Here is a 47,902-nt window from a genome sequence, read left to right on the forward strand (position 1 = left end):
CGTCTTGCCTGCGACCTGCAACGCGGTCTTCTGCGCGAGCAGTTCCTCCTGCCCGACGAGGAACGTGAAGAGCTTGATCTGCTGGCGATCCAGCACGTCATGCACGTCTCGCAGCCACTCGTAGACAGTATTAAAAGTGTCTCCGTTGCGCCAATAATTCTGTCAACTCGCGTTCGTGTAATGCAGCGGCGCAAAAAACTCCAGCAGATTCAGTCTGTTACCAGAACCGAAATAAAAGTGTCTCCAACTGCTTTTGAGATGCCGGCGCCCCCCCGCCCCAGTCCGACCTCGCCCGCGACGCGCTCAAGGATCCGTACACCTTCGATTTTCTTGGCCTGACCGAAAACGCTCAGGAGCGGGACATCGAGAACGCGCTAACGCGGCACATCACGCGCTTCCTGCTCGAGCTTGGTGCCGGCTTCGCGTTTGTCGCAAGACAATACAGGCTCGACGTGGCAGGGGATGAGTTTTTCATTGACCTGCTGTTTTACCATCTGAAGCTGCGGTGTTACGTCGTGGTCGAGCTTAAGGCGACGCCGTTCAAGCCTGAATATGCCGGCCAGCTCAACTTCTATCTGTCAGCCGTCGACGCGCAGGTGAAAGCACCGCACGACCAGCCCACAATAGGGTTGCTGCTCTGCAAGGAAAACAATCGCCTGGTCGCCGAGTATGCGCTGCGCGGCATCGCCAATCCGATGGGCGTGGCCGAATACCAGCTGCTGCGCGACATCCCAGCTCCTCTTATGCCCGACCTGCCATCGATTGAACAGATCGAGGCGGAACTGGGACCGAATGAAGGACCCGAACCAACAGAGCACCAATAAAATGGACTATCGAGTTGCCTACGAGCACAGCCTGGCTGCCGCGCCGGACGATTTCATCGTGCATGTGCCTTCAGGTAGTCAGCGATGTGCCAGCCACGGTGCCCCGGGCATTGTTGCCCGAGTTCGTCACGAACCTGATCCTTGAGCGGTCCCCGGCAATTGGTCGCATTCGCAACCTGAGGATACTTTCTTAGACCCATTGGGCCATGCCGCTGCATGGCACTTATTGGTATGCGCATTCCTCTGGGCGTTTCCTTCTATCCGTCGGAGGCTGCCTCTGGGCAATCGTTTAACGATCGGAGAATCACATGCAAGTCAGGCGCTCATTCTGCGCATAGCCTCGCCAGGAATCATGGCTGACGCTGAAGAACGGGGCGCGCCAGAAAAATTCGGAACGACGCCGCGGGAGCAGAAAGAAAGTCGCGGGTTCAGCTGCACCTGCTAATGGAGCAGCTCGGGTTGGCATCGCAGTTACAACCCCAAGGTTTTTAACGCTCCCTCAGGCGCTAAGCGCCTGATTGAACGGTTGCGCGTCAGCTCGCCGACCAACTGTGGACTCCGTTCGACGCTCGAGCGACGCCTTGCGCTTTTCTTCAGCGTTCTCGATGAAGTCGGACAGTTCGCGCTCCATCGCTGAATCTTTGGCGCCCGGCTTCCACGTCGCGGCTCCGTGCCGCCGACGCGTGGTCCGAGCAAGTGCTAACGCTGCCATAGCAGCCTTTGCACATTCGTATTCAACCTGGCCACAAAGGTCGATCGGCTCACCGAATTCGCGGAATGCTTCCACATACTCCCGAGCGGCGTACACCGTTGCCGGGTACTCGCGCAGCTCGGAGATAACTTTGCGGCTCAGGACGTGCCACTGAAACTTGTCCGGATAGGCAAAGACGGGGATGGACACGCCCTTGCTGGCTTCGCGGCTCGTCGGGCCGACCGGCTCCGATGCCGCCCAGGCGGCCTTATGCATCATTGTCCGACAGGTTCGAGCGTAGCTTTCCAGCGATAACGCAAGCTCCAATGCAGTGTCGCGTCGCTGACGCTTGCGCTCCCTGGCATCCCTTGCTGAGATCCACGCGAGCGTTATGACAGAGCCGACTGCCCCTGACGCCAGCGCCAAAATCATCGGAGTGTTCCCGCCAAGTCGCTGGAGATATTCAAACCATTCCTGCCGCATACGATGCGCCTCGGAGAAAGAGGTGGACAGAGTATAAGCAATCGTTTGCGGAGTATTCAGAGCAAAAAATGCGGTGTGTGTTTTCGCCACAAACGCTTCGATGGGACGGTGCGCATCTTGACAGACGGCGCCGAACCAGGTCACTCGTCGGCCCAGCACCAGGAGAGGAGATTCAAAAGATTCAGGCCGGTTCGCTTCTTACGCGGACGGGCAGCGACGTTGGTCCGAACGGAGGCAATGTGTCCGCGTGCTGCCGCTCCTGGCAAGCACCGTTCGATCGCTAGACGATCGGCAAGGTTCGGCCCTGAAGAGACGCCCACCTCTCGGCCATGAATGACCGCTGACACGAAGAAACCGGCGCGGGCTAATCACCAAGTGTTGCCTCGATGGGCGCTTTCGTCCGTATCATGCAAAATAGTCGCATCTAAAATGCGGGGGATGGCCCGTGGGCGTCAACTTCGACCTGAGCGATTTGCAGGCGTTTCGAGCCGTCGTGGAGTTGGGTAGCTTCCGCAAAGCAGCGGAGGCGGTCAATATTTCGCAGCCAGCGCTGAGCCGGCGCATCGAGAAGCTCGAAGCGGCGCTCGGCGTGCGGCTCTTCGAGCGGACCACCCGCAGCGTGACGCTCACCACCATAGGTCGCGTGTTCGCCCCAAGTGCGGAACAACTTCTCGACGATCTCGATGTCGCGTTGCTCGGCATCCGCGACGTCTCCAGCAGCCGCCTCGGTCATGTGACCATCGCATGTGTGCCGTCGGTCGCCTACTATTTCCTGCCGAGCGTCGTGGCCGCCTATCACAGCCGCTACCCGCGGATCCGGGTCAAGCTGCTGGACTCGAGCGCCAACGAAGTGCTCGGGTCGGTCATCAGCGGTGAAGCCGATTTCGGCGTCAGCTTCATGGGCAGTCAGGAAACCGAAGTCGAGTTCAAGGTCCTGCTGCAGGAACGGTTCGTCGCCGCGTGCCGCCGCGATCATCCCCTTGCTCGGAAAAAGCAGGTGACCTGGAGCGAGCTTTATGAACACGAATACGTTTCCGTCGACAAGACTTCCGGCAACCGCCTGCTGCTCGATCAGGCGTTGACCAACGTGGCGCCGGCTGCGCCGAGCGTCTGCGAGACTCGCCATGTCACGACCATGCTCGGCCTGATCGAAGCGGGACTCGGTGTGGCAGCGGTGCCTTCAATGGCAATGCCCATGCGCGACCATCCGATTTTGACCAGCGTGCCGCTCGTCGATCCGGTCGTGACGAGGCGAGTCGGTATTGTCAGACGCCGGGGACGCCCCCTCGCGCCGGCCGCGCAGCAGTTCTATCAGACGATTCTCGACACGAAGCGCAGCGGCATGGCCGGCGCGGCGAAGAAGACCTCGAAATGACACCGCCAAGGCCATTCCGGCTGCTTTACGTCCAGGTACTGCTTGGAATGGGGATCGGCATGACCGTGGGCCACTTCTGGCCACAGATCGGTGCATCGCTCAAACCGCTCAGCGATGCGTTCGTCGCGCTGGTACGCATGATGATCGCGCCAATCGTCTTCTGCACGATCGTCACCGGCATCACGTCGCTTGCGAGCGGCTCGAAGATCGGCCGGACCATCCTGAAGGCGCTCGTGTTGTTCTACTTTCTCACCATCGTTGCACTCGTCCTGGGGCTCGCGACCGCGTTCGCGCTGCATCCGGGCGCGGGACTGCATATCGACGCGCATCATCTGGACACGGCTATCCTGGCGCAGTATTCGACGCGCACGCAGTCGCACGGGCTCGTCGAGTTCGCACTGCATCTGATTCCGGAGACGCTCGTCGGCGCCTTCGAGAAAGGCGAGGTGCTGCCGGTCCTGCTGCTTGCCCTTCTGTTCGGCTTCGCAATGAACGCCAGCGGAAGCGCCGGACGGCGAGTGCAGGAATTCATCGATAGCTTTGCACACGTGCTGTTCCGCATCCTCGCGCTGATCATGCGGCTTGCCCCCGTCGGGGCATTCGGCGCGATGGCGTTCACGGTGGGCCGTTTCGGCATCCGTTCGATTGGCTCGCTCGGCATGCTGATGGTGTCGTTCTATGCGGCGTGCCTGCTGTTCGTCGTCTGCGTGCTCGGTCCGCTCGCACGCCTGCATCGCTTCTCCCTCTGGCGTTTACTGCGCTACATTTGCGAGGAACTCGTCATCGTGCTCGCGACGTCGTCGACCGAACCGGTGCTGCCGCGCCTCATCATCAAGCTCGAAGCGCTTGGCTGCGACAAGGGCATCGTGGGTCTCGTGCTGCCCGCCGGCTATTCCTTCAACCTCGACGGCACGGCGATCTACCTGACGCTCGCCTCGATGTTCATCGCGCAAGCGTGCGATGTACATCTCTCGGGCGGCCAGATCGCGACGATGCTCGTGGTCATGCTGGTCACGTCCAAGGGCGCGGCGGGCGTGTCGGGCAGCGGACTGGTTGCGCTCGTCGCGACGCTCGCCGTCATTCCGGATCTGCCGGTTGCAGGCGTCGCGCTACTGGTCGGCATCGATCGCTTCATGTCCGAGGCGCGTGCCCTGACGAGCGTGATCAGCAACTCCTGCGCGGTGATCTTCGTATCGATGTGGGAGCGCGCCTGCGACCGGGCGCGTCTGAGAGAAGCATTGAGCCTGGCGCATGAGCCCGAAGAAGCTTTCGATCAGCCCGCCGACCTGCCGGGCTGAATCGATTCCGTCGTCTCAGTGCGTGGCGACGGAATCGAGCCCGGTCGATGTCACCTCCGGCTGCACGGCGGGCGACGCGAGATAGTCGAGGAGCGCTTTCGCCTCCTTCGGATGCTGCGCGCCAACCGGGATGCCGGCCGCAAAGCGCGTGACGGACTGCATCGACTCCGGAATCTTGCCGACGTACGCCGCGCCTTTCACCGGCAGCAACTCGCTCACCTGCTGAAATCCCACTTCGTAGTCGCCGGTTGCAACCACCGATGCCACCGGGATCTTCGGGATCATCTTCGCCTTGGTCTTCACCTGTTCCTCGATGCCGAGCCGCTTGAACAACTCGCGCTCGATATAGACACCGCTCGCGCTATCCGAGTAAGCGATCGACCGGGCATGCAGCAAGGTTTCCTTGAGCGCCGCCTCAGACCCAATGTCGGGCTTCGGCGCGCCATCGCGCACCACCATGCCGATACGCGAATCCGCGAGCTCGACGCGCGAATTGGGGATCACCTTGCCCTGCTTGATGAGGTCGTCGAGTGCATAGCCGACCATGATCACCACATCGGCAGGCTCGCCGCGCTGAAGCCGGTTCGGAATGGCCTCCGGCGACTTGCCCATCGACGGTCCGAGCGCGGTATCGAGCGTGTTGCCCGTGGACGCCGCGAACTTCGGGCCGAGCAGCTTGTAGGCGGCGGTGAAGCCGCCGGAGCTCATCACGTGCAGATCGGCGGCCTGCACATTCGCCGCAGCGGCGGCGCTGCCGAGGAGCGCCGCGGTGCAGAGTTTCAGAAGGATGGATTTCATGGTTGAAAGGACGTCAGGCTGAAGTTCGAGGAGCGAAGCGATGCTTCAGGAAGCCGCATGCAGCGGAACGCGACGGCGCTGATACAGTGCGAGTGTGGCACCGAGCCCGCACACCGCGGCGAAGCTCATCCAGTAGCCCGGCGCGGCTTTATCGCCCGTCATGTGAATGAGCGCGGTCGAGATAACGGGTGTGAAACCGCCAAAGACCGCCGTCGCGAGGCTGTAGGCCAGCGAGAATCCAGCGACACGCACTTCGACGGGCATCACTTCGGTGAGTGCGACGACCATCGCGCCGTTGTACATCCCGTACATGAACGAGAGCCAGAGCAGCACAAGCAGCATGTTGACGAAGCCCGGCGCGTGAGCCAGCAGCGATAGCGCGGGGTAGGCGGTCGCAATCGCCAGGATCGTCATTCCGAGCAGGAGCGGACGGCGTCCGATCCGGTCCGATAACGCGCCACCAATCGGCAGCCAGATGAAGTTGGAGATCCCCACGCAAAGCGTGACGAGCAGGCTATCGGCGGTGCTCAGATGCAGGACCGTCTTGCCAAAGGTCGGCGCATACACGGTGATGAGATAGAAGCTCGTGGTGGTCATTGCGACCAGCAGCACGCCCGCGATCACGACGTTCCAGTTCTGCACGAGCGTCGTAAAGACTTCTTTCATGCTGGGGCGATGCTGGCGCTGTTTGAATTCCTGTGTTTCCTCGAGATTGCGCCGCAAGATGAAGATGAAAGGCACGATCATGCAGCCGACGAAGAACGGCACGCGCCATCCCCACGCAGCGATCGCCGCCGTGTCGAGCCACTGATTGAGCGCGAAGCCGAGCGCGGCCGCGATGACGATCGCCACCTGCTGGCTCGCCGACTGCCAGCTCGTGAAGAAACCCTTGCGGCCCGGCGTCGCCATCTCAGCGAGATAAACCGATACGCCGCCCAGTTCCGCACCTGCGGAGAAGCCCTGCAGCAGACGGCCAATGAGAACCAGGGCCGGGGCGAACAGTCCGATCGTCGCATAGCCGGGCACGAACGCGATCAGGATGGTGCCGCTCGCCATGATCGACAGCGTGACGATCAGGCCCTTGCGGCGACCGACATCGTCGATATACGCGCCGAGGATGATCGCGCCGAGCGGCCGCATCAGGAAGCCCGCGCCGAACACTGCGAACGTCATCATCAGTGAAGCGAACTCGCTCCCCGCAGGGAAAAAGACCGCGGCAATCTGCGTGGCATAGAAGCCGAACAGGAAGAAGTCGAACTGCTCCAGGAAGTTGCCTGCCGTCACGCGTAGCACGGCGGATGCCTTCGATTGCCCGGGGGCCAGCGGAGGTGAGGAGGGATGCATCGAGGTGTCTCCAGAAATTTTGAACTTTGCGATGTTCGGGCGATTTGTTGTTTGTCGAATATTGGCCCGAACCACACGAAACGATAAGTGCTATTTTCGAAACGATTGATGTGCGCTGGTTATCAGTGCTGGCGGAGCCCTCAGGCCACGAAGCGGCACTGGGACGCGGGCGTTCGGGTGTCCATGTTGCGCCCCCGGTTCAGGTGATCGTCGATTTCCGCCGCGCATCCGAGCATGCGGGGATAAAGGAAGATCGTGAATGCGGCGGTTTCCAGATCGGTCTCAGTCAATTCACCACGTCGCAGCGGCTGCCACAGCATCTTCAGCAGCAGGGCCGCGATCACCGCATCGACGTTTACGCAGTACACGTTGCGGGAGACGCCAGCATCAAACAACGCCTGCACCAGTTCGCGATAGAAAGCATGGAACACGTTGTATTCGCCACGCTTCTCGCACAGTTCCGCGATGAACACTTCGCGCGGGTCGTAGTTGACCGGCCTGTCCTTGAAGACCGGATGGTTGACGCCCGGCAGCTTCGCGATATCGAGGCTGCCGGCATGCTTCTGCCGGGCCTTGTACTTCGCATAGCGCTCGACCGAGCGCTCGGCCAGCGAGCGCAGGTCCACGCCGTGCGCGGGGTCGGACGGATCGGCAAGCCCGCTGTCCCAGAACGCTTCGATCAGGAACGCGATGCCTTCATAGCCATTGCCGCCATGCGTATAACCTGTATGGGTGAGAAAGCCGACCAGCGCCTTGTTGAGTTGCACTCGCTCTGGACTTTCCGGGCCGTCAGCGGATACCGCGCCCTTTGCTCCCTGCGCCGATATGGCTCCCGGACCGTTGGTGAGCAGCAGACCGACGAGCGTCCTGAAGGCGAACAGATCGTTCGGCCCCGGCGCGAGGTTGAGCAACGCGGCAAAACAGATTTCGGTCAGGCTGCGTTCGTTCAGCAGCGCTTGCGTGGTAAAGCCGCAAAAGCCGTCGGGACGGTGTCGCGAGGCGTCCGCCGATGCACCGATCAGCGTCCCGAACAACATGGTCCACCAGGGCAGGCTCTCGGCCGTGACGCGCGAGATGCGCTTGCGCATCAGCGGTCCCCACGCGAGCGTCACGCAGATCGCGGCCAGAACAGCGTCTGCCGTCGGGTGAGCGGGCTGAGATGTGAGCCAGCGCACGAGGACCGATCTGACTCCACGCTCGGCGAGTCCCGCGAGCATCGCTTCGGCGCGCAGATCGCGCGTGTTGGCAAAGAGCGGCTCGCAGCCGCTGACGTCGATCCGTGCGATGTCGAAGTTCTCGTCGAGCGTACTCGTCAGGCTGGCTGCCGAGAAGCGTTCGATCATCCATTTCGCGGCATCCCGCGCCGCGCGCTGACGATTCGGCCCGATGATCGAGGCCGCGGCGGCCAGGATGGCGTTGGGTGCATTGCCGGCCTCGCGTGCGGCCTGCGCTGCCGCGAGCTCCGGCGTTCCGTGCAGATTGATGGACGCAGCGATCGCGACATTGATGAGCTTCTCGTCGTTTTCTCCGCCGAACTCGTGAAGCAGGGCAAGGCTGACGTTCGCTTCGAGCGAATGCGTCGCCGCGTCGAGCATCGAGGCGCCATACAGGCTGCTCACCTGCGTTTTCGCATCCATCTGCGATGCTCCCGACGCATCCTTCAACGCCTGACGTGGCGCAATCGCACCGACTTGTCGATTGACCTGCAAGACTTGCTCGTCGTAGGGCGCGACTGCTCCTACTACGGGGATCGCAAGGTCGGACGGAAGCTGAATTCCCTGGTCGGAGCCGAACCACGGCTTGAGCGCAAGGCTGCCTTCGGGCTCGAAATCAGGCATCGTCGCGTTGGCGCGCATGACGGCGGTCAGCGCCGCCGGGATATGCGCGATGTTCGTGACAACCGCGCCCTTGGCGGAGCAGCACGGATCGTCGGGCGTGAAGAGGCGGTCTACGCCGAACATTTCCATGAACCAGCGCTCCTTGGCTTGCGCGTCGTCGGAGCCGCCGGCCATCGCGCCCGCATGGCCGACCGCACGCGTGAGGCGGCTCTTCCACCGGCCCACCACACAGGCGACCACCGGTTTCGTGAAGGCCGCATCGGCCTCGTAGTAGCCACCCGGTTCGCAATAGAGCACAGCGGCCTTGCTTCGAGCATCGTTGGCGAGTGCGAACGCAAATTCCGGCGCGGCATAGTGGATGTAGACGTCCTTGCCGCTCGAGATGACGGTCGATGTGCCCCAGCCGCTCATGCGCAGGTACTGCGCGATCGTCGTACTGAAGCCGCCCGAGTTCGAGAAGATGGCGATCGATCCCTTGCGCAATGAATCGTCCGGACTATCGCCGCCGAGTGCTCCGCCGATTCTTACGCGATTCCACGAGTCGGCGACGCCGAGCCCGTTCGCACCGAAGATGTCGATGCCCGCTTGCTGACCCATCGCGCGAATTTCGCGGGCGTCGTGTACGGCGATCTTTTCGGTGATGATAAAAATCTTCTTCAGATCGGGATTGACGCGGATCAGTTCGGCGACGCCGTCGCGAGCCGCCGATGGCGGTAGATAGACCACGCCGCAGTTGAATCGATGCCCCGCTTCCAGACCCTCGCGGACGTTGTTGTACACCGGGATATCTCCGATGGATGTGGTGAGCACGTGCCCGCCTTTGCCCGGCGCCGTGCCGAAGACAATATTCCTGCCTGAGAACGCATGACTGACGGGCGTCACGTCCGAGGACTCACCGCCCAGGATATTGAGCACGCACACGCGATCGTCACGCGTGGCGATCTGCGCCAGCGAGTTGACGCCGACGAAATACTTGAACTGGCTGCTGTTTTGCTTGTACACGTTACTCTCCTCAGTCTTGAGCCGTTTCGGTTTCCGTCGCGGGTGCGCCGATCCGTGCTGCGATCTCGGCCCGGCCACCGGCGCGCATCCAGGCGTCCGCCTGACGCGCGTACTGGATGACCTCGCTGATGTCAGAGTCGAATCCGAAGAGCCGATAGGGCAGACCGAGCGAGTCGCATGTGTCTCTCAGCGCGGCCATCCCACGCACGAGGTTCGGGCCTCCCCGGCCCAGTACCACGTAAAGCGGCGTCGGCCCATACTCGCTGAAGTGTTCGCGAAGAGCGTCGGCCATCGCTCGTAGCGTCTCGAAGATGTCGGTGTTGTTCGACTTGCCGCCGATGATGAAGAGCACATTCGACTGCTTGAGCCAGTGTTTGAAGCAGATACGGGCCACTTCCTTCATCTTCGCGTACGGCGGATTGCCGCCGAAATCCGACGAGATGATCGCGGCATCGCCGAGCATTTCGGTCACGAGCGAGTTGGCACCGCCGCCGAACGTCGGCGCGAGAATCGTGCCTTCCTCGTTGATCACATACACGTCGCTCTGGCCCTGGTGCGTGCGCAACTGATTGATCTCCTGCTCGAAGTCGGAGTAGTCCGCTGCGAACAGGTGTTGCGGCAGCCCGAGGCGCGTCCATCGCGGATCGTCGCGATCGAAACCGCACTTGAAGTCGCAGGCGACCGGTGTGAGGCGCCCCTTCTTGTCCTCGCGCATTCGGATCGGATTCAACTCCAGTGTCGTCATGCCGAAATCGTGAAAGAGCTCCCAGAGTTTCGGTAACTGCTGCACGAGCGGCGAGATGATCTCCTTGGGCGCACCAATCTCGCTCAGCGCGTTCGCCACGACAAACGCCTTTAAACCCGTCAACGCGTCGAAGGGCACCATCGCCACATGCTTCGGGTCGACCTCTTCGATATCCATGCCGCCCTTATGCGAGAGCGTCATGGTCGGCGCACGAAAACGCGTGGAGTCGGTGATCGAGAAATAGACCTCATGCTGGGCCGGAACGCTGGCTTCGAACGTCACGCCATTCGACTTTGCTTTCAGGTGGCCGACGGAATGCTCGGCGAAGTACAACCGCTCTTTTTCGATCAGCGCCGTCTTGAGATCGGTCGCGCGGCCGAGTAAGCCCGCCTTCCCCTTCTTTCCCACTCCGCCTTTGAAGACGGGTTTGATGAATATCTGGCGATGACGATCGATCAAACTCTTGATCTCCTCCTCGCTGGCGCTCGGGCCAAGGATCTCACTCGCCGGGAATCCGACGAATTGCAACAGGCGCGCGCCGTGCAACATACCGGTGATTTGCATGAAGTTGTCTCCTGAAAGGCATAGCGATATAAAAAGAAACGGGTGTTCGGATTGCTCGTTAGGCGCAAGCGCCAGGCGTAACGAGCGGCCGAGACGCCGATGGCGTTCGGAGTGTGGCTGATGTCTGTTGAGTTGTCCGGTGCTCGAACCGGCTGGCGCTCGAGACTAGCGGGCCCAAGGGGGCGATCGGTACGCGCGCCAGGTGCACCTTGTGTTGTACATCGCCTTGTCTCCGATGCGTTTTACTTTCGTTCCAATCTCGCTGGAATCCTGAGTACAGATACTCACGCAAATGGAGTTACGCGATAAGTGCATTTTTTCGAAGCATTGATGTTTAGATGTTATCAATGCAGCTGGATGAAACGCGGCATCACCGCCATGTTCCTCCGCGCTGTCTGTCGCGGCAGACGGATCAGCGGTCCAATCTGCAATGTGACTTCAGGTGATGGTCCGTCATGCGCGAATTAAGGAACATTCGACATATGCAAGAGGCCGTCCGTTCAGGGTCCGAAATGCGTCCGCCAAGCGACGCATGAGAACGGCCCATGAGCCGCCTTTCGCGGCGAGATATTGGGGGCGGTCAAACGGCTGCGACGCTTCAAAAACGGCGGTCGGCCGATCATCCGGCTACCGTCCATCGATACGCAGTGCTTCGATGAGATAACTGCGGAACTCTAGACAAAACTAACCGCTATCCCGACTGGCTGCCTGTTTATCATCGAACCAGACAACATCCTCCTTCCAATTTTCATTGCCCATGAACTGGACAAGTTTCTCGCGCAACATTTCGGTCCAGGCGATTGCAAATCTCGACATTGGTTGCTCGCGCAACGTTGTTAATGCGACTGATGAACGTATCGATGGGCGCTTGATGGGTTCGGCAACGATCTCACCGCGCGCTACTTCGTCGCGGATGGCGATCGACGTGAGGATCGAGTACCCGACACCTGCTTTAACGAGTTTCTTTGTGAGTGCGACGCTGTCCACCTCAAGCTCTATCCGAAGTCGAATGCCGTTCTGGACCGCAGCGTGTTCGATGACACGCCGATTACTGTGGGGCATTCCGGGTAGGATCAGAGGTAGGCTGGCAAGGTCTCTTATCTGATATCCGCCCTTCGGCAAAGCCGTTCCGGGCGGAGCGATCAAAATCATCGGCTCAGTGTAGAGCGGCCTGACCAGAAAAGCGTCCAACGGAGGCTGGTTGTAGACCACGGCGAGGTCGACCCGGCGGTCAGCGACCCACCCCTGCAACGAGCTGCTTTGACCCTCTCGAATGTAAAGCGCGAACCGTGACGCTGCTCCCGCGTCTGTTAAAGCTTCCCGTCGGGCTGCAGCAAAGCCTGGTCATTATCGAATCCGCCGAACCAGACGTGATTGCCGTCCCGTGAATCTGCCCGTCCGCACGCGTGAGGAGGGCGATGGGTGCGGTGATGTCCTGTTCACCGGCCGCGGCGGACTGACGCGATCGCCCGACGATCACTGGATCGGTGGCACAACACCCAACTTCTCGGCGAGCATGCGCTCATACACGCCGAAGGGCAGATCAACGTCTTCCTGGCTCACGGTTGTGACCGTGATGTTCACCTGCTCCGGCAGCAGGCCGAGCACGACCGCGATGGCCGCTTCCAGGTGCGGTGCACAAACGCTGTCTTCCATCAGGGTCGTGCCCACGGCGATATCGTAGGTCTGTTCCTGCCGGAAGACGATCTCGACCAGCCGCGCGCGGGCACTCAGGTTGTTGTCGATCGCGAGTCGCACGACCTCCGCCACGCTACCCATCGTTTCGGTCGGAAAGCCTCGGGTCGAGCGCAGCCGGACGCGATGTCTGCCAAGCGTGAGCCAGTCCGAATCAAATTCCATGGTGTCCTCCGCCTACCGTTGCGATGCACCGCGAAAGTAACGATGGGCAGGCGGTTTTCAAGAGCGGAATTTCACCACCGCCCCTTGAAATTTTCCCCATAGAGCCTATCTTAGATTCGCTCAGGCAGATGCGCCGGTCACATCCGGTGCACTGCGTGTTTCGATTTGTTTGCCAGCAGCCTGGCAGGCGAACTGGAGCGCGTAGGCCCGTTCGCCTCCTCGCTGCATCGAAGGAGGATACGATGAGTGATCTCTTTTCCGGAACCGACCTGTTCAGTGAGTTTGACCGTCTGCAGCGGCAGATGGACAGCCTGTTCGGCGGCTTCCCGTCCAGCATCCGCTCGGGCCGCTTCGGGGCCTTTCCGCAGGTGAACATCGGTACGACCGACGACTCGATCGAAATCGTCGCGTTCGCGCCCGGCCTCAAGCTGGCCGAGCTCGACGTGTCGATCGACAAGGGCCTGCTGACAATCAGCGGTGAGCGCAAGGCCGCCCAGGCCGGGAGCGATGACAAATCCCGCGATGACACCCGAACCTATGCGCAGGAGCGGTTCACCGGCCCATTCCGGCGCGTGATCGAGTTGCCGCAGAATGCGGACCCCGACAAGGTGCAGGCGCGCTACACCAACGGCTGCCTGTCGATCAGCGTGGGCAAGCGGGAAGCGTCGAAGCCGCGGGCCATCACTGTCCAGTAACGCCAGTCATTCAAGGAGCAAGCCATGAACGACAAGACCCAGGTTGCTGAACGCGACCAGAAAGCGGTAGCACGACGTGAGGGCGACCAGCCGGCGCGGCGGATGACGCTCACACCGGCAGTTGACGTGTTTGAGGACAGCCAGGGCATCACGCTGTGGGCGGACCTGCCAGGCGTCACAAAGGACAAACTCGACGTGAAGGTGCACGACGGCAATCTATATATCGAGGCTGAAGCGGTTGTGCCGACGCCTGCCGCTCTGCGGCTGCAGCACGCCGAGATCCGTGAACCGCATTTCGCACGGGCGTTCTCGCTGAGCCCGGACTTCGACATATCGAAGATCGATGCCAACCTCCAGGACGGCGTGCTGAAGCTGACGATTCCGCGTCGCGACGAAGCACGCCCGCGCCGGATCGAAGTGCAGACGAACTGAGCCCGGCAGAGCCGCAACGACGATAGGAGAACAAGCGGTGGCGGCCGCGAGGTCGCCACCGCCCGTTCGTGGAGGGCTGGATACAGAACGTCATGGAGGAAGGCTGGTACGGATACACGATGAGCATGGGGGCCGTGCCGGTGCGTCAGCTCGCAGGCGGCCCGGCCCTCCCTGACGGATAGATCGCGCCGGTCAGGATCAGGCGCCATGCCCCGCCGTCAGGCTGACTGCAAACGGTGTATCGCGAGCGTTGACGCCAGAGGACGGCGCCCGGACGGCGCCCGCTCGGGGGCGCCGCCCAAGAACGCCAGCAGAAACGTGGCAACGTAAGCGCAGTGACGGACATCCGGTTCTCCTGTCAGACCATCGAGGAGCATACGATGAACACCGACCTCAAAAAGTGGAACCCTTTCAAATTTCTCCGCGGTTCGGGGCGCAAGCCCGATGCGGACAGTCCGCAAAGCCCGCCGGGCAGCGAACCGTCGCGTGGTCCATGGCCTGACATTCCGCGACTTTTTTCCCGCGATCCGTGGCGTGCGATGGAGGATTTCCTTCACGATCCGTTTGCAGCCCGCGGGACGCTCGAACGATGGTTTGGCGATTTCAGCTCATCGCGTTTCCAGCCGCGCATCGACGTGGTCGACGAGGGGAAGATATTGCGCGTGACCGTCGAGCTGCCAGGCATGGAGCGGGAGGATGTGACCGTCAACGTCGAGGATGGCGCGCTGGTGTTGCGGGGCGAGAAAAAGCAGGAGGTGCATAGCGAGGAAGACGGCTGCTACCGGCTTGAGCGTGCATATGGGGCCTTCACGCGCACGATCCCGATGCCGGAAAATGCCGATCCCGAGCACGCTCTCGCAAAGTTTGACAAGGGCGTGCTGACGTTGACCGTGCCGAAACAGGAGCCAGCACGATCCGCGAGCCGCACGATCGATATTGGCTAGCGTTGGCAACGTTGCGCTTGCGCGGTGAATGAAGCGGCGTAGCTCGGGTCGTTAGCTCAGCAGGTAGAGCAGCGGACTTTTAATCCGTTGGTCACTGGTTCGAATCCAGTACGACCCACACGTGCTAACGTTATCTGATCGCGCCGGTTCTGTAGCGATTGGCACCTGCCACGTCCGCGCTGACGAAACGCGACGCCGCCGGGCGGCCACTGTTTGGCGAGCTCGTACGCCCGCTGCTTCCCGCGTTCAAGCGCTCCGTGCAACGCAAACTCGCGTATCTGCAGGCGCGCGGCGACCTCGGCCTGGGCGATCCGCTGATCGGCGACATGGTCGATGAGGCGCTGGCACGGACCTGCGAAAAGCTGACGCAGCGCCCGCGCCGGCTCGAATCCTTGCCGTGGCTCCCGCAGATCGCGATTACCGTCCTGGCTGAGGAAGCATCCCGCCAACAGACCGAGAAGGCCGCTGGGTCTCCCTGGATAGCAGGCTGCCGCCGCAGGTACAGGAACCGAATGAACACGGTAACGACATGCTGTTCGAATACTGGCAGCCCGATGAGGTTCTCCGGCTCGAGGACGTGATGCCGGTCGCCGACGGAAGCACGCCCGAGGAGGCAGGGAGCGCACGGGCGATGCGGCAGCTCATGACGACGATTCTTGCTGACCTGCCCACATCATGGCGCCGCGCACCATTGCTCTGCCGGGTAGAAGCACTTTCGCCAGTTGCCGCGGCGCAGGTGCTCGGCACCGGCGACGATGAACTCGGGCACTGGCTCATGAACGCCGACGTCTTTCTCAAGGCCCGACTCGGCGACCTGGGGCTTGCACCCGAGGCAGCGGGCGAGCCGGCAGACTTCGTGGAATGAAGTGCGTCCAGCGTTCGGAGCGGCCTACCAGCCGTAGAAACGCGGCCAGGTTTCAACTGTGCCGTCTGGACGGATGGCCTGATAGGCCGGATGCTGCGCACCGGTTGCGCACGCATGGTTGGGGAGGATGCGCAGGCGCGTCCCGATGGGAAAGCGGCTCTCGATCTCATGATCCGGTGTGCCAGATCGGGAGACAATACCGTGTTCCTGGTTCGCGCCGCTCATCATATATTCGCCCAGCACATCGCCGTTTTCGAGGCATACGAGTCCATAGCCGAAGTCCTGCTTCTGGCGCTGTGTACCGCGGTCCCGGCTCATTGCCATCCACCCCGCATCGACGATGGCCCAGCCTTTCTCGCTCTGGTGGCCGATCACGGTGGTCAAAACGCTCAGTGCAATCTCGGATGTCTCGGCCACGCCGACGTTATGCATGACGAGATCGAACATCACATAGACGCCTGCGCGAACTTCCGTGACGCCTTCCAGATGCTCGGCAGCCAGCGCTGTCGGCGTCGATCCGATGCTCACGACGTCACACTGCAGGCCCGCCGCCCGAAGGCGCTCAGCGGCGCGCACGCAGCCCGAGCGTTCCTGCTCGGCGATGCGGACCAGTTCTTCATGCGTGTCGTACTCGTAACTGGAGCCCGCGTGGGCAATTACACCGCCGAGGTGCATGCCGCCGGCCGAGAGCGTCGTTGCAACAGAGATGAGCGTGTCGTCGTCGGGTGCAATGCCTGAACGATGGCCGTCCACGTCGATCTCGATCCAGACTTCGAATGATTCTTCGTGCTGCTGGCCGAAAGCGACGATGGCCTTGGCGCATGCGACGCTATCGGCGACAATCTTCAGGGCACAGCCCTGTCGCCGCAGCGCGAGCGCCTGCGAGAGCTTCGTCGGGGCCGTGCCCACAGCGTAGACGATGTCACGGATGCCGCTTGCGAAGAACTGTTCGGCTTCCTTGAGGGTGGACACGGTAATGCCAAGTGCGCCGGCGTCCAATTGTGCCCTTACCACCTGCTCGCACTTGGTTGTTTTCACGTGCGGGCGGAAACTCACGCCGAGGGCGTTCAAACGTTGCTGCATCCGTTCGATGTTGTGGTTCATGCGCTCGACATCGATCAATGCTGCGGGCGTGTTCAACGACTGCAATCTCATCTGCGGCTCCTTGCGATTCTTCGCGCGATTGGTGTCTCGGTGTCGGCACGGTACCGTGCGTAAACAATCGCCACTATAGGAGTTCGCTGCGAGCCTGTGTTTAACCGAGGATAAAGCGACCGTTAAGCCACATTGAATGTCAAGTCAATTGCGCCAGGGTGTGGGGCTAAAGGCTTGCTTTGCGGCGTCGAGAAAGACGCGCTGGCGAATTGTTAGGCCCTGACGCGTGGGCGTCAGCGCCATTACCGGCGCGGGCTCGAGGCGCCATGCGGGCAACACGCGCTTCAGCTTTCCCTCGGCGATCAGCCGTGCGGCATCCCATTCGGATCGCTCGACAATGCCCAGGCCGTCCACCGCCCAGTCAGTGACCACGGTGCCGTCGTTCGACGACAGGGCGCTGTTCAGCCGGACCGTGACGGCTTTGCTTACGCGCTTTCCCGCCGCATCCTGTTGAGTGAAACGCAGGCGAGTCACGTCTTCGTCGTTCTCTCGCAAACTCAGGAATTCGTACCGTGTGAGCTGGGATGGATGCTCCAGCTTCGACAGGCGACGCGCAAGGGCCGGGCTTGCGCACAGGAAACGGTCGTTCGGGGCGAGGTAATGTCCTATCCAGGAGGACCCTTTGACGTTGCCGATCGATACGACCGCGTCGGCGCCCGACGCTGCCCTGAGCGGGCTTTCCGACAGGATGAGCGAAATCGCAAGACTTGGGTGGGAGAGATGCAGATCGCGGACCAGCGGTGCGACATATGCGCGGCCAAACCCGAACGGTGCCACGACGCGCAAATGGCCGCTTACACCGTGCGACTCTCCAGAGACGCGGGAAGGAACCGACTCTATGCGTTCCAGGATCTCAATCGCTTCCTGAACAAGGTGCTGGCCCTCGTTGGTGAGTGAAATGCCTCTGGCCGCGCGCGTCACGAGGCGAAGCCCTAACCGTTCTTCTATGCGCTGAAGGCGTACCGTGACTGCAGGCGGCGTGAGATCCAATAGCCTTGCGGCAGCGGCAAGGGATTGTGACGCGCCCAGCGCACGGAACAGCTGCATGTCTTCCAGTTGTAGCATTAAGCAATCTTTAACGGGAGGTTTATTGGATATTAAACACGACAAAAAGATTTTTTTCTATAGTTCCCGCATGGATTTGGCAACTTGCGGTCGGCCCGCGATGCTGCGGGAGCGCTGGCACGGACTCAACAAAACCCGATAGCTCCCTGACTGCGTCGGAGCATTGCTCGACGAGGTTCTTTCTACCCGGAGTGGTCGTCATGGATCAGTATCAGAACGGCGCGCAGTTCCCTCAGACGATAAATCCCGCTGGGCTGGCAACGCCGGGGGGGCACTATAGCCACGTTTCGATCGCAAATGGCCTGATTTTTGTGTCTGGTCAACTTCCAATCGACGCGGGCGGCGCAAAGCTCACGGACCGGCCTTTTGAAGCCCAGGCCAGGCAGGTGTTGGCAAATCTGGGCTCCGCGCTTGCCGGTGCGGGCAGCGATGTCAAGAAACTGATCCAGGTCCGTGTCTATATCGTTGATGTCGCGCATTGGGCGAGTTTCAACGAAATCTACGCGCGTTGGGCCGGCGATGCGAGACCCGCTCGCGCCGTTGTGCCGGTTCCAGCGCTCCACTTCGGTCTGAAGATCGAGATCGAAGCGGTCGCATTGGTATAGCGTAACCAGTGCGGATTCGCGATGGCGCCGACGCGTCGCGCTTGGCGCTTTAAGCAGCGGGCGCGACCGGATGAAACCGTTGACATCAGGGCCGTGCTAGCCTGGCGCTTTGTGGGCGTTAAAGGCGCAACCGTGGCGTCAGCCCGCAAGGGTGGGCGCCAGGATTGCTTCTTTGATCGGGTGAGTCATCCATTCTCGCGGAATGGATGGGTAATAGACTGGCAAATTTGGTATGGACAGCTTAATGAAACAGGAATCCGTTGTGAACGTTCCTTCCTCAACGACTAGCCTTCGGTATCGAACGTTCACCTCGGCCGATATACCGGCAGCTCACGCCCTTTCAATGGCGCTCAACTGGCCATATAGACCGGAAGACTGGCAATTTTCCGCTGACTCGGCGACAGGGTTCCTGGCTGAAGAAAGTGGTGTCGTGATTGGTACGGCGCTGTGCTGGAAATTCGGAACGGATCGCGCTTCTCTCGGTCACGTGATTGTGTCATCCGGGCACCAGGGGCGGGGCATCGGCCGTAAGCTGATGGAAGCCGTCCTTGAAGAGCTGGGGCCGCGCATCACTTTCCTGCATGCGACGCCAGCCGGTCTGCCGCTCTACGAAAAGCTAGGTTTTAACGTGTGTGGATCGTTGGAACAATATCAAGGGACCGTCAGCAAGACTTTCCCGGTCGCGTTGCTCGACGGCGAGCGACTGCGGTCGGGCACGCCTGCCGACTTTCCTGACCTCATTGCACTGGCTTCGCGCGCTTCCGGGCTGGAGCGCGACGGAATTTTGTCGGCATTGCTGAAGCTTGGGGAGAGCGTAGTGCTCGAACGTGAGGGCGAAATTGTCGGATTCTCGGTGCTCCGCCGCTTTGGCCGGGGTCATGTGATCGGCCCGGTGGTCGCACTGCGTTCGCGTGACGACGTTCGTGCGAGGGCGCTGGCCGGCTATTGGCTGAGCCGACGAGAGGGGGAATTCGTCCGTATTGACGTCCCCTGGGGAACGAGTTTGACCGACTGGCTAAGCGGACAGGGATTGAAGCGTGTGGACACCGTCTCCAAGATGGTTCGCAATGCGCCCGCCGGTGCACACCGGGGCGCACCCGATCCGGTTTGCCGGGTGTACGGACTTATCAGTCAGGCCATGTTCTAGGTCTCACTACGAGCAGCGAATTCTTCCGCCAAACGTTGAGATGTGCCGGATTGCGGCGTCGCACAATCCGACCATTAAGCCAGCCTTAACGACGGCTTAACTGTTCTCTCAGCAAGGCGAGCTTCAGGCGATCGATAATTCCTGACATACGATGCAGCACAGAACAGACCCCGGGAAGGAGCTTCCGAAGATGCGCGTACCGTTGATCCGTATTGATACCACACCGACGCTACCGCGAAGTGCTGATGTCGTCGTGATAGGCGCGGGCATCGTTGGTGTGTTTACCGCATGGTTTCTGGCGAAGCGGGGCGTGAAAGTCGCTCTCATCGAAAAAGGCCTGGTCGGCGCGGAGCAGTCCAGCCGGAACTGGGGTTGGTGCCGGCAGCAGAACCGCGATGCACGCGAATTGCCCATCGCGACCGAGAGCCTGCGGCTGTGGGAGCAGTTCGAAGCCGAGTCCGGCGAGACCACGGGCTTTCGTCGCAGCGGCCTTCTTTACCTGAGCAACGACGACGGCGAACTCGACACCTGGACGCGCTGGTGCGAATTTGCGCGCACGGCGGGCGTCAGGACTGAGGTGCTCGGCAGCAAACAGGCTACTGAGAGGGCCACCGTGACGGGACGCAACTGGAAGGGCGGGGTGTTCGCACCGACCGACGGCATTGCCGACCCGGCGAGCGCCGCGCCGGCCGTCGCTCGCAGCGTCATGAAACTGGGGGGGACGATTCACCAGAACTGCGCGGCACGCGGCATCGAGACCTCGGGCGGGCGGGTCAGCGGTGTCGTGACCGAGCATGGCACGATCCGCACGACGACCGTGGTGCTGGCGGGCGGCGCATGGGCTTCGACATTCTGCCGGCAACTGGGTATCCGTCTGCCGCAGGCAACGATTCGCTCATCGTTGATGTCAGTTTCGCTGCCACGAGGCAGGTTGCCCGACGCGCTTCATACGTCGGCGATCACCGTCACGCGACGCGGTGACGACACGTATACGCTCGCGATCAGCGGTTTGGGGAAGCTGGACCCGACGTTGCAAAAACTGCGCTACGCCAGGGACTTCATTCCTATGTTTGGACGCCGATGGCGCAGCCTGAGTCCAGGCAATCTGGAAGGCGTGCGTTCTGGTCACGAAGGAATGCGGCACTGGCGACTCGACGAGCCCACGCCGATGGAAAAGATGCGCGTGCTGGACCCTTGTGTCGATGAAGCCACGCTCAGGGAAATCCGCAAGCGGGCGATCGAGCTGTGTCCAGCGATCGGAGAAAGTCGGGTTGCCGCATCGTGGGCGGGCTACATTGACACGACACCGGACGGCGTTCCCGCCATCGGCGAAGCAAAGGAACTGCCTGGCTTCGTGCTGGCCGCAGGTCTGAGTGGTCACGGTTTCGGTATCGGGCCAGGATGCGGCCATCTCGTTGCGGATCTGGTTACCGGTGTGCGGCCTATCGTCGATCCCGAACCCTACCGTCCTGCGCGACTGAACGAATCGGTGCGCGGAAAGGTTGCCGACTTTTAAGACCAGTTTTTGGCGCTTGCGCGCTTGGAGTTTGTAATGCATCTCAGTTCTTACTGGCTGGATACGTCGGAGCCATTCGTTAGCAGCTCGCCCGAAGTGCCCGATGGAAGTTGCGACGTAGTCGTGGTTGGTGCCGGTATAACGGGCACGGCGGCGGCATTGGCGCTTGCCAAAAAGGGCGCACGTGTCATCGTCTGCGAAGCAGGAACCGTGGGCCAGGCGGCGTCGGGACGCAATGGCGGCATGTGCAACAACGGCTTCGCGCAGGATTACGCTTCACTGTCGCAGCGCATCGGCACGGAATTGGCCAACCGGCTATATCTGGCGTTTGACGCGGGTGTCGATACAGTCGAGCGGCTGGTCAGGGAAGAGTCGATCGATTGCGATTTTGTCCGCAGGGGAAAACTCAAGCTCGCGGCGAAGCCGGAGCACTTCGACAAGCTTGCGCGAAGTCAGGCGTTGCTTGCCGCGAGCGTGGACCCTGATACGCGCCTTGTGACGAAGGCAGAGCTTCGTGACGAGATCGGCTCGGACCGTTATCACGGCGGGTTGATCTTTCAGAAGAGTGCCGGGATGCACGTCGGTCGCTATGTCCGTGGTCTCGCGAAAGCTGCGCAAGCGCGTGGAGCGCAAATCATGGAGCGTGCGCCGGTCCTCGGGTTACGGAGGGAATCCCGGGGCGCATATGTCGTCCGAACGCCGCGTGGAGAGATCCGCACGCCGCAGGTGCTTCTGGCGAGCGGCATCTCGCAGGTGGGACCGTTCGGCTGGATCCGGCGCAGGATCGTGCCGGTTGGGGCGTTCATTATCGTCACCGAGCCCTTGCCGCTGGAACAGCTCGACCGGTTGCTGCCAACCCGCCGGATGGCCACCGACACCAAAAACTTCGTCAACTTCTTTCGTGTCACGCCCGACAACCGGATGCTGTTTGGCGGGCGTGCGCGCTTCGCGACGTCGAACCCCAGCTCGGACGAAAAAAGTGGCCTGATCTTGCGACAGCAGATGGCCACCGTGTTTCCCGAACTGGCCAACGTGCGCATCGACTATTGCTGGGGCGGCATGGTTGACATGACGGCCAACCGCCTGCCGCGCGCGGGCGAGCGAGACGGTGTCTACTACTCGATGGGCTATAGCGGCCACGGCACTCACATGGCCACGCTGATGGGCACGCTGATGGCAGAGATCATGGACGGACGCGCCGATCTCAATCCATGGAAAGACTTCGATTGGCCTGCTATCCCGGGTCACTTTGGCAAGCCATGGTTTTTGCCCTTCGTGGGCGCGTGGTACCGACTCAAGGACACGCTGCAATGAATTCACCTGTTTGTCACCTGATGCAAGCGGGAAGGCTGGACCGGTTCTTTATCGACGGCGAATGGATTGCGCCCGTGGGTACAGCGCGAGCCGCGGTGGTATCGCCGTCCACCGAAGACACGCTCTGCGAGGTTCCGCTCGGCGACGCGCTCGACGTCGAACGCGCCGTGCAAGCCGCGCGCAAAGCGTTCGTGCGATGGTCCGCGACTTCGCCGCAGGAGCGCGCCGTGCTGCTGGACCGTGTTCATGCCTTGATACTGGAGCGCGCCGAACTGTTCGCCACGGCCCTGACCATGGAAATGGGTGCGCCGATCAGCTATGCGCGCGCCGCGCATGTGCCGCTCGCGGCCGAACATATCCGTGTCGCGCGCGACAATCTGGCGAACTACCCGTTCCGCGTCCAGCGTGGAACGACTGCGGTCGTGCGTGAGCCGATCGGCGTATGCGCGCTGATCACGCCGTGGAACTGGCCGATCTATCAGATCACGGCCAAGGTCGGCCCGGCGCTGGCAGCAGGCTGCACCGTGGTCCTGAAACCCAGCGAACTCTCGCCGCTAAGCGCGTTGCTGTTTGCGGAAGTCATCGCGGACGCTGGTGTTCCGGCAGGCGTATTCAACCTGGTGAGCGGCACTGGTGCGGAAGTCGGCACGTCGCTCGCGTCGCACCCGGAGGTCGACATGGTTTCGATCACCGGTTCGACGCGTGCTGGCGTGCTGGTCGCACAAGCGGCTGCTCCGAGTGTTAAGCGCGTGGCGCAGGAGCTTGGCGGCAAGTCACCCAACATTGTGCTACCTGATACCGATTTGCAGCGTGCCGTCTCGCCAGGCGTCGCGGCCGCGTTCCGGAATATGGGCCAGTCGTGCAGCGCACCGACCCGCCTGATCGTACCGCGCAGTGTCCTCGACGCGGTTAATGAGTTGGCCGTGGCGGCAACCGAACAGATGATCGTTGGCGATCCGTTCGCCGAAGCGACGACGCACGGCCCACTGGCCAATCGCATGCAGTTTGGCAGGGTTCAGCAGATGATCGAAGCTGGCATCGGGGAAGGCGCGAAGCTGATCGCGGGTGGCCCCGGAAGACCCGCAGGGTTCAGCAAGGGCTTCTATGCACGGCCGACTGTCTTTTCCGACGTCCGCACCGATATGACGATCGCCCAACAGGAGATCTTTGGTCCGGTCCTCGCGATCCTTCCTTACGACACCGTCGAAGAAGCAATCACCATCGCGAACGACACGGTTTATGGGCTCGGTGCGCATGTTCAAGGCACGGACAAGGCACTCGTGCGTGCAGTAGCGGCGCGTGTCCGGTCGGGCCAGGTGCATCTGAACTATCCGGCATGGGATCCGCAGGCTCCGTTTGGCGGGTACAAGCAGTCTGGGAATGGGCGGGAGTATGGGATCGAAGGTATGGAGGAGTACATGGAGGTGAAGTCGATCCTCGGGTACTACGATTAAACCGGTGGCGACGCCGGTCGCCGTGACGCTGCAGATTTGATGCTGTTCGCTTTCTAAAGGTGCTGAGAGTGGAAACCTCCGTGATCCCCGAGACATCGTTGACAATGCATCGTGGGCACTGGGCGAAGTTGCGACGTGATCTGCACGCCCATCCCGAGTTGCGATTTGAAGAACACAGGACGGCCGACGTCGTTGCGCGTGAGCTTGAAGAGCTCGGTTATGCGGTGTTGCGGGGGCTGGGCGGAACGGGAGTCGTCGCGAGCTTGCCCGGTGCGAACCCGGACCGCGGAATCGTGCTTCGTGCGGATCTGGATGCGTTGCCGATCCAGGAAGCCAATGACTTCGCACACGCCTCGGGCGCGGAAGGAATCATGCATGCCTGCGGGCACGACGGTCATACCGTCATGTTGCTGGGCGCCGCGCGCATCCTGAAGGAATTGCCGCAGTTGCCCGGCACGGTTCATTTCGTGTTTCAGCCCGGAGAGGAGGGGGGCGCGGGCGCGCGGAAGATGATCGATGACGGGCTGTTCGAGCGATGTCCGACGGAAGCGGTATTCGGCATGCACAACTGGCCCGGTTTGCCTGCCGGGCATTTCGGATTGCGCACCGGCCCAATCATGGCTGCCGGCTCCCGATTCAGGATCACGGTAACAGGCAAGGGGGCTCATGCGGCGCAGCCGCATCTGGGCCTCGATCCAATACCGCTGGCGTGTTCGATGGTTCTCCAGTGTCAGACCATCGCTGCGCGTCACAAGGATCCCGTGGATCCCGCCGTCATTTCCGTCTGCATGTTCCATGCAGGCAATACGGACAATGTCATTCCGGACAGCGCCGAGTTGCGAGGGACGATTCGCACGCTGTCGTCCGCTTTGCAACAGAAGTTGCAGCGCGACATCCAGCTCATGTGCGAAGGGCTAGGCTCCGCCTATGGCGCGCAAGCCGAGGTCACGTTTTTCCAGTACTACCCCGCAACAATCAACACGCCGGCCGAGACAGCACTCTGCGAAGCGGTCATTCGCGAGACGTTCGGCAGCGAACGCCTTAGCCGTGACATTCCGTCGAACATGACATCGGAAGACTTCGGCTTCATGCTGGAGGAGCGGCCCGGCGCTTATGTACTGATCGGTAATACCCCTATAGGAATGACCGCGGCGGCTCTGCATCACCCGAAATACGATTTCAACGACGACATCATTCCGGCCGGCGTCCGGTATTGGGTCGCTTTGGCACAGCATTACTTCGGTACCGTGTAGCGCAAGAGCGCCTTTTTGCCCGACGCGCAGTCGCTTGAGCCATTTTTGTTAGTGGTGTTTAGCGTATGCCCAGGAATGCGATTTCTGCTTTTTCCAGTTGACTCCACGCGGAGTCACAAGACGTGAGGACTGAAACCATGATTGACTTCGAGCCGAAATACATCACATTTGACTGCTATGGCACGCTGACGAATTTCCGCATAGGCGAGATGACTCGCGAGGTGTATGGAAATCGCCTGCAGGGCGCCGAACTGGAACGACTCGTTAACTTCTTTACGGCATACCGGCGCGATGAAGCGCTCGGCGCCTGGAAGCCGTTTCGCGACGTGCTGGTCAACGCCGCGCGCCGGGCTTGCGAGCGGATGAACGTCGAGTTTAGTGAAGCTGAGGCGGAAAAATTCTACCTTGCCGAGCCGACATGGGGGCCGCACCCGGACGTGCCGGAAGGCCTTTCGCGCCTCGCGAAGAAGTACAAGCTGGTCATTCTGACGAACGCGCCGGATGAGCACATCCAGAGCAATGTCGAGAAGCTGGGCGCGCCGTTTCATCGTGTGTTCACCGCAGAGCAGGCCCAGTCGTACAAACCTCGCATGCAGGGCTTCGAGTACATGTTCGACCAGCTGGACTGCAATCCTGAGGACGTGCTGCATGTTTCGTCGAGCCTTCGCTATGACCTGATGACGGCGCACGACATGGGCATCAAGCATAAGGCGTTCGTCAATCGCGGCCACGAGCCGGGCACGCCGTACTGCGAATACTACGAAGTCAAGACCATTGGCGATCTCGCCACTGAGCTCGGCCTGTGATCCATTGCCCTCGGTTACGCGAGGGCACCGATGAAACTCGCAAACGCGCGCATCGGCACAGACGGCTTCTATTGAGAAACAACTCCCGTGTGGAGGAGACAAATGGACAAGATAAATATGCGCGACGCTGCCGCCAGCGTCGACGATGAACTCCAAGAGCTTACGCACAAAGGCGTGTCGCGACGTAATCTGCTTCGCGTGATGGCGGTCGGCGGCATGGTGTCGATGACGGGCACGGGTCTGCTGGCGTCGGGCAGGTTCGCTTTCGCGCAAGAGAAGCCACGGAAAGGCGGCAAGATTCGCGTCGCGACGCAAGCGGCTTCCACGGCCGATACGCTTGATCCCGCAAAGGGCGCGCTTGGCACGGACTATGTTCGCGCGTTTATGCTCTACAACGGCCTGACTGAGTTTGACTCGCATCTTGGCGCAAAGATGGCCCTGGCAGAGTCGATCGAAACGAAGGACGCGACGGTGTGGGTCGTGAAACGGTTCTGTCGCGGTAAGGAAAGCGGGTCAAGCAAAGGTGATATGCGGAGGATGGCTTATGAAACCAACGAGTAAAATTGCTGGGCGGCAGACAGCGAAATTCTGCCCGAACATTTCATCTGTCCTTTCTTGATCATGTGCATCAATTCGATGCCACTCAGAATGACGCGCGCGCAGTTGAAATCCTTGAGCCCGAGCATCGGTCGGGTTCGGCGTTTGATGGCCCGATGGTCCTGGTCGGGTAGCCGTACCACATTGCTGTGGTACGGCCCCCTAAGAACCGTACGTGCGCCTTTAGGAGCATACGGCTCAAGCCTCTACAAAGGCATCTGTCGACACCCGGTGGTGCAACTGCTTTTCAGGCGTGTTGCGGAGTTCTACGGCAATTGAGATGGTGCACTTGAAGGTTGCCTGCGGCATCCGTCCCACCGTCAGTTTGCTTCACAATATGCGAAACATCCCAGCGGGTGTTCATTGTGATGGGCTGCTGACAGTTGGAACACATGCCATCTTGCCTTAGCCAGACACGGTACAGCTTACGGCGACCTCGCGCCGAGTTCAGCATCCTCTGGCCCCAGCGGGATTCGAAGTACCGCGCCCATTGAAGATCGTGCGGATTGGCGCCCGCCTTGATCTTGACATGCCGTTTGATTGGCGTGTCCGAGACCTTCAGCAAGGTGACCGCTCTTGTCGTGCCATCCTCTTGTTTTTCTGTGGCGGCAAATACCCAGTCCCGGAGACCCTTGGCCTTGAAGTATTTGATTTTTATCCATCGGGCGCCTTTGTTAGGGTGCCGTCTTGCCGCCCATCGCCATAGCATTGACCAGACCTCGTGATCAACCCGATTGAAGGCTTTCTTGGCGACTGCATGGCTGTGGTAATTCGCCCATCCTCGCAAAACAGGATTGAGCAGCCTTATCAGGTTCGCCTGTTTAGCCGTCTTGTTGGCCTTGATGATTTCACGGACTTTGTCAAGATGTGCCTTGACGTTCGCTTTCGACGGTTTCATCAAGAGCTTGCCGTTGTACTTGCGAATGTTCCATCCGAGGAAATCAAACCCGTCCTTGATGTGCGTTATCCTGGTCTTTTCTGGCGACAAGACCAGCCCGCGTTCCGCCAGAAATTCAGTTACTGCCGGCCTGACCTCATGTTCCAGCCACTCTGTCGAATGGCCGGTGATAATGAAATCGTCCGCGTAACGCACCATGTTCACTTTCAGTCCTCTCTGCCGGGCTCGCGGGAATCTCTCCGCGAGCATCGCTTCGAGGCCATCAAGCGTCATGTTGGCTGCCACCGGTGAGATGATTCCCCCTTGCGGGGTGCCGGCGTCAGTGGGGAAGAGTTCGTTTTGATACACGTAGCCCGCTTTGAGCCACTTCTTGAGGATCACCTTGTCCGTAGGGATATTGGCGATCATCCAGTCGTGGGAAATTTTGTCGAAACAGCCTTGGATGTCGGCCTCCAGCACCCATTCCGCACTCGCCTTTTTCGCCAGGGAGATGAAGCATTGTCCTCCCGCGTCAGCAGTTGAGCGTTCCGGCCTGAACCCGTAAGAGTTCGGGTCGGCAGTGGTTTCCGCAACCGGCTCCAGAGCAAGCAGATGCAACGCTTGCATCGCCCTGCAGCGCATCACGGGGATGCCGAGCGGCCTCGTCTTGCCGTTTTTCTTCAGAATCAACACTCTCCGAAGCGGAAGGGGCGAATAGCCCCGCCTCTTCAACGACGCAATCGCGTTGGCCTTTGCCGCCGGTGTTTTCCACGTTACCTTGTCCACACCGGGGGTGCTCCTGCCTTTGTTTTCAGTCACCCGCTTGACGGCCAATGCACGGCCGCTGAACGAGTGGGTCAGCAGCCATTGCAGGGCTCTCACCCTGTTATGGCGACCGGCCTGTACCGCCTTCACCATACGCGACTGCAGCCTTCTTACCTGACGCTGAACATCGGCCCAATTGATGCCGTCCCACGTCACGCCAGAAGGTGCACGCGCCCGTGTTGCTGCACTCATTTGCTTTCCTTCCGTATAGATGGTTCTGCAAACTCTCTGGTGAGGAGAGACCACGAGGAAGTCTGCCCGCTTTCGCGTCGGGTGATGTTGCAACCCGTATCCCGTCCATTACAGCCGGGCATTCGCTTTTTCCCCGATCCTGTGCCCGCACCGCCATGGGCAAGCCTCGCAGCCTGCTGTCCCCGAAGGGAGCGATACGGGGTTTCCACGTTCCGCTTATGGAAGTACGTCGGGTTAGGTGCCTGCTCTGGGCCGGGAGGTGTATGGGTCACGAACGCGTAGTAGAGAAACGCTGTTCCCACCTCCGGTACCGTTTTGGTTCGAGCGCAATAGCCATTTCCGCTCGTTCAACATAACGACCCTATTGCAGATTCAAATGTTTTCACCATACCGACTGTCTGGCACTCATCCGGCGTATGGCTGCCAGAAGGGTACGCCTCTCGCGATTGATACCCCGCGCCTTGCGGCGCTTCGTTACGTTGTCAGAGCCGCTCTTGATTCAGGCTCCTGGATTCACCGGGTGACACCGGTGGTTCACTCCTTCTATACGGCGAGAAGGGCGAACAACTTCTGTAAGCGACTTCGTGTCGCACCTCCACGATGTTGTTCAAATACTTGATCTGACGAACCTTGATGGGCATCTCGCGCTCGGCGTTCACCGCGCTAAGCGCGGCCAGATTGGCGCCGCTTTTGTCGATGGTTACGGTCTCGGGCGAGCCGCTCTGACCAATTGCCTTTTCGAAGAAGCGCCGCGCAGCAGCCTTGTCCCGCTTGGCTCTGAACAGAAAATCGATGGTATTGCCCGCCTTATCCACTGCCCGGTAAAGATACTTCCACGAGCCCTTGACCTTGATATAGGTTTCGTCAACACGCCAGCTCTTGCCGACCGGACGCTTGTGCTTACGAAATGTCTTTTCGAACAGTGGCACCACCTTGATGACCCAGCGATGCACCGTCGAATGATCGACACAAATGTCGCGCTCGGCCATCATTTCCTCGAGATTGCGAAGACTCAGCGAGTAGGCAACGTACCACCGCACACACAGCAGGATCACTTCAAGCGGATAGTGCAGCCGCTTCAGAACCTTAGCGATGTCTGGAGCAAGCGTCGTTCGTGGCGTCATTGTCTTCTTCATCGTGTGGCCAGAGCGTTTTCGTCCGCCTCGAATTTTACCTCGCCCGCGTTAATGCGACAGAGCCTTACCAGGAGCCATACCCGTTCCATCTCGAATTCGTGTGCGAAACCGAGTGGATCCCGCACGACAACCTTGAGCCTGATATCGAGCCGATGACCATCAAATTCGACGACCTGGTACGGCCGGACCGCCGCAGGTGCGTCCGCGCCGTCGAGCCGGGGCAGGCCCTTAAGGTGCGAGGCGCCGGCTGAGCGTGCCGCCGTGCCAAACGTACGCAGCAGTTCCGCCTTCAACCGTCGGGACAGCGAGCGAACCGCATGGTCGCCGGTGTTGAAGGGATAGTCGGCCGCCGTCAATCCCAATGATCGACATCGGCGCAGGAATTCATCGTGCATCGATTGCAAACCGCGTAGGCGCGTGCGCAGATGTCCATCCGTATGCCTCTGCTCGAGCAGCACCCTGCGCTGTTTGACCTGAAGCAGAAGCCATCCAGTCAATTCAGGGTAACGCTCGAACAGCTGCGTCAATGCACCAGCGGCGCCCCGGCTGCCGCGCTCGCCTCGCACCTGCACGTCGCACACCTGCTCGTAATCCGCGATGCGCAAATAGCGAATGAGCGCCCGAAAGCCGAATGGACGTCCATCAGGGTGTGGTGCCTGGGCTCGTTCGAGCCATCGGTACAGTTGCCGGCGATTGATGCCCGTTGAACGCTCGATTGCCTTGACCGACTCTCCGGCTGTGTAGCGCAACACGGCCTGTTGACGTGTCTCGAATGTGGCCCGCGCCACATCGTCCAGTTCGGTAAAGGCGACAGTAGGCCACGCGCTCACGTCGATTGACTGCAACTCCAGTTTGCGGCGGCTCATGATGTCCCCTCCGAAGCCGCGAATGACGTGAGCAGCGACAGCGGATGCGCGTGAAGCTCGGGCGCGCTGACGCGTCCGCGATGGAGCAGGTCAAACAGGGCAGTTCGGACCAGGACCGGATCGACTGCGGAGAATTCGCGTTCAACAGCGAGCAATCGTTGCGGCTCTCCCAGGAACCCGACGATCGCGCGGGGCAAGGTTGACGGAACGAGCCCTTCGTTGGCGACAAGGTAGGGGAGTATGCGCTTCCAGTTGTCGGTCCAGGTACGCGCGGCGGCGAACTCGGCGGGCGCGACTATCCGGATCGGCAATGCGCTGTCGCCGATGTCACGACCCGAACTGATTACGCTACATTCCGACGCCGAATCATCTAGGATAACTAATTCTTGATTATCAACGTAACGGATCCAGAAATCGGCAATCTGACGGGACCCGTTGATCAGCACGTAGCCCGGACGCTCGCAAAACGTGATCACTCTCGGGCTTGCCTCGAGCAGCAGCCATTGCTCCAGTAACGGGCGCCGGTAAAACGTCACCCGGCGCCCGAGCTTTGGGCTGAACGCTTCGAACCGATGCGCGCCGCGTGGACGGGCGAGCGCGACCGGCTCTGCGATGCGCAACGAATCTTCCATAAGATCAATAGGTTATGGACGGGATTCAAAGTGTAGGAGGCCAGTTGACAAAATTAATACGGACTTACGTGAGTTGACGCTTTCATTGCGATTCGAAGTGAAATAAAAGTGACAACACGATCGCTCTTTGGCCCGTGGTTGCTAGGGAAGGCCGGTGACAGAATCATTACGGCCTACGCGTGTCGGTGCCGATCGCGCTGGCGATCGGCATTCTGTCGGCGATGTATCGCGGTTCGCTGCTGGACCGCACCCTCAACGTGCTGACGCTGTCGACCGTCGCCGTGCCCGAGTTTCTGATCGCGACGATCGCCGTGCTGATCTTTGCTGTCAAGCTTCGCTGGCTGCCAGCGCTGTCCTATCTGTCGGAGGTCACGTCGTTCGGCGCGCTGGTGCGAATTTACGCGATGCCCGTGATGACACTGTGTTGCGTGATCGTGGCGCAGATGGCTCGCATGACGCGCGCCGCGGTGCTCGACCAGCTGAACGCATCGTACGTCGAGATGGCAGTACTCAAGGGCGCGTCGCCGGTACGCATCGTGTTGCGTCATGTGTTACCGAATACGATTGGCCCCATTGCCAATGCGGTCGCGCTGAGTCTGTCGTATCTGTTCGGCGGCGTCGTGATCGTCGAGTCGATCTTCAACTATCCCGGGCTCGCGAGCCTGATGGTCGATGCCGTCACGAACCGCGACATGCCGCTCGTGCAGGGCTGCGTGATGGTGTTCTGCGCGGCCTATCTCGCCCTGGTACTCATCGCCGACCTGTGTCAGATCATCTCTAATCCGAGGCTGCGTCAACGATGAACCGACCCAATACATCCCATGCGCGGACCGTGCTGTACACAGTGTCCGGCGAAGAATCCCGCCCTGTTGCCGATGCGCTCGATGACGCGCCCCCCGCAGTGCCCGTCGGGAAGCGTGGTTCGCTGCGCCGTCTCGCGAACCGTCTCTCGCTGCTGGGCCTGGTCGGCCTGGTGATCGTCGTGCTCTGGCTCTGCGTTGCGTTCATCGGCCCGCTGGTTGCGCCATACAAGGAGGGCGCGGTGACGTCCACTGAGGTATTCGGGTCCTACAGCGCGGCGCATCTGTTCGGCACCGATTATCTGGGCCGCGATATGCTGAGCCGGGTGCTGTATGGCACGCAATACACCGTGGGACTGGCGCTTGCGTCGACGGTGCTCGCCAGTTGCATCGGCACGTTCTTCGGGCTGGTTGCGGCCGTGTCCGGGCGCTGGGTCGACGAAATCATGAGCCGACTGTTCGACGCCCTGATCTCCATTCCAAGCAAGATCCTCGCGCTCGTCGTCATCGCCGCGTTCGGTTCGTCAGTGCCGATGCTGATCATGGTAGCCGCGCTCGCCTACATTCCTGGCGCGTTTCGCATCTCGCGCTCGCTTGCGGTCAACCTGATGACGCTCGAATACGTGCAGGTCGCAAAGGCGCGCGGCGAAGGACTGTTCTACATCGCGCGCGCCGAGGTGCTACCTAACATGATCCATCCGATGCTCGCTGACTTCGGCCTGCGTTTTGTGTTTATCGTGCTGCTGCTTAGCGGCTTGAGCTTTCTCGGCCTCGGCGTGCAGCCACCGAATGCAGACTGGGGTTCGCTCGTGCGCGAGAACATCGGCGGGCTGGCGGAAGGAGCGCCTGCTGTACTGATGCCTGCCGTCGCAATCGCAACACTCACGGTTGGCGTTAACCTGCTGATTGACAGCCTGCGCCGGCATGCCGCGCGCGCGCATGGAGGCGTCAAATGAACATGATCGAAGTCAAAGGCCTGCGCGTGATCGCGGGCTCGGCACCCGACCCGGTCGTCGAGATCGTCAAGGGGGGCGATTTCACCGTGAAGAAAGGTGAGGTGCTCGCGCTGATTGGCGAGTCGGGCTCGGGCAAGACGACAATTGCGCTATCGCTGCTGGGGCACGCACGAGGCGGCTGTTCGATTGCGGGCGGCTCGGTGAAGATCGGCGGCGTCGAAGTGCTGTCGCTCGATGCGGCCGGACGGCGCGGGCTGCGCGCACGCACCGTCGCTTACGTCGCGCAAAGCGCGTCGGCGGGCTTCAACCCGGCCCGCACGATCATGGACCAGGTGACCGAGCCTGCGCTGCTGCACAGGTTGATGACGCCTGCTGCGGCCCGCGAGAAAGCCTTGGGACTGTTTCGCTCGCTGGCTTTGCCGTCGCCCGAGACCATCGGTGCGCGCTATCCCCATCAGGTATCCGGCGGTCAGTTGCAGCGTCTGATGGCGGCGATGGCGCTGATCACCGATCCCGCCGTCGTCGTGTTCGACGAACCGACGACGGCGCTCGACGTCACGACACAGATCGAAGTGCTCGCCGCTTTCAAGAAAGTGATCCGCGAACTGGGCACCACGGCCGTCTATGTGTCGCACGATCTTGCCGTTGTCGCGCAGATGGCGGACCGTATTGTTGTGCTCAACGGCGGTACCGTGCGCGAAAACGGCACGACCGGGCAGGTACTTGATGCGCCGGCCGACGACTATACGCGGCAACTGCTCGCGGCAACCCGCCGACCGGAGCCAGAGCTTGCAATCGCGGCCGCAGATTTGTTGCCACCGCTGCTTGAGGTCCGCAATTTGAATGCCGGGTATGGACGGATCGACGCGAACGGCATACCAGCCGTGTGCGTGCTCGACAATGTGAGCCTCAAGATTGCGCGCGGCAGCGCGCTCGGCGTGATCGGCGAATCGGGTTCGGGCAAGACGACCCTCGCGCGCGTGGTGGCGGGACTGGTGGATCGTGCCCGGGGCGACGTGCTACTCGACGGCAAGCCACTGCCCGCGAAACTTTCCGCGCGCACGCCCGATCAGTACCGCCGCGTGCAGATCGTGTTCCAGAACGCCGACACAGCGCTCAATCCGGGCCTCACGATCGCCGACATCCTCGCTCGGCCGATGAACTTCTATCACGGCCTGCGCGGCGCGGCGGCACAGAAGCGCATGCTCGAACTGCTGGATCTGGTTAAGCTGCCGGTGTCTATTGCCAGGCGTCAGCCGGCCGGTCTGTCGGGTGGCCAGAAGCAGCGCGTGAACCTGGCGCGCGCGCTTGCGGCCGAGCCTGCGCTGATTCTCTGCGACGAGGTGACCTCCGCACTGGACACCGTAGTTGGCGCGGCGATTCTTGACCTGCTGGTGGAGCTGCGGCGCGAACTGGGCGTGTCATACATGTTCATCAGCCACGACATTTCGACGGTGCGGGCGATCTGCGACGACGTGATGGTGCTCTACGCCGGTCAGTGCGTCGAAGCCGGCCAGCGCGATGTACTGGCCGCACCACCGCACCACCCGTACACAGGGCTGCTGGTTGACTCAGTGCCTGCACTGCGTCCGGGCTGGCTTGACTCACGGCGCGCGCTCACGGGGACCGCATTGCCTTCGATGGGGCCCGCTAGCGACTCCACTGAGCTGTGCAGCTTTCGGGCGCGTTGTCCGGTCCGCATAGACGGCAAGTGCAACGTGACGCCTCCTTCTGTCAGGAAGCTGCCCTCGGGTGCCGTGATCCTGTGCCACCGCTCCGCTACGGAACTCGAGCTCGCAAAGAAAACCGATCCGGTGACGGCATGAGCACGCGTGCCGCATGCGCGGCGGAGGGCGAGCGCACCACCCGGAATGCGTGGATGCACGCCCTGTCGACGTCGCTTGAGGCGGCACATTGCTGTTCGGGCCTCTGAAGGCGGGATACGGATTTCGAGTCCGGCGAGAGCCGTCGTCCGCGAGATTCGCCCGCAGGATGTGCTGTTTGGGATTTCAGGACAACTGGATTGTGTTTTTTTACAGCGCAAATCAGTGACCGCGAGACTTTTAACACTGGTTAAATATTCGATAAGGGAGGCCTAGTAGGACAGGCCTCGACCTTAGCCGTTTAACAAACTTTTCAACGATAAAACTCTTTCATGATCGACTTCGATGGGCAAGTACATTGAATTTCCTAATTGATCTTATGCCTCGAGGCTCGCTTGGCCAGCAGCTCAATATTGCATTCCCTTCTTTCAGTCGTTAATTGCGCAATGCGCAGGAGTAAAAATGACCGAGGCTTTTGTGCTGCACCGCGCCGACGGTGCACCACTTTCAACCCCTTTCCGCTGGGCGGCGTTCGGAACTGACGACCCTTTTGGCCGAAATCGCGAAATCGCGTGGGAAGGACCCGACTCGATGAGCGCAGGTCGGGCCAGCTTCATTGGTGAGCTCCGCGTCCCGAGTTTCCCCCACATTGAAACGATTGTCGTGGTGGACGGACAGCTCACTCTCGAAACGGTCGGGAAGCCGCCGTTGGTGCTCGGTCCAGGAGCGGGAGCCGTCGTCGGTTGCGGTACCGCGCTTCGCATGAGCGCGGAATCTCGCACGCGTTTTGTGTTCTGTACCGCCGCTTGCAAGCGGCCGACGAAGACCGGGCTCACCCCGTTACGCGCCGACGCCGATTTCAAGCCAACGGCAACCCCGCCGGCGGAGGTGCTGCTGGGGCCGGCTCCCCAATGTCGCAGCGACAATGTCTTCACCGAGGACGACGTGGAGTACAAGGCGGGTACGTGGGATTCGACGCCGTATCACCGGATCATTCGCCCACATCGCCTGAACGAGTTTATGCATCTTCTGGCCGGCAGCGTGCGGTTCGCCGCGCCTGACGGCAGCGTGCTCTCGCTCGGCGTGGGCGATGCACTGTTCGTGCCAAAGGGGGCGCCGATTGGATGGGAAAGCAGCGAGCGCGTGGCGAAGTACTACGTTGTTCAGACCGTCCAGGATTCAAGCGAACGAGGTTAGTCATGTCCCCTCCGTTGAACCTTATCCAATCCCCACCGACGTTACCGGCCGCTGCCGATGTGGTCGTGATCGGAGGCGGCATCATCGGCGTGTTTACCGCCTACTATTTAGCCCGGCGCGGCGTGTCCGTTGCTCTCGTCGAGAAGGGAAGGATCGGCGCCGAACAATCGAGCCGCAATTGGGGCTGGTGCCGGCAGCAGAATCGCGACGCACGCGAATTGCCGATGGCAAGCAAAAGCCTTGATCTCTGGGAACAATTTGCCATCGAGACCGGCGAAGATACGGGCTTTCATCGCTGCGGGCTGCTGTATCTGAGCAATGACGACGCCGAACTCGCTCGTTGGGCCAGTTGGGGCGAATTCGCAAAGACGGCGGGAGTGACGACCTACATGCTCAATAGCCGCCAAGCCGCCGAGCGCGGAAAGGCGACTGGCCGGCCTTGGAAAGGCGGCGTCTTCTCGCCCAGCGACGGCACGGCGGATCCAGCGAAAGCCGCGCCCGCCGTGGCAACCGCACTCATGAAGCTCGGGGGTAGGGTCATTCAACAGTGCGCGGCGCGCGGCATTGAGTTGGAGGGCGGGCGGGTCTGCGGCGTCGTGACGGAAGCCGGCGTCATCAAGACGCGCACAGTCGTTCTCGCAGGTGGCGCGTGGGCATCGGCGTTCTGCCGCCAGTTGGGCGTCCGTTTTCCTCAGGCGTCGATCCGCCAGTCTATCCTGAGCGTGTCCCCTGTCGGATATCGCTTGCCGGATGCTTTGTTCACCTCTGGGGTATCGGTGACTCGCCGCAACGACGGACGCTATGCATTGGCCATCAGTGGTCGCGCGCGGGTGGATCTGACGCCACAGTTCCTGCGGTTTGCCCCGCAGTTCATGCCCATGTTCGCCAAGCGCTGGCGCAGCCTCCTGCCGGGCGGCCTGGAGGGAGTCCGGGGTGGCCATGAAACGCTACAGCTGTGGCGGCTCGATGCGCCGACACCCATGGAGCGCGTACGCATCCTGGATCCCAAGCCTGATCGGGCGACGGTCACTGAAACCCACCGCCGCGCCGTCGAACTGCTGCCCGAACTTCGCAAAGCCAACATCACGCACGCGTGGGCCGGTTTCGTCGACAGCACGCCCGACGGCGTGCCGGGTATTGGCGAGTTGCCGGGTGTGCCCGGATTAATCCTGGCTGCGGGTTTTTCGGGCCACGGCTTTGGCATCGCGCCCGGCGCGGGGCACTTGATCGCGGACCTTGCCAGCGGTGCGGAACCGATCGTTGACCCTATACCGTATCGACCTGACCGATTCGCCAATTCCTCCTGGGGTAAGGTCGCCGATTTCTAGACTACACCTGAGCGATCTGACTTCTAATCAATGACGTTTACGATTCGAAATTGACTATGACAACCATCGCCGTGGTTCACACAGGACTAGTATCGGTCCAGCCGATCAAGGAGCAAATCAGTGAGCTTATTCCTGATGCGCGGGTGATCAACATCGTCGATGACAGCTTGCTCAATGACGTTCTTGCCGCCGGTCACGTGACTCCGGAAGTCGCAAGCCGAATTCATTCCTACATGTCCAATGCGCAGGCGATGCGCGTCGAAATCATCCTAAACGCCTGTTCGTCCGTCGGCGAAGCTGTTGACTCGGTGCGCAACTTGGTTAGCACCCCGATCGTGAAAATTGACGAGGCGATGGCAGCAGAGGCTTGCGCCATCGGTTCTCGCATTGGGGTGATCGCGACTGTGCCGACTACGCTGGAGCCCACCGTTCGCCTCGTTAAAAAGAAGGCCGGAGAATTGCGACGCGCCGTCGAAGTGACCGAGCGGATTGCCGAAGGCGCTTTCGAGGGCCTCTTAAGGGGGGACGGTGCACGCCATGACGAAATCGTAAAGAGCGCAATCTCGACCCTTGCAGAACAGGTCGATGTGATCGTACTGGCGCAGGTCTCAATGGCGCGGCTCGTGCCGCAGTTGGAGGGCGTGCGCGTTCCGGTGTTATCTAGCCCGCGTAGCGGTGTTGCTGCTTTGAAACGCGCGCTCGATAACCTGCCTAAGGTAAGCGCGCCCAACCAGAACAGGTGATTGGCAGCGTGACAGGAGCGCGGATCGCGCGGGCTAGGCACTCGGTGGGTACAACAGCATTGTTCAACAGACGACGACACACACAGGCTAACCTATTCAAGGGCCGATCCGTAGCCGCGTGGTTGAATTCAACGGTCACAAGTTTCTCCATTGACGATTCGGAACCTGATTTTAGGCATTGTATCGCTGCGCTTTTTCACGCAGACGAACGTCTCCGGTTCTTTGTCGGCGCTGGTGTTAGCTCACACTCTCGTCGTCTTACGCATGAGGAGGAGGTCACTGACCTTCTTGTAACAGCAGCGGAGTCTTCCGCGTCGCCAACTATAGGCACGGTTCCGGGGAAGGTCCCGCGTGGACGCGTGGTCGGACTAAACCGCATTCTGATCGGAGAAGACCAATGACAATATCGGGCATCGCCAGCACCGAGGTACCCGCGGACGTGATCGTGATAGGCGGCGGCATCGTCGGATCTGCAATCGCCTACGGCCTTGCCCGCGAAGGGGCACGGGTGGCCGTGCTTGACGATGATGACGGAAGCTTTCGCGCCTCACGCGGCAACTTAGGCCTTGTCTGGGTCCAGGGCAAGGGACACGACCTGTCGCCTTACGCGCGGTGGTCGCGCAATTCAGCCATGTGCTGGCCGGAATTGGCCGAGGCGCTGCAAAGCGAAGCGGATGTCGACGTCGCCCTGAAGCAGCCGGGCGGCTTTCACTTCTGCTTCAACGACGACGAGCTCGCTGAGCGCGAGAAGCGCCTGTCGACGCTCAGGGACAAACTCGGCGATTACCCCTATGAGTTGCTGGACGCCGCCGAAGTGCGCCAGCGCATTCCGCAAATAGGGCCTGCTGTGATCGGCGCGAGTTATACACCGATGGACGGCCATGTCAATCCACTCAAGCTGCTGCGCGGCCTGCACACCGCGATGAAGAAGCGCGGTGTCCGGCTTGTACCGGGGGAGCGCGCGGACCGCATTGTGTCGGAGCGGGGCAGCTTTACCGTGCACGGGAAGCGCGGTACGCATCGCGCGGCGCGCGTTGTGCTGGCCGCTGGGCTTGGCAATAGGGCGCTCGCGCCTTTCGTCGGACTGCATGCGCCCGTCATACCCAATCGCGGGCAGGTGCTGGTAAGCGAGCGGGTCATTCCGTTTCTCAATTACCCGACGCTCAACGTGCGCCAGACTGATGAAGGCACCGTGCAGTTCGGCGATTCAAAGGAAGAAGTCGGCTTTAACGATTTCACGTCGACGCACGTGCTTTCCGCCATCGCCCGGCGCGGCGTTCGCGCGTTCCCGATGCTGATCCAGGTGCGGCTCGTGCGCATGTGGGCGGCGCTACGCGTTCTAAGCCCCGACGGCTTTCCGATATACAACGAGTCCGAGGCGCATCCAGGCGCGTTCGTCGTAACGTGTCACAGCGGAGTGACGCTGGCCGCCGCGCACGCGATGCGCATTGCACCGTGGATTCTCGGCGCGCCGATGCCCGAGGAAGTGACGACCTTCTCTGCCCGTCGCTTTGAGCACGGCGACGTTCTCACCCCAGCACATTGAGTTCGACATGACATCGCAACTGACTCATACGCTCTTCAAGCCGTTGGTGGACTCCGAAAACGCAACGGTCGAGGTCTGGTTCAACGACAAACGACTGGTCGTGCCCGGCAATCGTTCGGTTGCCGCTGCACTACTTACGGCCGGCGTGGCGCGCTTTCGCGCGACACCGGTATCAGGCACCTCCCGCGCTCCGTACTGCATGATGGGCGCGTGCTTCGAATGCCTCGTTGAGATCGACGGCGTACCGAACCGCCAGAGTTGCATGGTGGAGGTAAATGCCGGCATGCGCATCCGATCCCAGGAAGGCGCGCGCGACCTGCCGCCTATGAATGTGACTAACGTTTCCGGAGAGAACGTCCATGGCCGCTGATTTTTCACCTGAAGCAGTAGACGTGGTCGTGGTTGGCGCGGGTCCAGCGGGTATGAGTGCGGCAACCCGTGCCGCCCGCGCAGGCCTCAAGACGGTCCTGATTGATGAACAGGACGCCACGGGTGGTCAGATCTATCGAGCGATCGGCCGTGCCAACGCACGTCGTAAGGAAATTCTCGGCCCAGATTACGTAGCGGGCACCGCGATCGCCGACGCCTTGGCTGCATCGGGCGCACGGCACGTGACGAACGCAAGCGTGTGGCAAGTCACGCGCGAACGTAGCATCAACTATCTGAAAGATGGTAAGGTCGGCAGCTTTAAGGCGCAGCGCGTAATTCTCGCCAGCGGCGCGTTGGAGCGTCCGTTTCCGATTCAGGGCTGGACGCTGCCGGGTGTACTTACGGCGGGCGCGGCGCAGATTCTTCTCAAGAGTGCGGGCGAAGTGCCTGCCGCACCGCCGGTGCTCGCCGGTTGTGGGCCGCTGTTGTATCTGCTGGGCTGGCAATATGTGCGCGCCGGCGTGCCGATCAAGGCGCTCGTCGATACGACCCGTCACGAAGACCGCTGGCGCGCCAAGCGTCATATGCTGTCGGCGCTGCGCGCGTGGCCGTTCATCAGCAAGGGCCTCCAACTGATCCGCACGCTGCGTGACGCGGGCGTGCCCATGTTCGAAGCCGCCGACGATCTGCGCATTGAATCTCGCAAGGACGCCGACGGTCTGGAGCGCGCGGCGGCACTGCACGTTACGACGAAGGGCAACGCGCATCGCATCGAAGCAGACGTGATCCTTCTGCATCAGGGAGTGGTGCCGAATACGCAGTTCACGCAGGCGCTGCGTGCGTCGCATCGCTGGGACGAAGCGCAACTTTGCTTTACGCCGAAAGTCGACGCCTGGGGCGAACTCGATGTGCCCGGCATCTTCGTCGCGGGCGATGGGGCTGGCATTGGTGGAGCGCAGGCGGCGGCCTTGCAGGGTATGCTCGCGGGTCTTGCAGTTGCGAGCCAATTGGGTGCGGTCGACACCGAAAAGCGCGATGCCGAAGCCGCCGTACATCGACGCGAGCTTGCCAGTATTATGCGCATCCGGCCGTTTCTCGACAGCCTCTATCGCCCACGCGACGTCAACCGCATTCCGCGCGACGACACGATTGTGTGCCGCTGTGAGGAGGTTACCGCGGGTCAAGTGCGCAAGTTCGTCGAATTGGGCTGTGTTGGACCAAATCAGGCGAAGTCTTTCGGGCGTTGCGGCATGGGTCCGTGCCAAGGGCGCATGTGCGGCCTGACGGTGACAGAAGTGATCGCCGATGCGCGCCACGTTTCGCCCGCTGAAGTCGGCTATTACCGCATTCGTCCGCCAATCAAGCCGCTCACGCTTGGAGAACTCGCTGGTGAGTGAAGCAAGCTCCAATCAGGAAGTTGGCGTTCGAGCAGCGCGTCGAGCTCGGCGCGATCCGTATCGTAGTCCGCCTTGTCAGGATACACCAGCGTCCAGCGATGTGTGTCCGCACGGTTGAGTACCGCGCATTTGATCATCGTGTTCATCGCGACGACGTCAGGCGGTATCTGCTCGGCGGCCGAGAAAAGCGGTGGCCTCAATCGTCTCCATGCGGTGTTGCGGTTGGCAGATTGATGCAACTTTCAGTTGAGCCAGATCGCTTTCGGACACGACGCCCTCATTTTCCGCAAGCGTCTTCATATCAGTGAGAGAACAGGTGTGGGGAACAGCACGATTGCCTCCGGCAAGAATAAAGATTGCAGATGTCTGAGCATCGACTGTCATCCCATATCTCCAGCCAGGACTCGTCGAGAAAGCTCAGCCGTGTGGCCATGCCCGATCCACCTCGTCGACGAAAACATCCATTGCTGATGACAAGGCCATCCACGAATTGTCGGCATCCCAGATGCGCGGGTGTGAACGCGAGCGGCAAGGCAGGGGATTGCAATACACGCGCGTCGCTCGTATAGTTTGGTACGCACCGAAACTATTCCCGGTTCAGCTTAAGAGGTTGTCGGCATGACTCATGTTGGACACCTCCGTTTTTGTCGAAGGTCTGCTGCTTGGCCTCGGTCTGTTCGCCTCTGTTGGTCCGAAAGACGCATTCGTCATCAAACGCGCCATCTGCGGTGAGCATTTGCTCCTCGTTGTCGCAATCTGTGCAGGTAGTGATGCTCTGCTCATCGCACTTGGCGCTGGCGGTTTTGCCGCCCTGCTGGCGAGCCATCCCATCATCGTGTCCGTCGCGCTGTGGGGAGGAATCGGGTATCTTCTTTGTCATGGAGCGCTCGCCCTTTGCGCCGCGATACGTGCTGAGCGTACGGTTGTCGCCGACGATGTCAAGCACGCTTTCGCTCAGACATTGATCGCCACAGCTGCAGTATCGTTGCTCAACCCATATGCCTGGGTCGACACAGTGCTTGTGCTGGGCTCTATCACCGCAAGCAAGTCAGCTGATGCGCGCTGGCCCTTTGCACTTGGCGCGATCCTGACGTCTTGTGTCTGGTTCCTCTTTCTTTCGCATCTCTCGTATGCATGTCGCCGCCTCTTTTCCCGTAGCATCGCATGGCGAGCACTCGACGGATTTGTCGCTGTCACAATGTTTGGTATTGCTGCCCATCTGGTTTCGGCCAACGTTTGAAGATTGGCATCCGCGAATTTCTCTCTCTCCACAAAGCTCGTCAGCGGCGTGACTAGAGACGACCAGGATTCGTAAAGCAAATTAATTCTGTCTATGCCGGCGCGAGGGAGCGCGCTTTTCTGGTATCGATCCGCGCAGGTCGACCTGCAGCAGCTGTCGACCGCGCTGGCCGCGCCAATCGCCCCGAACGCGATTGACGATCTCCCTCCAAGTCCATGCCCTCAAGTATTTTGCGAAAACTCCGATAAGACCTCGAGTGGCCAAATATTGGGCCAACATCCGGACGAACGAAAGAGAATACGAGTCCGTGACATTGGTAGAGGGAAATGACATATGAGCAGCAACATATTCGCGCGGGCCGCAAGCGGTAGCGAACGGCTTTGCATGGTGTTCTGATTTCTTTGGGTGCCATTCCTGGTGCTGCCCGTACATATCCGAAAGCACACCTTGGGGCGTGGCGTCGGAAGGGATCGGTCGGTCTTCAGGGCTGGCCCGAGTACGTTGGCTATCTCGCTCTTGGGATCGTCGCAGTGTGGCTGTTAATCGGAAGTGCGCATCCAACGGAAGTCCTCGCATCTGGTTCTGGTTAAGCCGCATATATGGGTTGTTCAGTTCCTTGGACCGTTGCAAGCGGCGGCAATCCTTGTGCGAACGGCGTAAGCCAATATCAATAGAAACGCGGTGCGGGGAATGAGCCTTAGCGGCATGAACTGACATAAAGCAGGTTTGCCATCGGAGTTACCGATGGACTACAACTCGTGAATATCAGCGAGTGGCACAACGGCCGCTACACCTCAGTAGCAGTCCCCATTACTGCGAGGATCAAGTGGCGGCTCCGGGGTCGGCTACAGCCGGTCGGCATCCGAGCGAAGGTCTTCGCATGACACCGACTGACGCTAGCCAGCTTTCAAGCGCTCGAAACAGTGCTGGAAGTTCGATCTGGTGCATGCACGTTCAAGCCGTTCAAGCGGCCTTGTCCATTTTTTTGGTCTTTCCGAATGGACCATGTTGGGTTTATCTAAATATTTGATTTTGTTGAAATGTTTGCTGTCCACTTCTCCGTAACTTTTTGTCCAAACTCCGCGGCGCTTCCGATTGGAATGTCAAGAATGGCATCGAGGAAACCAGACTGCGGTCAAGCGACGGCGTGGCGGCAGTCGAACAGGAAATTACCAAAAGAATGCGGCGAGCCGTTCGTGAGACGAGCTGACCTCCGATGCGAGGCGCCGCCAACGGCAACGGTCGATCGAGGTCGCCATCCAATTCGGATATCAAAGGTCTCGTCTGGTCACCCTCAAAGCCCGGTCTTCGGCGAGCAAATCGGAAGTGGCATTGCCTCTACGCGGCCATGAAGGGTCATTGGTTTGCATCGACGGCGAGACGTTGAGGCGTCCCGTGTGGCGCAGGGAACGGACACCCAGTCATGCTATGCGGCTTTTTCGATCGGCCGTGGCCGACTCCTGGTTGGATAGATCGGAAAATGCAGCGTCTTCGCACCCAAAGAAAAATCCGCGTTGGGACAGGTCCCAACGCGAGCCGTCAGTTGGATTTCGCCGCTGTGTTTGCACAAGCCTACAACCTGGACTCGCTTATCGGCGCTGGTAGACAACGCCCTGAACCAAGATCTGATCTGGCTCCGGCTCCTCGTCAAAACGTTTATGCGCCTCGGCAATGGCGACTTGATTCTCGCTCGCCCAGTTGACCAACGCCATGACAGGCTTCAACAGCGTTCTTCCCATTTCAGTGAGTTCGTAATCGACGCGAGGAGGAATCGTTGGATACATCGTTCGCGTTATCAGTCCGTCGCGTTCCAGCCCGCGCAAGGTCAGTGTCAGCATCCGCTGGGAAATGCCGTCGATGCCGCGCTTCAATTCGTTGAATCGCCGCGGGCCATTGGCCAGCATAGCGACAATGTAGAGGCTCCACTTGTCGCCGATGCGATCCAGGATTTCACGGGTTGCCAGGCAGCCGCCGGCGTCAGGTGCAGGCATATCGGCAAGTAGCTTGGTGTGACTAAGTGACATGCGTGTGCCTTCTTGTGGGGAAACGGCAGGAGCCATACGATCCTTTGTATGAATCGGTAAGTCAGGATGTGATGATGACTTGGTTCTCATTTTATACCTTGGAGCTGTTGTGAGCCAAACCCTACTTGTTACTTCCAGTCCGCGCGGGACTGACAGCCTTTCCACCCGCTTTGCCACCGAAATCGCAGAGGGCATCCAGGCTCGCTCGGGCGGCCCGCTGACCGTGCGCGACCTTGCCGCGAATCCGCCGCCGCACATCACGCCGGCCTACATCCAAGGCCGGATCACGCCGCCCGAAGATCGCATGCCGGAACAGGTCGAGGCGGTGAAGGTCGCGCAAGAGTTGGTCGATGAGTTGAAGGTCGCCGATGTGATCGTGCTCGGTTCGGGCATGATCAACTTTGGTCTGCCCTCGCAGCTCAAGGCTTGGTTCGATCACGTCACCTGGCCGGGCGTCACCTTTGGCTACGGCGATACTGGGCCGAAGGGGCTGCTGACCGGCAAGAAGGTCTATCTCGTTACCGCTACCGGCGGCGTTTTCTCGGAAGGTGCTTGGGCACCGTTCGACTTTCAGACCAACTATTTGCTGCACCTGCTCGGTTTCATCGGCCTAACCGACGTTGAAACGGTGCGTGTCGAAGGCACGGTTTTCGGCCCCGATGCGACGAAGGCCGCAATCGCCAACACCGAAACGGCCATCAAAACCTTGTTGGCGAAGGCTGCGTAACCTCATGACCGGGAAAAAAACCATCGCGCTGTTCGGTGCGACCGGGCCGACCGGAAGGCACATCATCGAGGAAGCCTTGAAGCAGGGCTACAACCTGTCGGTCTATACGAGCGACGCAAAGAAACTCGCGTCGTTCGCGGGAAGGGTCGAAATTGTTGTCGGCGACCTGCAAGACAAGAGTGCCATTGCGAAGTGCGTCCAAGGTGCCGATGCAGTCATTAGCGCCCTTGGTCCCAACAGTCTCAAGGTGCAGGGCGATAAGCCGATCATGCACGGCTTGACCAACATCATCGCCGCGATGAAGCCCGCAGGCGTGCGCCGTCTTATCCAGATTTCTACGGCTGCCTATCGCGATCCAAAGGATGGCTTTGCCTTCAAACTCCATGCGTTCGCGCTGTTGTTCAAGGTTATCGCGCGCAAGGGATATGAGGACATCAAGGCGACTGGCGAACTGGTCGCCAATTCCGACTTGGACTGGACACTGGTACGCATCCCGAACCTAAAGGATGGTCCTGCCGATGGCGATGTGGATGTGGGTTGGTATGGAAAGGCCAAACTCAGCATGAAGCTCTCCAGAGGCAATCTTGCGAAGTTCCTGGTTGACCAGGTGACCGACAGGAAGCTCGTGCGTGCCGCGCCAGGCATCGCCAACCATTGACGCAGGAACGTCTTGACAAGGTTCACACCATGAGCGGATTCACCGATGCCGATGTACCCGATCAATCGGGAAAGACCTTTATCGTCACCGGCGCCAATACCGGCATAGGCTTTGAAATAGCGAGTACGTTGGCAACGCGGCGAGCAAGGGTGATTCTCGCGTGCCGTGACGAGCGGAAAGCGGAAGCAGCTATTAGCCGGATTCGTCTGAAGACATCTGAAGCGAATCTCGCATTCTTGCCGCTTGACCTCGCAGACCTGACGAGCGTGCGGAACGCGGCAAAACTGGCCGAAAAGGAGCCGCGCATCGACGCGCTCATCAATAATGCGGGCGTGCAAGGGCCGAAGCTAAAGCACACGGTGCAAGGCTTCGAGCTGACATTCGGCGTCAATCATCTCGGGTGCTTTGCGTTCACCGCGCTCATGTTGCCCAAGCTCACGGAAACATCCGGGTCGCGCATCGTTGTCACGAGCAGCGGTCTGCACAGGGACGCGAAGATCGAGTGGGACGATCCTAATGCGGAGAAGAGTTACAAATGGATGCCTCGATATGCAGCCAGCAAGCTTGCGAATCTGCTTTTTATCTTTGAGCTGGATCGGCGACTGCGAGCGGCGGGTACGCCTGTTACGGCAGTGGCCTGCCATCCGGGCCTTGCTGGAACCAACCTTGCGCGCGATAGCTGGTGGGGCAGCATCGCAATGTCATTGATCGGCCTGTTTTTCAACACGCCGGCTCAGGGCGCGTGGGGTGCATTGCAAGCGGCGACCGGACAAATAGAGTCCGGCGGCTATTACGGGCCGACGAAAACTTCCGAATTGCGAGGCCCCTCTGGCGAATGCACTCCGTCTCAAGACGCGCGGAATCCAGAACTCGCAAGACGACTGTGGGACGTATCGGTTCAACTGACCGGAATCGATGCGGAGCTACCTTCAAATTCATAGCGCGCAGATCAGATCGCCAGAACATGGTTATGCAAATAGACCTCTATACTGAAATCACATGCCCGTGGTGCATCGTCGGGCATCACCGTCTCGATAAAGTGCTGGCAGAGCGTTTCCCCAACCTGGCCGTTGACATTCGGCAGCATCCAGTCCTGCTACTGCCAGATGCGCCGGCAGGCGGCCTCTACATTCCTGATTTGCTGCGCTCGCGCTACGGCATAACCGATCCAAAAATCGCCTTTGCTCGCCCTGAAGGAGAAGCCCGCGCTTCGGGCTTCGACTTGGATCTTGGCCGCCAGCTCTGGACCTATCCGACTCAAGCTGCTCATGCCGTGATTCTGGCAGCCGCTGGGCTTAACACGCAGCACAGGCTCGCAGTTGCAATCACCCATGCTTATTTCATCGCAGCGAAGAACATCGCCGATGCGGACGTGCTGGCCAACATCGCAGCCGACTACGATTTTGACCGTGATCAGGCTCGTGCTATCGCGCTTGATCCTGCACAGCACCATCGCGTCGAAGCGGAAGCGTTCAAGTCGGCCAATGCCGGTGTCCGTTCGGTTCCTCACTTTGTCTTTGGGGGGAGCATTGCCATAAATGGGGGGCGCAGCGAAGACGAGATTGCTGCGGCAATACAAGCGGCTTCCAGCGCAATCTCTCTCTGACGCGGCTTCCTCAAATCCAATGACTCGGAAGTCGGCGTACGCCAAGTCGATAAGGTTCTGCGGAGCTGTTGACTGTGTTGGCCGATGCCCGACCAAAAAGACCGGCGGTCGGATGACCGCAGTACTTCAAGAAGCGACGAAGGGACCGCGATCTTACGACCGACCGCAATGGGTGTGCGCCGTGAAAAGGTGGCGCTTTCCAGCGGGTGTAAGTCCCGCCCGGCAACCGCTCCAGCCGGAAGCAACCGGAGCAGCTATGGAGGCAACGAAATGGCTGAAGCCTTCGGTGA

At 60.6% G+C, this 47,902-nt stretch carries 39 protein-coding genes, 1 tRNA gene and 8 pseudogenes; 31 read left to right on the forward strand and 17 right to left on the reverse strand.

The annotated features are described in order from the left end of the window. Window positions 1-123 (reverse strand): annotated as a pseudogene (locus DLM46_RS40765) (ATP-binding protein); the annotation flags it as partial. A gap of 146 nt (window positions 124-269) precedes the next feature. Between DLM46_RS40765 and DLM46_RS35600 the strand changes: the two are divergent. Further along, window positions 270-824 (forward strand): annotated as a pseudogene (locus tag DLM46_RS35600) (PDDEXK nuclease domain-containing protein); the annotation flags it as partial. Between the two features lies 1 nt (window position 825). Next, window positions 826-1,018 (forward strand): annotated as a pseudogene (locus tag DLM46_RS40770) (hypothetical protein). Between the two features lie 305 nt (window positions 1,019-1,323). Here the strand turns inward: DLM46_RS40770 and DLM46_RS35610 are convergent. Further along, the gene (locus tag DLM46_RS35610) at window positions 1,324-2,142 is read right to left on the reverse strand and encodes a hypothetical protein (protein ID WP_244306498.1); all 819 of its coding nucleotides are present in this window, start codon (window positions 2,140-2,142) and stop codon (window positions 1,324-1,326) included. Between the two features lie 301 nt (window positions 2,143-2,443). On the opposite strand from DLM46_RS35610, the gene DLM46_RS35615 reads away from it, so the two are divergent. Beyond that, the gene (locus DLM46_RS35615; protein WP_115109057.1) at window positions 2,444-3,373 is read left to right on the forward strand and encodes a LysR family transcriptional regulator; all 930 of its coding nucleotides are present in this window, start codon (window positions 2,444-2,446) and stop codon (window positions 3,371-3,373) included. Then, a complete protein-coding gene (gene dctA / locus DLM46_RS35620; protein ID WP_115109060.1) occupies window positions 3,370-4,671 on the forward strand; it encodes a C4-dicarboxylate transporter DctA in 1,302 nt (433 codons plus the stop codon). The genes DLM46_RS35615 and dctA overlap by 4 nt, the downstream gene beginning before the upstream one ends. Window positions 4,672-4,686: 15 nt before the next feature. Here dctA and DLM46_RS35625 read toward each other — a convergent pair whose 3' ends face one another. From DLM46_RS35625 to DLM46_RS35650, 6 genes are all read right to left on the reverse strand, one after another. Then, window positions 4,687-5,469 (reverse strand): substrate-binding domain-containing protein, encoded by a 783-nt coding sequence (locus DLM46_RS35625; RefSeq protein WP_115109062.1) that lies wholly within the window; start codon window positions 5,467-5,469, stop codon window positions 4,687-4,689. A gap of 45 nt (window positions 5,470-5,514) precedes the next feature. Then, window positions 5,515-6,813, reverse strand: a complete 1,299-nt coding sequence (tcuC, locus tag DLM46_RS35630; RefSeq protein WP_115109064.1) for an MFS transporter — start codon at window positions 6,811-6,813, stop codon at window positions 5,515-5,517. A gap of 140 nt (window positions 6,814-6,953) precedes the next feature. Beyond that, on the reverse strand, window positions 6,954-9,653 hold the full coding sequence (locus tag DLM46_RS35635; protein WP_115109067.1) for a CoA-binding protein: 2,700 nt from the start codon (window positions 9,651-9,653) through the stop codon (window positions 6,954-6,956). Window positions 9,654-9,663: 10 nt separating this feature from the next. Further along, a complete protein-coding gene (locus DLM46_RS35640) occupies window positions 9,664-10,962 on the reverse strand; it encodes an ATP citrate lyase citrate-binding domain-containing protein (RefSeq protein WP_115109069.1) in 1,299 nt (432 codons plus the stop codon). Window positions 10,963-11,646: 684 nt separating this feature from the next. Beyond that, entirely contained in the window at window positions 11,647-12,237 is a 591-nt protein-coding gene (locus DLM46_RS35645; protein WP_115109071.1) for a LysR substrate-binding domain-containing protein, read from the reverse strand. Between the two features lie 201 nt (window positions 12,238-12,438). Beyond that, on the reverse strand, window positions 12,439-12,822 hold the full coding sequence (locus DLM46_RS35650; protein WP_115109074.1) for a hypothetical protein: 384 nt from the start codon (window positions 12,820-12,822) through the stop codon (window positions 12,439-12,441). Window positions 12,823-13,064: 242 nt separating this feature from the next. Between DLM46_RS35650 and DLM46_RS35655 the strand changes: the two genes are divergently transcribed. From DLM46_RS35655 to DLM46_RS35680, 5 genes are all read left to right on the forward strand, one after another. Beyond that, on the forward strand, window positions 13,065-13,517 hold the full coding sequence (locus DLM46_RS35655) for an Hsp20/alpha crystallin family protein (RefSeq protein WP_115109076.1): 453 nt from the start codon (window positions 13,065-13,067) through the stop codon (window positions 13,515-13,517). A gap of 24 nt (window positions 13,518-13,541) precedes the next feature. Then, window positions 13,542-13,949 (forward strand): Hsp20/alpha crystallin family protein, encoded by a 408-nt coding sequence (locus DLM46_RS35660; protein ID WP_064270816.1) that lies wholly within the window; start codon window positions 13,542-13,544, stop codon window positions 13,947-13,949. Window positions 13,950-14,329: 380 nt separating this feature from the next. Continuing rightward, window positions 14,330-14,893 (forward strand): Hsp20/alpha crystallin family protein, encoded by a 564-nt coding sequence (locus tag DLM46_RS35665; protein ID WP_064270814.1) that lies wholly within the window; start codon window positions 14,330-14,332, stop codon window positions 14,891-14,893. A gap of 45 nt (window positions 14,894-14,938) precedes the next feature. Beyond that, window positions 14,939-15,011: transfer RNA gene (locus DLM46_RS35670), tRNA-Lys, on the forward strand. A 411-nt stretch (window positions 15,012-15,422) separates the two neighbouring features. After that, window positions 15,423-15,758, forward strand: coding sequence for a hypothetical protein (locus tag DLM46_RS35680; protein WP_133300434.1), 336 nt, complete (start codon window positions 15,423-15,425; stop codon window positions 15,756-15,758). Window positions 15,759-15,782: 24 nt separating this feature from the next. On the opposite strand, the gene DLM46_RS35685 is transcribed toward DLM46_RS35680, so the two are convergent. Together DLM46_RS35685 and DLM46_RS35690 are read right to left on the reverse strand one after the other, a co-directional pair. Continuing rightward, complete coding sequence (locus DLM46_RS35685; protein ID WP_115109083.1) at window positions 15,783-16,913, reverse strand: DSD1 family PLP-dependent enzyme; 1,131 nt, start codon at window positions 16,911-16,913, stop codon at window positions 15,783-15,785. A 144-nt stretch (window positions 16,914-17,057) separates the two neighbouring features. Beyond that, the gene (locus DLM46_RS35690; protein ID WP_115109086.1) at window positions 17,058-17,978 is read right to left on the reverse strand and encodes a LysR substrate-binding domain-containing protein; all 921 of its coding nucleotides are present in this window, start codon (window positions 17,976-17,978) and stop codon (window positions 17,058-17,060) included. A 200-nt stretch (window positions 17,979-18,178) separates the two neighbouring features. Between DLM46_RS35690 and DLM46_RS35695 the strand changes: the two genes are divergently transcribed. From DLM46_RS35695 to DLM46_RS35730, 8 genes and pseudogenes are all read left to right on the forward strand, one after another. After that, on the forward strand, window positions 18,179-18,583 hold the full coding sequence (locus tag DLM46_RS35695; protein ID WP_115109088.1) for a RidA family protein: 405 nt from the start codon (window positions 18,179-18,181) through the stop codon (window positions 18,581-18,583). A 244-nt stretch (window positions 18,584-18,827) separates the two neighbouring features. Next, on the forward strand, window positions 18,828-19,730 hold the full coding sequence (locus DLM46_RS35700; protein WP_115109140.1) for a GNAT family N-acetyltransferase: 903 nt from the start codon (window positions 18,828-18,830) through the stop codon (window positions 19,728-19,730). Between the two features lie 190 nt (window positions 19,731-19,920). Continuing rightward, window positions 19,921-21,246 (forward strand): NAD(P)/FAD-dependent oxidoreductase, encoded by a 1,326-nt coding sequence (locus tag DLM46_RS35705; RefSeq protein ID WP_115109091.1) that lies wholly within the window; start codon window positions 19,921-19,923, stop codon window positions 21,244-21,246. Between the two features lie 36 nt (window positions 21,247-21,282). After that, window positions 21,283-22,560, forward strand: a complete 1,278-nt coding sequence (locus tag DLM46_RS35710; protein WP_115109094.1) for an NAD(P)/FAD-dependent oxidoreductase — start codon at window positions 21,283-21,285, stop codon at window positions 22,558-22,560. Then, on the forward strand, window positions 22,557-24,014 hold the full coding sequence (locus DLM46_RS35715; protein WP_115109096.1) for an aldehyde dehydrogenase family protein: 1,458 nt from the start codon (window positions 22,557-22,559) through the stop codon (window positions 24,012-24,014). Before DLM46_RS35710 ends, DLM46_RS35715 begins: the two co-directional genes overlap by 4 nt. A 68-nt stretch (window positions 24,015-24,082) precedes the next feature. Then, the gene (locus tag DLM46_RS35720; protein ID WP_115109099.1) at window positions 24,083-25,267 is read left to right on the forward strand and encodes a M20 aminoacylase family protein; all 1,185 of its coding nucleotides are present in this window, start codon (window positions 24,083-24,085) and stop codon (window positions 25,265-25,267) included. A 137-nt stretch (window positions 25,268-25,404) separates the two neighbouring features. Then, entirely contained in the window at window positions 25,405-26,073 is a 669-nt protein-coding gene (locus tag DLM46_RS35725; protein ID WP_115109101.1) for a haloacid dehalogenase type II, read from the forward strand. Between the two features lie 102 nt (window positions 26,074-26,175). Next, window positions 26,176-26,559 (forward strand): annotated as a pseudogene (locus DLM46_RS35730) (ABC transporter substrate-binding protein); the annotation flags it as partial. 56 nt (window positions 26,560-26,615) lie between these two features. Here DLM46_RS35730 and DLM46_RS35735 read toward each other — a convergent pair. The 5 genes and pseudogenes from DLM46_RS35735 to DLM46_RS35760 form a co-directional block, all read right to left on the reverse strand. Further along, window positions 26,616-26,825 (reverse strand): annotated as a pseudogene (locus DLM46_RS35735) (DDE-type integrase/transposase/recombinase); the annotation flags it as partial. Between the two features lie 92 nt (window positions 26,826-26,917). After that, entirely contained in the window at window positions 26,918-28,564 is a 1,647-nt protein-coding gene (gene ltrA, locus DLM46_RS35740) for a group II intron reverse transcriptase/maturase (RefSeq protein WP_115109103.1), read from the reverse strand. Window positions 28,565-29,106: 542 nt separating this feature from the next. Continuing rightward, window positions 29,107-29,700, reverse strand: a pseudogene (locus DLM46_RS35750) (IS6 family transposase); the annotation flags it as partial. A 65-nt stretch (window positions 29,701-29,765) separates the two neighbouring features. Next, window positions 29,766-30,566, reverse strand: a pseudogene (locus DLM46_RS35755) (helix-turn-helix domain-containing protein); the annotation flags it as partial. After that, on the reverse strand, window positions 30,563-31,198 hold the full coding sequence (locus DLM46_RS35760) for a hypothetical protein (RefSeq protein WP_115109105.1): 636 nt from the start codon (window positions 31,196-31,198) through the stop codon (window positions 30,563-30,565). The gene DLM46_RS35760 and the pseudogene DLM46_RS35755, both read right to left, overlap by 4 nt. A 179-nt stretch (window positions 31,199-31,377) precedes the next feature. Here DLM46_RS35760 and DLM46_RS35765 point away from each other — a divergent pair. The 9 genes and pseudogenes from DLM46_RS35765 to DLM46_RS35805 form a co-directional block, all read left to right on the forward strand. Then, window positions 31,378-32,001 (forward strand): annotated as a pseudogene (locus DLM46_RS35765) (ABC transporter permease); the annotation flags it as partial. Continuing rightward, the gene (locus tag DLM46_RS35770; RefSeq protein WP_115109107.1) at window positions 31,998-32,954 is read left to right on the forward strand and encodes an ABC transporter permease; all 957 of its coding nucleotides are present in this window, start codon (window positions 31,998-32,000) and stop codon (window positions 32,952-32,954) included. The pseudogene DLM46_RS35765 and the gene DLM46_RS35770, both read left to right, overlap by 4 nt. After that, window positions 32,951-34,780 carry an ABC transporter ATP-binding protein gene (locus DLM46_RS35775; RefSeq protein ID WP_115109110.1) on the forward strand — a complete coding sequence of 610 codons (1,830 nt, stop codon included), beginning with the start codon at window positions 32,951-32,953 and terminating at the stop codon, window positions 34,778-34,780. Before DLM46_RS35770 ends, DLM46_RS35775 begins: the two co-directional genes overlap by 4 nt. 459 nt (window positions 34,781-35,239) lie before the next feature. Continuing rightward, entirely contained in the window at window positions 35,240-35,974 is a 735-nt protein-coding gene (locus DLM46_RS35780) for a cupin domain-containing protein (RefSeq protein WP_115109112.1), read from the forward strand. A 2-nt stretch (window positions 35,975-35,976) separates the two neighbouring features. Then, the gene (locus DLM46_RS35785) at window positions 35,977-37,302 is read left to right on the forward strand and encodes an NAD(P)/FAD-dependent oxidoreductase (protein ID WP_115109115.1); all 1,326 of its coding nucleotides are present in this window, start codon (window positions 35,977-35,979) and stop codon (window positions 37,300-37,302) included. A gap of 56 nt (window positions 37,303-37,358) precedes the next feature. Continuing rightward, complete coding sequence (locus DLM46_RS35790; protein WP_115109117.1) at window positions 37,359-38,045, forward strand: aspartate/glutamate racemase family protein; 687 nt, start codon at window positions 37,359-37,361, stop codon at window positions 38,043-38,045. A 397-nt stretch (window positions 38,046-38,442) separates the two neighbouring features. Then, complete coding sequence (locus tag DLM46_RS35795; protein ID WP_115109119.1) at window positions 38,443-39,591, forward strand: NAD(P)/FAD-dependent oxidoreductase; 1,149 nt, start codon at window positions 38,443-38,445, stop codon at window positions 39,589-39,591. Between the two features lie 7 nt (window positions 39,592-39,598). Then, on the forward strand, window positions 39,599-39,961 hold the full coding sequence (locus DLM46_RS35800) for a (2Fe-2S)-binding protein (RefSeq protein WP_115109121.1): 363 nt from the start codon (window positions 39,599-39,601) through the stop codon (window positions 39,959-39,961). Continuing rightward, window positions 39,951-41,357, forward strand: coding sequence for an NAD(P)/FAD-dependent oxidoreductase (locus tag DLM46_RS35805; RefSeq protein ID WP_115109124.1), 1,407 nt, complete (start codon window positions 39,951-39,953; stop codon window positions 41,355-41,357). Before DLM46_RS35800 ends, DLM46_RS35805 begins: the two co-directional genes overlap by 11 nt. Before the next feature lie 156 nt (window positions 41,358-41,513). On the opposite strand, the gene DLM46_RS35810 is transcribed toward DLM46_RS35805, so the two are convergent. Continuing rightward, a complete protein-coding gene (locus DLM46_RS35810) occupies window positions 41,514-41,741 on the reverse strand; it encodes a hypothetical protein (RefSeq protein ID WP_208866413.1) in 228 nt (75 codons plus the stop codon). A 241-nt stretch (window positions 41,742-41,982) separates the two neighbouring features. Between DLM46_RS35810 and DLM46_RS35815 the strand changes: the two genes are divergently transcribed. Further along, window positions 41,983-42,597 carry a LysE/ArgO family amino acid transporter gene (locus DLM46_RS35815; RefSeq protein ID WP_115109127.1) on the forward strand — a complete coding sequence of 205 codons (615 nt, stop codon included), beginning with the start codon at window positions 41,983-41,985 and terminating at the stop codon, window positions 42,595-42,597. Between the two features lie 1,589 nt (window positions 42,598-44,186). Here the strand turns inward: DLM46_RS35815 and DLM46_RS35820 are convergent. Continuing rightward, the gene (locus DLM46_RS35820; protein ID WP_115109129.1) at window positions 44,187-44,621 is read right to left on the reverse strand and encodes a winged helix-turn-helix transcriptional regulator; all 435 of its coding nucleotides are present in this window, start codon (window positions 44,619-44,621) and stop codon (window positions 44,187-44,189) included. Between the two features lie 109 nt (window positions 44,622-44,730). Here DLM46_RS35820 and DLM46_RS35825 point away from each other — a divergent pair, with 109 nt between their 5' ends. Genes DLM46_RS35825 through DLM46_RS35840 form a run of 4 tightly spaced genes read left to right on the forward strand, consistent with a single transcriptional unit; the run spans window position 44,731 to window position 47,612 of the window. Further along, window positions 44,731-45,348, forward strand: coding sequence for an FMN-dependent NADH-azoreductase (locus tag DLM46_RS35825; RefSeq protein ID WP_115109131.1), 618 nt, complete (start codon window positions 44,731-44,733; stop codon window positions 45,346-45,348). Window positions 45,349-45,352: 4 nt separating this feature from the next. Beyond that, on the forward strand, window positions 45,353-46,006 hold the full coding sequence (locus DLM46_RS35830; protein WP_115109134.1) for an SDR family oxidoreductase: 654 nt from the start codon (window positions 45,353-45,355) through the stop codon (window positions 46,004-46,006). A 29-nt stretch (window positions 46,007-46,035) separates the two neighbouring features. Continuing rightward, a complete protein-coding gene (locus tag DLM46_RS35835) occupies window positions 46,036-46,947 on the forward strand; it encodes an oxidoreductase (protein WP_115109136.1) in 912 nt (303 codons plus the stop codon). A 29-nt stretch (window positions 46,948-46,976) separates the two neighbouring features. Further along, window positions 46,977-47,612: a DsbA family protein gene (locus tag DLM46_RS35840; protein ID WP_244306500.1), complete on the forward strand. Its 636-nt coding sequence runs from the start codon at window positions 46,977-46,979 to the stop codon at window positions 47,610-47,612. Window positions 47,613-47,902 lie beyond the last annotated feature (290 nt).

Source organism: Paraburkholderia lacunae (assembly GCF_003353175.1).
Taxonomy (GTDB): domain Bacteria; phylum Pseudomonadota; class Gammaproteobacteria; order Burkholderiales; family Burkholderiaceae; genus Paraburkholderia; species Paraburkholderia lacunae.

Coding starts and splice junctions, on each gene's coding strand:
- DLM46_RS35770 (WP_115109107.1), top strand. CDS start 31,998: ATGAACCGACCCAATACATCCCATGCGCGGACCGTGCTGTACACAGTG.
- DLM46_RS35780 (WP_115109112.1), top strand. CDS start 35,240: ATGACCGAGGCTTTTGTGCTGCACCGCGCCGACGGTGCACCACTTTCA.
- DLM46_RS35785 (WP_115109115.1), top strand. CDS start 35,977: ATGTCCCCTCCGTTGAACCTTATCCAATCCCCACCGACGTTACCGGCC.
- DLM46_RS35820 (WP_115109129.1), bottom strand. CDS start 44,621: ATGTCACTTAGTCACACCAAGCTACTTGCCGATATGCCTGCACCTGAC.
- DLM46_RS35725 (WP_115109101.1), top strand. CDS start 25,405: ATGATTGACTTCGAGCCGAAATACATCACATTTGACTGCTATGGCACG.
- DLM46_RS35650 (WP_115109074.1), bottom strand. CDS start 12,822: ATGGAATTTGATTCGGACTGGCTCACGCTTGGCAGACATCGCGTCCGG.
- DLM46_RS35695 (WP_115109088.1), top strand. CDS start 18,179: ATGGATCAGTATCAGAACGGCGCGCAGTTCCCTCAGACGATAAATCCC.
- DLM46_RS35705 (WP_115109091.1), top strand. CDS start 19,921: ATGCGCGTACCGTTGATCCGTATTGATACCACACCGACGCTACCGCGA.
- DLM46_RS35640 (WP_115109069.1), bottom strand. CDS start 10,962: ATGCAAATCACCGGTATGTTGCACGGCGCGCGCCTGTTGCAATTCGTC.
- DLM46_RS35795 (WP_115109119.1), top strand. CDS start 38,443: ATGACAATATCGGGCATCGCCAGCACCGAGGTACCCGCGGACGTGATC.
- ltrA (WP_115109103.1), bottom strand. CDS start 28,564: ATGAGTGCAGCAACACGGGCGCGTGCACCTTCTGGCGTGACGTGGGAC.
- DLM46_RS35790 (WP_115109117.1), top strand. CDS start 37,359: ATGACAACCATCGCCGTGGTTCACACAGGACTAGTATCGGTCCAGCCG.
- DLM46_RS35715 (WP_115109096.1), top strand. CDS start 22,557: ATGAATTCACCTGTTTGTCACCTGATGCAAGCGGGAAGGCTGGACCGG.
- DLM46_RS35835 (WP_115109136.1), top strand. CDS start 46,036: ATGAGCGGATTCACCGATGCCGATGTACCCGATCAATCGGGAAAGACC.
- DLM46_RS35805 (WP_115109124.1), top strand. CDS start 39,951: ATGGCCGCTGATTTTTCACCTGAAGCAGTAGACGTGGTCGTGGTTGGC.
- DLM46_RS35775 (WP_115109110.1), top strand. CDS start 32,951: ATGAACATGATCGAAGTCAAAGGCCTGCGCGTGATCGCGGGCTCGGCA.
- DLM46_RS35815 (WP_115109127.1), top strand. CDS start 41,983: ATGTTGGACACCTCCGTTTTTGTCGAAGGTCTGCTGCTTGGCCTCGGT.
- DLM46_RS35625 (WP_115109062.1), bottom strand. CDS start 5,469: ATGAAATCCATCCTTCTGAAACTCTGCACCGCGGCGCTCCTCGGCAGC.
- DLM46_RS35800 (WP_115109121.1), top strand. CDS start 39,599: ATGACATCGCAACTGACTCATACGCTCTTCAAGCCGTTGGTGGACTCC.
- DLM46_RS35810 (WP_208866413.1), bottom strand. CDS start 41,741: ATGACAGTCGATGCTCAGACATCTGCAATCTTTATTCTTGCCGGAGGC.
- DLM46_RS35665 (WP_064270814.1), top strand. CDS start 14,330: ATGAACACCGACCTCAAAAAGTGGAACCCTTTCAAATTTCTCCGCGGT.
- DLM46_RS35710 (WP_115109094.1), top strand. CDS start 21,283: ATGCATCTCAGTTCTTACTGGCTGGATACGTCGGAGCCATTCGTTAGC.
- DLM46_RS35685 (WP_115109083.1), bottom strand. CDS start 16,913: ATGAGATTGCAGTCGTTGAACACGCCCGCAGCATTGATCGATGTCGAG.
- DLM46_RS35655 (WP_115109076.1), top strand. CDS start 13,065: ATGAGTGATCTCTTTTCCGGAACCGACCTGTTCAGTGAGTTTGACCGT.
- DLM46_RS35660 (WP_064270816.1), top strand. CDS start 13,542: ATGAACGACAAGACCCAGGTTGCTGAACGCGACCAGAAAGCGGTAGCA.
- DLM46_RS35690 (WP_115109086.1), bottom strand. CDS start 17,978: ATGCTACAACTGGAAGACATGCAGCTGTTCCGTGCGCTGGGCGCGTCA.
- DLM46_RS35840 (WP_244306500.1), top strand. CDS start 46,977: ATGCAAATAGACCTCTATACTGAAATCACATGCCCGTGGTGCATCGTC.
- tcuC (WP_115109064.1), bottom strand. CDS start 6,813: ATGCATCCCTCCTCACCTCCGCTGGCCCCCGGGCAATCGAAGGCATCC.
- DLM46_RS35680 (WP_133300434.1), top strand. CDS start 15,423: ATGCTGTTCGAATACTGGCAGCCCGATGAGGTTCTCCGGCTCGAGGAC.
- DLM46_RS35760 (WP_115109105.1), bottom strand. CDS start 31,198: ATGGAAGATTCGTTGCGCATCGCAGAGCCGGTCGCGCTCGCCCGTCCA.
- DLM46_RS35830 (WP_115109134.1), top strand. CDS start 45,353: ATGACCGGGAAAAAAACCATCGCGCTGTTCGGTGCGACCGGGCCGACC.
- dctA (WP_115109060.1), top strand. CDS start 3,370: ATGACACCGCCAAGGCCATTCCGGCTGCTTTACGTCCAGGTACTGCTT.
- DLM46_RS35700 (WP_115109140.1), top strand. CDS start 18,828: ATGAAACAGGAATCCGTTGTGAACGTTCCTTCCTCAACGACTAGCCTT.